Genomic DNA, 53891 nt, shown 5'->3' with positions numbered 1-53891 from the left:
GAAGGGGAAGCACTGCTTGGCCTTGAAGTTCTCGTGGGACTTGATGCCATCGCGGGACACGCCGAACACCAGGGTGTTGGCCTGGGCAAAGTCCTCGATCTTGTCGCGGAAGCCCTGGCCTTCGGTGGTGCAGCCGGGGGTGCTGTCCTTGGGGTAGAAGTACAGGACGATCTGCTTGCCCTTGAATGCGGACAGGCGGAATTCGACGCCGCTGGTGGCCGGCGCCTGGAAGTCGGCGACGGGCTGGTTCAGTTCGACTGCCATGGGGGCGTTCTCCTTGAGAGCTGTCTTACGGATGCTGCGGGCGCCAGGGTTCGATCAGCGCGTCCAGGTTCAGTGCATCGGCGAAATCGAGGAACTGATCGCGCAGCCAGCTGATCTGGGTGCCGGCCGGCAGGGTCACGGTGATGGTGGCGTTGAGCATGCTGGTGTTGGTGTGCGGCGCCTGGTAGGTGTCGCAGGTGAGGTTCTCCAGCTCGATGTTGTGATCGATGAAGAACTGGCACAGCTCGTTGAGGATGTCCGGACGATAGACGGCGCTGACGTACGCCACGTAGGGCAGGGCCTGGGCGCGGGTGACGTGGACATTGCTGCGGGTGACGCTGAGGGTGAAGCCGTGGCGCTTGGCCAGTGGCGACAGGCCGCCTTCCAGGCGGGCCAGGGCATCCCAGCTGCCGGAGACCTGCAGGATCAGCGCGCTGAACTCGCCGTGACGGGTCAGGCGGCTGCTGACCACCGAGCAACGGTTGTCGACGCAGGTGCGGCACAGCACGCTGGTCAACTCCATCGGGTTCGGGCCCAGAGCACTGATCAGAAGGAATTGTTCACGAGGGTGAGAGGTGGACATGCAGCTTTCCTGGGAATGGCGGCCAAGCGGGCCGCATCGACAAAGGAGGAAGGGTAGCGAAAAGCGCCGATGAGGGGAATGTCTGGCCGCTCGCGGGTCGCTGCGTCACCTTGTGCGTGGCCGGTGGCGACAGTACCATTACGGCTTTCTTTTTCCGGCAGGAGCGGTTGCATGATTGCGGGCAGTATGGTGGCGCTGGTCACCCCCTTCGATGCTCAGGGTCGACTGGATTGGGACAGCCTCGCGAAGCTGGTGGACTTCCACCTGCAGGAAGGTACCAACGCCATCGTAGCGGTCGGCACCACGGGTGAATCGGCCACTCTGGACGTGAACGAACACCTGGACGTGATCCGTCGCGTGGTCGACCAGGTCAACGGCCGCATCCCGGTCATCGCCGGCACCGGCGCCAACTCCACCCGCGAAGCCGTCGAGCTGACCGAGGCTGCCAAGTCCGGCGGCGCCGATGCCTGCCTGCTGGTGACCCCGTACTACAACAAGCCGACCCAGGAAGGCCTGTACCAGCACTTCCGCCACATCGCCGAAGCCGTGGCCATCCCGCAGATCCTCTACAACGTGCCGGGCCGCACCGCCTGCGACATGCTGCCCGAGACCGTCGAGCGCCTGTCCAAGGTGCCGAACATCGTCGGCATCAAGGAAGCCACCGGCGACCTGCAGCGCGGCAAGGAAGTACTGGACCGCGTCGGCAAGGATTTCCTCGTCTACTCCGGTGACGACGCCACTGCCGTCGAGCTGATGCTGATGGGCGGCAAGGGCAACATCTCGGTGACCGCCAACGTCGCCCCGCGCGCCATGAGCGACCTGTGCGGCGCCGCCATGCGTGGCGATGCCGCCGCCGCCCGCGCCATCAACGATCGCCTGATGCCGCTGCACAAGGCGCTGTTCATCGAATCCAACCCCATCCCGGTCAAGTTCGCCCTGCACGAAATGGGGCTGATTCCAGAGGGCATCCGCCTGCCCCTGACCTGGCTCAGCCCGCGCTGCCACGAACCGCTGCGTCAGGCCATGCGCCAGACCGGCGTCCTGGCTTAAGGAGCCCCCTCGCATGAAGCGACTGGCAGGACTGACTGCGCTCGCCCTGGTTATCGGCAACACCTCCGGCTGCGGCTGGCTGTGGGGCCCGGAAGGCTACTTCCGCGACCGTGGCGACGATTACCTGAACGCCCGCGAAACCGCACCGATGAAGGTGCCCGAAGGCCTGCAGAGCAAGCCGCTCGACCCGCTGCTGCCGATTCCCATGAACGTCGCCACCAGCACCGAGAAGGAAGGCGAGTTCGAAGTGCCGCGCCCGCAACCGCTGGCCGGCTCCGGCGAAGTCAGCGACTTCAGCCTGCAGAAGAGTGGCGACTCGCGCTGGCTGGTTGCCCAGCGTCCGCCGGCCGAAGTCTGGCCGGTCGCTCACCAGTTCTTCCAGGACAACGGCTTCTCCATCGCCAACGAGCGTCCGCAGACCGGCGAGTTCAGCACCAACTGGCAGCCGCTGTCGCAGCTCTCCGCGCCCCTGGCGCGTCGCCTGAGCAGTCGTGTGTCGGGCGTCGAGCCTGACAGCGAAGCGCGCGTTCGCGTGCGCATCGAGCCGGGCGTGCAGACCAACACCAGCGAAGTCTACGTACTGAGTGAAACCCGTCCGGCCGGCAGCACCGCCAGCGGCGACTGGCCGACCAAGCCGGCCGTGCCGAGCCTGGATGCCGCGCTGCTCGACGAAATGATCGCCAGCATGGCCACCAGTGCCGAGAAGGGCGGCTCCGTCTCCCTGCTCGCCGCGCACTCGGATTACGACACCCCCGGCGCCGTCCAGCTGAACAAGGACGGCAGCGGCAACCCGGTGCTCACCGTCGACTCCGACTTCGACCGCGCCTGGGTCAGCGTAGGCCGTGCCCTGGATCGCGCCGACATCCGCGTCGACGACCTCAACCGCAGCCTGGGCGTGTACTACGTCAACATCGCCGAAGGCGCGAAGAAGAAGGACGAAGACAAGCCTGGCTTCTTCAGCCGCCTGTTCGGCGGCGGCGAGAAGACCAAGGAAGAAGAGGACGCCAAGGCCCAGCGCTACCAGGTTCGCCTGACCAGCGTGAGCAACACCGTCCAGATCACCGTCGACAAAGACATAAACACCTCCGCACCGGCTGACGTGGCGCAGGGCGTGTTGGAGAAACTCCAGGAGAGTATGCGGAATGCACTTCGCGGTCCTGGGGAGCGGAAGCCGGGGCAATTCGGCCTTGGTGAGCAGTTCTGACACCCGGATACTGATCGACTGCGGTTTTCCGCTGCGTGAGACCATCCGCCGTCTGGCGCGCCTGGGCGTAGAGCCCGGGCAGCTGGACGCGGTACTGGTCACGCACGAACACTCCGATCACATCAACGGCGTCGAACTGCTGGCCCGGCACCATCGAATACCCGTGTACCTCAGCGCCGGTACCCTGCAGGGAATGCGCAAGCCGGTGACACCGGCGGGGCTGCTCAAATGCGGCGACCGCCTGGTACTGAAAGACCTGGAAGTCACTGCGGTGAGCGTCTCCCACGATGCGCGGGAGCCCCTGCAGTACGTGTTTTCCGATGGCCGGAAGCGCTTTGGCCAGCTCACCGATCTGGGAGCCGCCACGGCGCAGGTGCTGGAATGCTATCGTGGCCTCGATGCGTTGATCATCGAAGCGAATCACGATACCGACATGCTGGCCCGCGGTCCGTATCCCTACCCACTCAAGGTCCGTGTAGGCGGCCAGTGGGGACATTTGAACAACCGGCAGGCCGCCGAACTGGTGGCCCAGCTGGGCTGGGGAAGCCTGCAGCACCTGGTGCTGGCGCATCTCAGCGAAAAGAACAACTCGCCGCAGCTGGCCCGGCAAAGCTTCGTCGACACCCTCGGGTGCGACCCGGACTGGCTGCAGGTAGCCGATCAGCATTCTGGACTCGACTGGCGCACCATCGCCTGAGCCCACCCCTTAAGCAAGCGGAGCCCATCATGGAAAAACGCGAAGAACTCTATCGCGGCAAGGCCAAGTCGGTTTACACCACCGATGACGCCGACCGCCTCGTCCTGCTGTTCCGCAACGACACCTCGGCGTTCGACGGCAAGCGCATCGAGCAACTCGACCGCAAAGGCATGGTGAACAACAAGTTCAACGCCTTCATCATGCAGAAGCTCGAAGCCGCCGGCATCCCGACCCAGTTCGACGCCCTGCTGTCGGACAACGAAGTGCTGGTCAAGAAGCTCGCCATGATTCCGGTCGAGTGCGTCGTGCGCAACTACGCCGCCGGCAGCCTGGTGCGCCGCCTGGGCGTCGAAGAGGGCCTGCAGCTCACCCCGCCGACCTTCGAACTGTTCCTGAAGAACGACGCCCTGGGCGACCCGTTCATCAACGAATCCCACGTCCAGGCCTTCGGCTGGGCGACCCTGGAGCAACTGGCCGAAATGAAAGCCTATTCCTTCAAGGTGAATGAAGTGCTGAGCAAGCTGTTCGACGACGCCGGCCTGCTGCTGGTGGACTTCAAGCTCGAGTTCGGCCTGTTCCACGGCAAGATCGTCCTCGGCGACGAGTTCAGCCCGGACGGCTGCCGCCTGTGGGACAAGGAAACCCGCAAGAAGATGGACAAGGACCGCTTCCGCCAGGGCCTGGGCGACGTCATCGAAGCCTACGAAGAAGTGGCTCACCGCCTCGGCGTACCGCTCTGATCCGACGAGCGCACGCAAGCGCCTGATACCACGCAAAAAAATCCGAAAACAAAGCTTCGCGTTCGGACTTCAAGCTGGTATCATGCGCGCCGCACGGAGAGATGCCGGAGTGGTCGAACGGGACGGATTCGAAATCCGTTGAACCAGCAATGGTTCCTAGGGTTCAAATCCCTATCTCTCCGCCATTACATATGGCCAGAACCCCTGAAATGCCTAGCGTTTCAGGGGTTTTGTCTTTTCTGCGTCGTGAAATTCCCCGCCCTGCGCTCCCTCATCCGCAATACCCATCCATCTTCTGCCGATTCCCTTCCGTGGGATTGGCCTGGTACTGCTGGCGCCAGAACTGGCACGGCGCGCTGTTGAAGCGTTTTTCCCGTTCTGACTTCTCTATTTGACGATTCTGTTGCTCCTGCACCGTCTGCTGACGTTCGAGGTAGCGCTGGAACATTTCTTCCTGGCTGCGCGGCGGCGGTGGAGCGGCGGGCGCAGGCGCAATTGGTGGGGCGAGGCGGGTGGCGAGGCCAGGCGGCAGCGTGGGCCAGGCCAGCCAGGCGGTGGCGGCGACGGCCAGGCAGCCGAGCCAGATGCCCGCGGCGATGGCGAGGGTGAGTTTCCAGAAGCCGAGGGTGGGTTGTTGTGACATGGGGGCGGGCTTTGCTTGGCGAAGCGCCAGTGATAACCCATGGTAGCCCTGAGGGAAACAGGCAGGCCCGCGGCGCCGTGGCGTCGCGGGCGGTGGATTATTTCGGCGCGGCGGCGGACTCGTAGGCTTCGAGGGCGCGCAGGGAATAGATGTAGGCGGCGCCGGCATTGAGGGAGATGGCGGTGGCCAGGGTCTGGGCGATCTCGGCTTCGGTGGCGCCGGCCTTGCGCGCGGCTTCGGCGTGGACGCCGATGCAGCCGTCGCAGCGGGTGGTAATGGCCACGGCGATGGCGATCAGCTCGCGGGTCTTGGCGTCCAGGGCGTCGCCGTCCGCGGCGGCGGCTTCCAGGGCCTGGTAGGCAGCGATCATCTTCGGGTGTTTCTTGCCCAGGGCGCCGAAGGCTTTTTTCACGGCAGGGACATACTCGGACCAGTTGAACAGCATGATGCTTCTCCTTGAGGCCGGGAGGGATGAGGTGTGGCCTTGAAGCTTAGTCTGCGTCAGCCGGCGCGTCGGGTATTGTCTGTTTCGCTCAGATTTTTCATCGATGCGCGCGATGGCCCGCGACGCGCTAAGTAGGCGTCGAGGATTTCGTAGCGTTGGCGCGCGTTGCCGGCACCGACTTCCACCTCGTCGCCGGGATGGCGATGGAGCAGGGCGTTGCCCAGTGGTGCGCGGGTGGTGATGACGAGGACGTCGATGCCGTCGTATTGCACCTTGAGGCCGGCGCCGTCCGGGCCGATGAAGACCCAGCGCTGCTGCTCCTGCTCGTTGACCAATTGCACCAGGGCGCTGGTCTGGATGCCCATTTCTTCATCGAAATCGCGCAGCTGCAGGTTTTCGAACAGCGACAGCGCCTGGCGGATTTCCTCGACGCGGCGCGATTGGCCGGCGGCGAGATAGGCCGCTTCCAGGCCGAGGGTGTCGTACTTGTTCTCGGCGATGTTTTCCTCGTGGGTTGCCGTCTCGTGGGCGGTCTGGGCGGCGCGTACGGCGATGTCCAGGTCTTCGGCGAAGCGGGCGAGGATCAGTTGGTAAGCGCGTTTCTTGTCCATGGCGGCGGGCTGCAAATAAAGGCGCCTATCCTAGGGCGTTTGCGCAGGCGTGCGAAGGCGCTTTCAAGCTTTTGCTCCGGCGGCCGATAGAACGGCTGAATTCCCGGAACAAAGGACATCCGGCATGAGCCTTTCCATCACCCCCTCCATCCAGACATTTGCCAGCCAGTTGCGCGTGGCCGGCGAAACCACTGCGTCGGCAGGCGCGACCCAGAGCGGCAGCGCCACCGACAGTCCGCGTCTGCAAACCAGCGCCGCTGCGGCCGGCGGCAAGAGCCAGCAAAGCTCGGGAAGCACCGCCAGCACGGCGGTCGAGCAGTTGCAGAAGCGCCTGAAGGAGTTGCAGAAGCAGTTGCAGCAGGAACAGCGCGAGCTGGCCGAGGCGCAGCAGCGCCATTACGCCTCGGATGCCGAGCGCACCGCTGCGCTGATGTCCGTGCAGAGCCGCATCGCCAGTACCAGTGCGGCAATGCAACAGACCGCCGCGGCGTTGGCCGATGCCATCCGCCGGGCCGGTGGCAGTGGCGCTGGCTCGATGGTCAGCGCCAGCGCCTGAGGCGTCAGTAGCCGCTGAGGATGTTGACGATCACACCGCTGGCGATGGCCACCAGAATGTAGTCACCGTTGACGTACAGCCAGCGATGGTCGCGCGGCGGGGCGTACAGGTGGCGGGCATTCCAGTCGGTGACCCAGTAGCGGTCGCCGCGATAGACCGGCTCCACGACGACACCGCGGCGCCAGTCGCGATGGGGCACCGGCAAGCCGGGCTGCGGCCGGTAATCCGGATTGCGGTAGCCGTGGTCGTAGTGCTCGCCGTGTCGGCCTTGCGCAGGGTAGTTGCCCTGCGGGCCGCGCGGCGGCTGCTGACGTTGCTGCTGTTGCGGCCCGCGGTTGTCCTGCCAGTTCGGGCCGTTGTCCGGGCCGGGGCCGGGCTGGGCGAAACTGGCCAGCGGGCTGCCGAGCATCAGGGCGGCACAGAGTAGGGCGACGGACTTCTTCATGGTGTTCTCCTGGCGCAACCGACTGGGCGGTGCGTGTTGCCATTTTCAAGTCCCGGACGATCCGGGCACTTCATGAGACCGCGCCGTTGCGTCAAGGAGTGCCAAGGCCAAGTAAATGTCCGGTAAAGAGTTTTCCCGATTTGTCAGCCTGCCGATACACAGCGCTCAGGGTGCCTACCGGTTTCTTCTGTTTTGTGTGTTTGCGGCATTTGATGGTATGTTTGCGGTAAATGCACTGGATGGAGTTCTGTCATGAGCGCTCTGCTGAGGGAAAACCCGGCTGCCGATGCCGTTTTGGCCAAGGCGGTGCTGACCGCCCGCGAGCACCTGGCGATGACCCAGCAGCAGCTGGCCGCCATCGTCGGGGTGGACCGCAGCGCGGTGAGCCGCTGGAAGCAGAACGGCCTGCGTGTGGACAGCAAGACCGGCGAACTGGCGCTGTTGCTGGTGCGCATCTACCGCGCGTTGTTCGCCCTGTTCGGTGGCAACCATGAGGACATGCGTCACTTCCTGTGTACCGAGAACCGCCACCTGGGCGGCGTGCCGCTGCAGTTGATGGAGCAGGTACAGGGGCTGGTCGCGGTGGTCGAGTACCTGGACGCCATTCGGGGCAAGGTCTGAATGTCCTTCGCCGCCGGTGCCCGGCTCTGGGCGAACTACGAGGATTCGGTCGTCGCCCCCATGCGCGGGCGTCTGGTGCGCCTGGTGGAAAGCCAGGGCCAGGTGGCCACGCTGCAACTGGTGGACACCCTGGAGGAACAGGCCCTGCTCGAGGAGTTGCTGGAAACCAGCAAGCCACGCATGCCGCCGCCCGCCGAGCCGCTGCATTACCTGCTGAAGACGCCGTTCCGTTATCCGCCGCTGCGCTGGGGTTCGCGCTTTGGCCGTCGGCATGAGCCGAGCCTGTTCTACGGTGCGCTGAAGCTGGAGACCGCCATGGCCGAGTCGGCGTTCTACCGCTTCGTGCTGTGGGAGGGCATGGCGACGCCGCCGCCCAGCGGGCGAATCCTGTCCGAGCACGCGTCCTTCGAGGCGCGGTTCCAGGTGCAGAAGGGTGTGCGCCTGCACTTGCCGCCCTTCCGTGAACACGCGGCCCTGACCGATCCGCAGGATTACAGCGTGACCCAGGGGCTGGGCAGCGCGATGCGCGAAGCGGGCATCGAAGCGTTCGAGTATCGCTCGGCACGCTGTCCCCAGGGCGGGATCAACGTGGCGTTGTTCGTGCCCTCGGCCTTCACCGAGAAGCGCCCGCGCAACCTCATGCCCTGGCTGTGCGAAACCACTGCGGAGTACGTCGCCTTCAAGCATGCCCAGGTGCCCGACAGCCCCCGACTGTACCGGCGCGAACAGTACCTGGTGGACGGCAGGCTGCCGCATCCGGCCTGACCGTTCATCGTCTGCCACTGTCGCCTGGCGGTGGGCGGTGTATGTTGCGGGATGGCCAAGCAGGGAGCGCCAGACCATGGATATACGGATAGCCGTCCATCCCAGCGACCATCGTCGCTGGCGCGTGTACCTCAACCAGTTCTTCTACGACTGCAGCAGCCGCAGCGCGGCCGAGCGCATGTATGCGCGGGTCTGTGCCGCCGAGCAGCAAGCGATCCAGCTTCCTGAACCACCGCGTATTGTCCGGCCGCAGCGTATGCCGCGCCGCCAGGTGCAGATTGCCTGACATTCACCGGTAGTGGCGGGGGAGCGGGAGCTTCCCGTGTCCGGTTGGATGCACTGTCTGCCTGAGAACACTTCCTATCCACCGCCCTGAAACGGGGCGGTCGGCTGCTGCGTGGCGCGCACTTGTGCACAATGCTGACGCACTCTGTCAAGCCCTCGGAACATTGCACATCGCCACCCCACAAATTTCCTTGCGTTTTTTAACTTGTTGAAAAATAAGGGAAATTTTGATTGGTGAAAAAATCACCAATCTGTCACATGGCCCCAGTTCACTGGGGGTATGGACGGTTTTCAGCAAGTTCTCCACTGAGTTATCCACAGCTTCTGTGGATTGTCCCGAGCGCTTGCTCAGGAGCCTTGTTCCAGGGCCTTTACAGTGGACGAAGGCTCTTCGGGTAGGTGACTGATAGACTGGCGCGATCGATTGCCACACCTCGGAGTCCTGCATGCCCCTCGATCTGACCGCCCTGTTGCTCGGTGCGCTTGCCGGTCTGCTGCCCATGGCGGCGCTTGCCTGGCGCTTGCAGGCGCGCAGGCTGGCGGTGGAGCAGGAGGCCAGCCTGCTGCGCGAACGGCTGGCCACGGCGCAACTGGCGCAGGACGGGCTCAGCGCCCAGGCCGAGGCGGACCGCGAGGCCTTCCAGCGCCTGAGCGGGCGGCATAACGAACTGTCCGCCGAGGCCGCCGCGCTGCGTCGGGAAATCGAGTTGAACAAGCAGGCGCTGGCCCGCCTGGATAATGCCGAGCAGGACTGGCAGGCCGAGCGTGCCGACAAGGAGGCCGAGCTGCGCCGCCTTTCCGCCGAGCACGCGGCGTTGTCCGCCGAGTTGCGTGAGCAGCAGGACCATCACCAGCAGCGCCTGGGCGACCTGCAAGCCGCCAAGGAGGACTTGCGCGCGCAGTTCGCCGAGTTGGCCGGGAAGATCTTCGACGAGCGCGAGCAGCGCTTTGCCGAGTCCAGCCAGCAGCGCCTGGGGCAGTTGCTCGACCCGCTCAAGGAGCGCATCCAGTCCTTCGAGAAGCGTGTGGAGGAGAGCTACCAGGCCGAGGCCCGCGAGCGTTTCTCGCTGACCAGGGAGCTGGAGCGCCTGCAGCAGTTGAACCTGCGCCTGGGCGAGGAGGCCACCAACCTCACCCGCGCACTGAAGGGCCAGAAAACCCAGGGCAACTGGGGCGAGCTGGTGCTCGAACGCGTGCTGGAGCATGCCGGCCTGGAGAAGGGCCGCGAGTACGAAACCCAGGTCAGCCTACGCGCGCCGGATGGCGAGCGCTTCCAGCCGGACGTGCTGATCCGCCTGCCCGGCGACAAGCAGGTGGTGGTGGACGCCAAGGTCAGCCTGACGGCCTATCAGCAGTTCATCGCGGCCGAGGACGAGGTGATTCGCCAGCAGGCCCTCAAGGCCCATGTGCTGTCGCTGCGCAATCACGTGAAAGGGCTTTCCGGGAAGGATTATCGCCGCCTCGAAGGCCTGCACAGTCTCGATTTCGTGTTGCTGTTCATGCCGGTGGAAGCGGCTTTCTCGGCGGCGCTGCAGGCGGAGCCGAACCTGTTCCAGGAGGCGTTCGAGCGCAACATCGTGATCGTCAGCCCGACCACGCTGCTGGCGACGCTGCGGGTGATCGACAGCCTGTGGCGCCAGGAGCGGCAGAACCAGAACGCCCGGGAAATCGCCGAGCGCGCCGGGGCGCTGTACGACAAGTTCGTGCTGTTCGTCCAGGACCTCGACGAGATGGGCACCCGCCTGCAGCAGCTGGACAAGGCCTATGTCGCCGCGCGCAACAAGCTCAGCGAGGGGCGCGGCAACCTGATCAGCCGCGCCGAGCAGGTCAAGTTGCTGGGCGCGCGGGCCAGCAAGAGCCTGCCGACGGATTGGCTGGAGCGCGCGTTGAGCGATGATTCGCCGGTGGTGGAAGAGGGCGAGTAACGCTGCGTTTGTGTAGAGACGAGGATCCTTTTCTGGCAGCTTTGTGCGTGCGTCTCTCCCTCACCCCAGCCCTCTCCCAGAGGGAGAGGGGGCAGATCGTGCCGGCTGATGCTGTGGTTTCATCCTGCACCGAACGGTCCCCTGTCCCTCTGGGAGAGGGTTAGGGTGAGGGCCGACCCGAACGCGGGACTATCGGGCAAGCAGGCCAGGCCCGCGAACGCGCGCAGCGCGCGCTCCTGGAAGAGTCCGCCGGTGGCATCGACGTTTCGGGGAAATGCCGGTTCGCGAGCAAGCTCGCTCCTACGTAGAGCGAAGAGCCTACTTTCAGAATAACGAGTAGGGCTTGCCCGCCGTCCCATCGGCGAAGCGCCGCAGGCGGAAGGGGTGCAGGTCCATGCCCGGCTCGCCCGTGTGAATCCACTGGCTCATCAACTGGCCGACGATGGGCCCCATGGCGAAGCCGTGGCCGCAGAAGCCGGTGGCGACCAGCAGGCCGGGCACCTCAGGCGGCGCGTCGAGCACCGGGATGCCGTCGGGCAGCACGTCGATCAGGCCTGCCCAGCTTTCCACCACCTTCACCTCGCGCAGCGCCGGGAATGCCCTGGCCAGGTTGCGCTGCGCCTGGAACACCCGTGAGGTGTTCGCCTTCACCTGCGGATCGCGCTCGCCGAGCAGAGAGCCGTTCACGCTGCGTTCAGAACCGGGCAGGCGCTGGCGCAGGTTGTGGAGGAACGCGCCGTTGAGCTTGAAGGAAAAGCCCGCGCGGTGCTCCGGAAGGTGCGGCAGGTAGTGACGGGCCGCACGCAGATAATCGAGGTTCAGGTCGATATCGGCCTGGGTTTCGTCTGCCAGGTTGAAGCTGCCATCGGCGCGCTGGCGCAATCCAATACCGTGGCCGATGAAGCTCTGTGCGCCGATGTCCGGGCCCGGGCTGGTGCGCGAGACCGTGCAGCGCACGGCCTGCTGCGGTAGCGGCAGCCCGAGGCTTTCCACCAGGCGCCAGCTGCTGGCGCCGGCGCAGACCAGCAATTGGCGAGTCTTCACATAACCACGTTCGGTCTGCACGCCGCAGATGGCGCCGGCCGCACGGTCGATGCCGGTGACGCCGCAGCCTTCGACGAACACCGCGCCGCGCTCGATGGCGCGCAGCGCGAAGGCGGGGGCGACACGGCGAGGCTCGGCCTGGCCGTCGTTGGCGGTATACAGGGCGCCGCGTGCGGGGTCGCTCAGTGCCGGCATCAGTTGCGCGACCTCCGCGCGGCCCAGCAGCCGGGTGCCGAGGCCGAAGTTGGCGGCGACCTTCAGCCAGTCCTCGTACTTATGCTGCTGCTCCGGCGTTTCGGCCAGGTACAGGCAGCCGCCCTGGCGCCATTCCAGCGGCAGTTGCAGCTGGTCTTCCAGACGCTCCCACAGGGGGATCGCGGCCATCATCAGCGGCACTTCCGCCGGGTCGCGCGCCTGCTGGCGGACGAAACCCCAGGCGCGGGTGGACTGCTGGCTGGCGAGGCCGGCCTTATCCAGCACCAGCACGCTCAGGCCCAGGCCGGCGAGGTACCAGGCGGTGGCGCAACCCATGATGCCGCTGCCGGCGATGACCACGTCCACCTGCTCGGGCAGGCGTTCCACGCGGGCGGCGAGGGCGGGGTGAAGCGGGTAGGTTCCCATCGGCATACGGCGGAATCCCTGAGTCGAATAACGGATGCCGCAGTATGCGATCGACGCGTGCCGCGCATCCACTGCGCGGGCGCGCCGACAGGCCTTACGACGCGCGCGCGGCGCGGCTGGCGGCGGGTGAGCGGGCGAGATAGTCCAGCGCTTCCTGAGTGTTGGCCTCGTGGTCGGGGTGGTACCAGGGCTTGAAGTAGCGCAGGAAGCTGGTGGCCACCGAGCTGATCTTCGGCAGCACGCCATGGCGCGAGCCATCGCGCCAGATCGCGGCGAAGGAGCGCGGCCGGGTGAGGCTCGGGTCCTGCCTCGACAGGGTGCGGGTGCCGAAGGCGAACAGATAGATGATCAGCGGCCAGACCACGAACATCCATAACTGCCGGCTGACGAAGGTACCGCCCAGGTGCACGTGCAGGTCGTGAGCCACGTTGCGGTGCTCCACCTCCTCGGCGCCGTGCCAGCGGAACAGGTCCAGCAGCACCGGGTCGGCCTTGGCGCGGTCCAGGGCGTCGGCCTCCAGGATCCATTTGCCCAGCACGCAGGTGAAGTGCTCCACCGCCGCGACGATGGCGCAGCGCTGGCCGATCCACCAGCGCCTGAGCCAGGCCGTGCGGTTGAACACGGTCAGCCCCAGTGGAGTGTCGCTGAGCAATTGTTCGAACAGGTAGTCCATCACCTTCAGGTAGCGCGTGGAGTCGATGCCGTGGTGGCTCAGGTAGCGCTCCAGCGCGCCGCTGTGGGCGCGGGCGTGCATCGCCTCCTGACGGATGAAGCCCTGCACGTCGTCGCGCAGCCGGTTGTCCGTCACGAAGGGCAAGGCCTTGTTGTAGAGCCGGCAGAACCACAGCTCGCCCGCCGGCAGCATCATGTGGATGACGTTCACCACGTGCGATGCCTCGGGCTCGCCGGGAATCCAGTGCAGCGGCGAATCGCTGTAGTCGAACTGCACCTTGCGTTGTACCAGCTTATGGTGGTGGTCGTTCATGGAGATCCCTAGGCAGTCAGATTGAGACGGGCGAACAGGCGCGACAGCCAGGGCATGAAGCGCCATTGCAGGGCGCCCAGGTGCACTTCGCTGCCGACCTTCACCACCGGCTGGTTGCGTTCCACGGCGCGGGCGATGCGCTCGCCGACGGTGTCCGGGCTGAGCCGGCGCCGACGGTAGAAGCGCTGCACTGTCGCGCGCTGCCTGGCCTGTTGTTCGTCGTCCAGGCCGGCGAAGCGCGTGGCCTGGACGATGCCGGTGTCGACGAAGCCCGGGCACGCCGCGCTGACGCCGATGCCGTTGCCGGCCAGTTCGGCGCGCAGGCATTCGCTGAGCATCAGCACCGCCGCCTTGCTGGTGGCGTAGGCCGGATAGTTGCGCGACGGCGCGAAGGCCACGCCGGACGCGACGTTGACCAGGTGCCCCGGCTTGCCGCACTCCACCATCTGCTTGCCGAACAGCCGGCAGCCGTCGATCACGCTCCACAGGTTGATGCGCAGCAGGCGTTCCCACTCCACCGGGGTCGTCTTGAGCATCGGCCCGGCCATGCCGATGCCGGCATTGCTGATCACGACGTCCGGCACGCCGAGGCTGTTCTTCACCCACTGGGCGAAGCGCTCCATGGCCGCGCTGTCGCCCACGTCGACGCAATAGCTGTAGGCATTGGCGCCCACTGCGCGGGCCAGCTCGGCGCTGCGTTCGGCGGCGGCCGGGTCGATGTCCGCGGCCAGCACGCTGGCGCCGCGCTCGGCGAAGCTCAGCAGGGTCGAACGGCCGATGCCGCCCCCCGCGCCCGTCACCACCACCAGCTTGCCGGCGAAGGGGCCGGCGCCGGGTTTCAGCGCGGCACGTTGCAGTTCCGGGGTGGCTTCGCCGCCTTCGAGGTGGCTGACGAACTCGTCGATCCAGCGGCCCAGTTGAGTCGGCTCGGCGAGCAGTTGCCAGTGCCCGGCGGTGACGTCGCGGCGCCACAGGCGCGGTGCCCACAAGGAGAGTTGCTGGAACAACTGCTGGCCGACGTAGCGGTCGCGGGTTGGCACGATCAGCTGCACCGGCACCTCGGTATGACGCTTGCGCGGCGTGAAGATCGAGGGGATGAAGTTGGCCCGGTAGAGTTTCACCCCATGTTCGCCGTCGCTGGCCTGGTGCGGGTTGCGTACCGGGTTGCGAATGCCTTCGACCTTGCGCAGGTACTGCGGCCAGGCCTTCGCGGCGCCGAAGCGCCAGGACAGCGACGGTAGCAGCGGCAGGTGGAAGTAGTAGATGTACCAGGAGTGCAGCAGCTGGCTGGCCATCTGCAGCAGCGCGCGCGGCGTCTTGCGGCGCAGGCGGTCGCGCATCCAGAAGCCGACATGATCCAGGCACGGCCCGGAGACGCTGGTGTAGGAGGCGATGCGCGTGCGCAGCTGCGGATCGGTGACGCTCTCCCAGGTCTGGATCGAGCCCCAGTCGTGGGCCACCAGGTGCACCGCGCGTTGCGGGCTGACGGCATCGAGCACCGCCCTGAGGTCCTGGCTGAGCAGCTCCAGGCGATAGTCGCGGGTCTTGCGTGGCTTGTCGGATTCACCGGCGCCGCGCACGTCATAGGCGACCAATTGGTAGCGCCCGGCCAACTGGCGGATCAGCGGCAGCCAGACCTCATGGTTGTCCGGGTAGCCGTGCACGAACAGCAGCATCGGCAGATGCGGTTCGCCCCAGCGCCACACAGCCAGGCGTACGTTGCCCGAGGGTGCCTCGAGGCGCTCCGGTGTCGGCAGTGTCTTCTCCAGCATGGCGTTCATGCCACCTCCCGCCGCGCCGGGGCGCTGATCAGGCCGCGGGCGATCCAGCGGCGCACGTGGGGCAGGTCGTCGTCCAGCCAGTAGGCGTCATCCTCGGTGACCACCAGCAGCTCCTCGAACTTGGCGCCGACACCGCGCAGGCCCAGGTGCGGTTCGACCGCCCAGAGGCCGGGCGTTGGCGCGTGCCGCGAGCGCTCGTTGCTCGACCACAGCGGCGACCAGCCCTCGCGGCGGCCCGTGATCCACGCGTTCTTCATCAGCGTGGCGATATTGCGCACCCCGAAGCGCGCCAGTGACGGGCCGCTGTTCCGCGCGCCGAGCTTTTCCACGCGGTGGGCCAGCACCTCGAAGGGGTAGGCCTTGTGCCGCGGCTGGGTGCCCTGGCGCTGGCAGAGGCGGTCCACCGCCTGGCTGACCTCGGCCAGCGGCAGGCGCTGGCGCACCCGCTCGACGATGAGGTTGCGGTGCGCCAGCAGGTCGTCCAGCAGTCGCTCCAGCAGCAGGTTGTGACCCAGCGCGCCGGAGTAGCCGACGTCCGCGGTGTAGGCGCCCAGGGTCGGCGCGCAGTCGAGGATGAAGGGCATGCCTTCTTCCAGGCGCTGCTTGCCGGGGTAGAAGGCCAGGTTGAAACCGCCCAGGTGGCGCAGGCCGTCGAAGCCCTTGAACGCCGTGCGCGGGCCGAACCAGGCGAAGGGCTGGTGGAACCAGTCGCGCACGCCGTGATCGAGCAGCCAGGTCTTCATCAGCGCGGCGGTCTCGCGCTCGCTGATGCCGGGGCGCAGTTCGCCGGCAATGGTTTCGCAGCAGCGGTAGGCCAGTTGCTGAGTCTCGCGGAACTGCAACAGGTCTTCGGCAGCCAGATCGTCGGGAGTGGACCCCCACGCGCCTTGGGACATGACTTTCTCCAGGCTGGTTGTTGTTATCTTTACATCGGTTGATGTCACGATCGATGCTGACCCATCGGCGCGTGTTGCGCCATGCCGTGCGCACCGCCTTCGGGTGTTACCGTCGTGGGGAACCGCTGGCGGCGCGGGTTGTGGCGAGACGGCGGATTTTCGTCGGGTGCAGGTCCCGTCTTTGGTTGGGCCTTGCGACCGCGCGAGCGGTCACGAATGGATTAGCGCTTTGGATTGTGGCGCCACGCTGGCGCTGGCTATCATCCGCCCCATGAGCACACCCCTTAACCTCCTGCAGCGCCTGTTGCAGCGCCCGGACGATGCGCCCTCGGCGCTGGAAGAAGAGCGCGAATACACGGTGGATGAACTGGCCCGCGAGGCCGGCAGCACCGTGCGCAACCTGCGCGCCTACCAGGACCGCGGCCTGCTGCCGCCGCCCGAGCGCCGTGGCCGCGCCGGGGTGTACTTCGGCAGCCACCTGCGCCGCCTGCGCCTGATCAACCGGCTGCTGGAGCGCGGTTACAACATCGCCAACATCAAGGAACTGCTGGAAAGCTGGGAGCACGGCCACGACCTGGACCATGTGCTCGGCCTCGACCAGGCCATCGTCGGCCCGTGGAACCTGGAGTCGCCTGGCAGCATCGAGTTCAGCGACCTGCAGGCGTTGTTCGGCGACGAACTCAATGACGCGGTGATCGATCAGGCGCTGGCGCAGGGGCTGCTGGCCTTCGATGGCGAACGCATCAGCATTCCCTGCCCGCGCCTGTTCAATGCCGGCGTCGAGCTGTACCGCGCCGGCATTCCCCTGGCGGCGCTGCTGGACCATCTGGCGGTGCTGCGCACGGACACCGAACACCTGGCCGCCGGCATCGTGCGGCTGGTGGTGACCCATCTGGTGGACAAGCCCGGTGCCGACCTGCTACCCGGCGCGGCGGACCTGGAGCGCCTCGCCGAAGTCTTTCAGCGCCTGCGGCCGGTCGCCGAGCAGGTGGTGCTGGTGGAGCTGGCGCGCGGGCTGAAGCGCTCGGCCAACGAGATGCTCGGCGAGCGTGTCGGGGAAATCCTCCGCCGTCTGGAGACGCCGGAGTAAGGCTCAGCTCGCCGCCCGGGCCAGCTTGCCGCGCAACCAGCGCCGCGCGGGGTCGTCTTCGCTGGTGTCCGACCAGATCTGCACGAAGTCGAACGGCGCCAGTTGCAGTGGCGGCTCGAAACTGGCCAGGCCGTGGGCGTCGAGATCGTCCGGGAGCATCCGTTCGGCAATCGTCAGCACCAGGTCGGTGCCGGCCAGCAGGCTGGGCGCGACGCTGAAGTGCGGCACGGTGGCGGCCACCTGACGACGCCGTCCGAGTTTTTCCAGGTGACTGTCGATCTCTTCGGCTGGGCTCTGCTGCAGGGCGACCCGCAGGTGGGGGGCGGCGAGGTAGTCTTCCAGGTCCAGGCGCTTCCTGCCGCCGAGGGTTTCGAGCGAGCACAGGCAGACGAAGCGCTCCTCGAACAACGGCTGCACCCGCAGCCCCTCGGGCAGCATCGGGAACACGCCGAGGGCGCCGTCCAGTTCGCCGCTGGCCACCTGCTCGGCCATCCCCACGCGCGAGGCCTGACGCACGTCCAGGCGAATGCCCGGCGCTTCGCGGCGCAGGGTCGGCAGCAGGGCGGGCAGTACCACCCAGGCGCCGTAGTCGGACATGCCCAGGCGCAACTCCAGCTCGGCGCTGGCCGGGTCGAACTCATCGCCCAGCACCAGCCGGCGCACGCCGCCGAGAATCTCCCGCAGCGGCCCGGCCAGCTCGAAGGCGCGGCGGGTCAGCTGCATCTGGTTGCCGGCGCGCACCAGCAACGGGTCGTCGAGCAGGTCGCGCAGGCGGCCCAGCGCGTGGCTCACCGCCGGCTGGGTCATCGCCAGGCGCTGCGCGGCGCGGGAGACGTGGCGCTCCTCCAGCAGGGCGTCGAGGACCACCAGCAGGTTGAGGTCGATGCGGCGCAGGCCATGAATTGCATGCATTCCGGTTGTACCAATCATTCATTTCCATGCGCAGGATGGATAGCAGAAGCTGCACGGCATCGACAAGCCATGGAGATCACTCGATGTCGAAACTGCTGCTGCTATTGCCCGCCATTGGCGTGGGCGCGCTGGTCGCCTTGCAGGCAGGCAGCAATTCGTTGCTCGGCCGCCAGCTGGGCCATCCGCTGAGCGCCAGCCTGACGTCCCTGGGCGTGAGCCTGGTGGCGGTGATCGTCGCCTTGCTGGCCTTTCGTGTGCCGCTGCCGCCGGCAGCGGGCATCGCCACCACGCCCTGGTGGGGCTGGCTGGGCGGGCTGTTTGGCGCGGCGTACCTGACCGTTGCCGTGATGCTGGCGCCACAGCTGGGCGCGGCGACCTTCCTGGCCTGTGTGGTGGCGGGGCAGATGCTGATGTCGGCGCTGTGCGATCAGTTCGGCTGGGCCGGCTTCCCGGTGCGGCGATTGTCCCCCGAGGGGTTGCTGGCGGTCGGGTTGATCATTGCCGGCGTGGTGCTGTTGCAGTGGCGGGGGAGGGTAGCGTGAGGATGATCTGGCTGATGACGGTGGGCGGTTCGCGAGCAAGCTCGCTCCTACGAAGAGCGCGTATACCGCGCCTGTAGGAGCGAGCTTGCTCGCGAACCGCCGCCGCAGCCAAAGCTCGGCTGGGCGACTTACCTCAGACTCAAATGCCGACTCAACAACGCCCGCAATGCCGCCGGCTTCACCGGCTTGGGCAGGAAGTCCAGCCCCGCCGCGTGGATCTGCGCCACCAGCTCCGGGCGGGCATCGGCGCTGATCACCACGCCCGGCACCGGCTCGCCCAGGCGGGTGCGCAGCCAGGCCATCAGGTCGGTGCCCAGTTCGCCGTCGTCCAGGTGGTAGTCGATCAGCGCCAGTTGCGGGCGCGCGTCCTCGTCGAGCAGCGCCTGGCATTCCTCGCGGCTGCGCGCGGTGAGCACGCGGCAGCCCCAGCGGCTGAGCAGGCTGTTCATGCCGGTGAGGATGCTGTCTTCGTTGTCCACGCAGAGCACCTGCGCGCCGTTGAGTTGTTGCGGGGTTTCCACCTTGTGCCCGTTCAGGGGGGCCGGCGCCGGCTGGCGGGCCAGCGGCACGCTGACGCTGAACACGCTGCCCTTGCCCGGCCAGGAGCGTACTTCCAGGCGATGCCCCAGCACCTTGCACAGCCGGTCGGCGATGGCCAGGCCCAGGCCCAGGCCTTTTTCGGCGCGGGTCTGGTGGCTGTCCAGGCGTTTGAACTCCTCGAAGATCACCTGCAGCTTGTCCGGTGGGATGCCCGGGCCGTGGTCCCAGACTTCCAGGCGCAGGTGCCCGGCCTCGCGGCGTACGCCCAGCAGCACGTGGCCCTTGGCGTAGCGGAAGGCGTTGGTGAGGAAGTTCTGCAACACCCGGCGCAGCAGCTTGATGTCGCTCTCCACGCGCAGCTTGCTGCCGCGCACGTGGAAGTCGATGCCGTGCTCCTGGGCGAGCACGCGGAATTCCACGCCGAGGGTGTCGTACAGGTTGCTCAGCGGGAAGGCCGCGACCTCCGCGCTGACGCGGCCCCCTTCCAGACGCGAGATGTCCAGCAGGTCGGTGATCAGGTCTTCGGCCGAACGCAGCGAGGAGTCCAGGTGACGCACCAGTTCGGTGGCTTCCTCGGGCAGTTGTTCCTGGTGGGCGAGGGCGGCGGAGAATAGCCGCGCGGCGTTCAGCGGTTGCATCAGGTCATGGCTGACCGCGGCGAGGAAGCGCGACTTGGACTGGTTCGCCGCCTCGGCCGTGCCCTTGGCTTCGATGAGCGCGTGGTTGAGCTGGGACAGCTCGAAGGTGCGCTCCTGCACGCGCTGCTCCAGGCTCTCGTTGGCGTTCTTCAGGCCCTGCTCGGCGTCGCGGTAGTTGGTGATGTCGGTGAAGCTCATGACGAAACCGCCGCCGGGCATCGGGTTGCCGATCAGCTCGATCACCCGGCCGTTGGGGAACAGCCGCTCGGAGGTGTGCGGCGTGCCCTGGCGCATCCAGTACAGGCGCTTGGCGACGTGCAGGTCCGGGTCGCCGGGGCCGCACAGGCCGCGCTCGGCGTTGTAGCGGATGATGTCGGCGATGGGCCGGCCGACGTAGATCAGCCCGTCCGGGTACTCGAACAACTCGATGTAGCGATGGTTCCAGGCCACCAGGCGCAGCGACTGGTCCACCACGCTGATGCCCTGGGTGATGTTCTCGATGGCGCCCTGCAGCAGGGCGCGGTTGAACTGCAGCACTTCGGAGGCTTCGTCGGCGATCTTCACCACGTCCTCCACCTGCATCTCGCGGCCTTCGATGGCGGCCTTCACCACGGCGCGCGCGGAGGACGCGCCGAGCACGCCGGCGAGCAGGCGTTCGGTGTGGGCGATCCACTCGTCGTTGGCGTTCTGGCTGGGGGTGAAGCCCTTGCCCTGGCGGTAGGCGAAGCGGATGAAGCTCTGCCGCGCGCGCTCCTCGCCGACGAAGCGGGCGGCGAGCATCAGCAGGTCTTCCAGCTGCACCGCGAGCATCGAGCGCGAGCTGAGCTTCTGGGAGATTTCCTGGCCGATGAAGCGGCTGGCCTGCCAGTGCTCGGAGACGCGGGTGCGGGAGAACACCGAGACGAGCCCGAACAGCGCGAAGTTGCCGATCAGCGACAGCAGCACGCCGAGCGTCAGCGGCTCGATGGACAGGCCGAACGGGCGGCCGGCGAGCCAGGCGAGGCCGGGGAAGGTGTGCAGCGGCCAGCCCAGGCCCTTGGCGACCACCGGGAGTACCAGGGTGTATGCCCACAGCAGCGAGCCGGCGGCGAGGCCGGCGAACACGCCGCGGCGGTTGGCCTGCTTCCAGTACAGCGCGCCGATCATCGCCGGGCCCAGCTGGGCAATGGCGGCGAAGGCGATCTGGCCGATGGTGGCGAGGCTCGCGGTGGAGCCGAGCAGGCGGTAGCTGACATAGGCCAGCAGCAGGATCAGCGCGATGCTCACCCGGCGCACGGTCAGCAGCCAATGGCGGAACACCTCGAAGGGCTGCTCGGCTTCGCCTTTGCGGCGCAGCAGCCAGGGCAGCAGCATGTCGTTGGAGACCATGGTGGAGAGCGCCACGCTGGCGACGATCACCATGCCGGTGGCCGCCGACGCGCCGCCGATGAAGGCCAGCAGGGCCAGCGCCGGGTGCGCCTCGGCCAGCGGCAGGCTGATGACGAAGGAGTCGGGCATCACGCCGGCGGGCAGGTGCATCTGCCCGGCGAGGGCGATGGGCACGACGAACAGCGCGGCCAGCACCAGGTAGATCGGGAACACCCAGCGTGCCAGGTTCAAGTCGCGCGGCTCGATGTTCTCCACCACCAGCACATGGAACTGCCGTGGCAGGCACATGATGGCGGTCATGGCCACGCCGGTCTGCAGCAGCATCGCCGGCCAGTGCACGGTCTCCTTCCAGTACTCGTTGAGCTGCGGCGCGACGCGGGCCTTGTCCACCAGGTCGCCGAAGCCGTCATAGAGCCCGTAGGTGACGAAGATCCCCACGGCGAGGAAGGCGGTGAGCTTGACCAGCGACTCGAAGGCGATGGCCAGCACCATGCCGCGGTGGTGTTCGGTGACGTCCAGGTTACGGGTGCCGAAGACGATGGTGAACAGCGCGAGGATCAGCGACACGATCAGCGCCGTGTCCTGGGCGCGGATGCCGGTGGAATCGGGGCCGGCGCCGATCAGCAGGTTCACGCCGAGGACGATGCCCTTGAGCTGCAGGGCAATGTAGGGCAGCACGCAGACCACGCAGATCAGCGCTACCACCACCGCCAGCGCCTGGGACTTGCCGTAGCGTGCGGCGATGAAGTCGGCGATGGAGGTGATGTTCTCCTGCTTGCTGATCATGATCATCTTCTGCAGCACCCAGGGCGCGAAGAGCATCAGCAGCACGGGGCCGACGTAGATCGGCAGGAACGACCAGAGCTGGTCGGCGGCCTGGCCGACGGCGCCGAAGAAGGTCCAGCTGGTGCAGTACACCGCCAGCGACAGGCTGTAGACCCAGGCGCGGACACGCGGCGAAAGAGGGGCGCGACGGCGGTCGCCATAGAACGCGATGGCGAACAGGACCGCCATGTAGAGCAGGGCGACCGTTGCGATCAGCCCACTGGACAACGACATGCTGACTCCGGAAATGACTGGCTCCCCCGCAGGAGCGCTCGCAGCAGTTTCGCACCAAAGTCCGGAACTGTCAGACGCCTGCTACCAATGTCTCAGTGGCGCTGTGCCCTGTCTCACACTTGAGAGCCGGGCGCCGTACTGGTAGCGTGCCGGCCTTCTCGCGGTCCGTCCGTCGCACCTGACCGGGTGCGCGGCACTTCGCCGGGCCGCTACGCTCTGATGTGAGCGATGATTTCGCGTCGTGTGTCGAGGAGGGCGCCATGTTCAGACCGTTACCCATCACCTTGCAGCGCGGGGCCCTGCGCCTGGAGCCCATGGTGGAGGCCGACGTGCCGGAACTGGTGAGCCTGGCGGAAGCGAACCGCGACGTGCTGCAGTTCATGAGCGCGCCGGGGCGCCCGGACTGGTACCGCCAGGGCCTGGCCGAACAGCGCGAGGGCCGCGCCCTGCCGCTGGTGGTGCGCCTGGGCAACCAGATCGTCGGCACCACGCGCTTCATGGACTTCCTCCCGGCGCTGCCGGCGTGCGAGATCGGCGCCACCTGGCTGGACCAGGCCCAGCACGGCAGCGGCCTCAACGCCACGATGAAATACCTGATGCTGCGCCACGCCTTCGACAGCTGGAAGATGGTGCGCGTGCAGCTCAAGACCGCCGCCAGCAACCTGCGCTCGCAGCGCGCCATCGAGAAGCTCGGCGCAGTGCGCGAGGGCATCCTGCGCAACCACCGGCGCCTGGCCGGCGGGCGGCTCGACGACACCATCCTCTACAGCATCACCGACCAGGAATGGCCGCAGGTGAAGGCCGCGCTGGAGGCGGGCTTCAACGGCTGAGTGGTACTCTGTTCGCGGCTTGAGAACCCCCACCCTAGCCCTCTCCCAGAGGGAGAGGGAGCCATCCGTACCGGCTGGCGCGATAGTTTCATCCTGCGCCGAACGGTCCCCTCTCCCTTTGGGAGAGGGTTAGGGTGAGGGAAATGCGCGGGCACAATTTTCCGGCGATGGCTGATGCTCTTTACGGGGCACGGCGTACACAGAATCCCTGACGGTGTAATCCATGGCAGAACACCACGCGAGCGGCGAACGCACCCGCTTCTGGCGCGCCCAGGAGCTGGGCGGCGTCGAGCTGCTGCACGCGCGCTACATCGAGCAGGTGTTCTCGCCCCACGTCCATGAGGGCTTCGCCTTCGTCATGATCGAGCAGGGCGCACAGCGCTTCCACCATCGCGGCGCCGAGCACGTCGCGCCGGCCGGCAGCGTGGTGCTGATCAACCCCGACGAGGTCCACACCGGCTCCAAGGCCGACGAGGCCGGCTGGCGTTACCGCGGCTTCTATCCGGAGCTGGCGCAGGTCTCCGGCGTGCTGGAGGAACTGGAGCTGGGCGGTGGTGGCACGCCGTCGTTCGACGCCAGCGTGGTGTTCGATCCGGAACTGGTCCAGGCGCTGTTCGCGGCGCACCGCCTGGTGGATTCGGATGCCAGCGTGCTGCAGCGCCAGACCTGCTGGCGCGAGGCGCTCCTGCTGCTGTTCCAGCGCCACGCGCGGATACCCGAGGCGCCGCCGGCCGGCCAGGAACCGGTGGCCGTGGCGCGCGCCCGCGAGCTGCTCGGCTCGCGGCTGATGGAGCCGCCCTCGCTGGAGGAACTGGCCGCTGCCGTCGGGCTGTCGCCGTTCCACTTCGCCCGCGTATTCCGCAAGGCCACCGGCCTGCCGCCCCACGCCTGGCTCAAGCAGCGTCGGCTGGAGCAGGCGAGGGCGCTGCTCAAGCAGGGTTGCATGCCGCTGACCGTGGCGATGCAGCTGGGCTTCGCCGACCAGAGCCACCTCAGCCGGCAATTCAAGCAGGCCTATGGCGTCGGCCCCGGCGAATACCGCCAGGCGTGCGCCCGGTCGTTCCGTTCGGTCTGACTGTGCGCCGCCCACCTGCTGCCCAGCCCTGTCCCAGCGCTCGCTGCCCTCGTGCGGCGGCCGAAGAGGCGTCTTCAAAAACCGAAAAGATAATCTGAGTCAACCGGAATATTTTTTCATTTGCGATACATTTGCATTTACAAAATTTACAATCAGTTCTAATTTCCTCCCCCTTCACGAAGTACCCGGGGAGGGGGAAGCATGTCGCAAGTCCGTTCGTGGTCGCGCCTGGCGATCGCCATCACCCTGGCCGCGCCGCTGCTGCCGGCGCAGGCCGAGGAAGACACCAAGGAGCTGGAGACCGTCACCGTGGTCGGTGACTGGCTCGGCGAGGCCGACCAGCAGGTGGTGCAGAACCACCCCGGCGCCCGCACCGTGGTGCGCCGCGAGCAGATGATCGAAGAGGGCGCGCAGAACGTGCGCGACGTGCTGCGCGGCATTCCCGGCGTCCAGGTGCAGGACAACAACGGTACCGGCGGCAGCGATGTGTCCCTCAACGTCGGCGTGCGCGGCCTCACCTCGCGCCTGTCGCCGCGCTCCACCGTGCTCATCGATGGCGTACCGGCTGCCGTCGCGCCCTATGGCCAGCCGCAGCTGTCGATGTTCCCGCTGTCGGTGGGCAACCTCGACAGCGTCGACGTCGTGCGTGGCGCCGGCTCCGTGCGCTATGGCCCGCAGAACGTCGGCGGGGTGATCAACTTCGTCACCCGCGCGATTCCCAAGGAATTCTCCGGCGATGTCGGCAGCACCGTGGAAACTGCCTCCCATGGCGGCTGGAAGAAGCTCTACAACGCCTTCCTCGGCGGCACGGCCGACAACGGCATGGGCGCCGCGCTGCTGTATTCGGGCGTGAAGGGCGCGGGCTACCGCGACAGCAACGACGCCACCGACATCGACGACGTGATGTTCAAGACCCACTGGGCACCCACCGACGTCGACGAGTTCTCCGCCAACTTCCACTACTACGACGGCAGCGCCGACATGCCCGGCGGCCTGACCCAGGCGCAGTTCGACAAGGACCCGTACCAGTCGGTGCGCGACTACGACAACTTCACCGGGCGCCGCAAGGACGTCTCGCTCAAGTACAAGCGGCAGATCGACGACCTCACCCAGGTCGAAGTGCTGACCTACTACAGCGACAGCTTCCGCGGCAGCACCATCGCCAACCGCGACCTCAAGACGCTGGCGTCCTACCCGCGCGACTACCACACCTTCGGCATCGAGCCGCGCGTCTCGAAGATCTTCATGGTCGGCCCGACCACCCAGGAAGCCAGCATCGGCTACCGCTACCTGAAGGAAGCGATGCACGAGCGCGCCAGCCAGGTCGCGCTGATCAACAACATCCCGACCACGCTGCCGACCCCCGGCGGCGACGGCCACACCTACCAGGACCGCACCGGCGGCACCGAGGCGAACTCCGTCTACCTCGACGACAAGATCGATGTGGGCAACTGGACCGTCACCCCGGGCATCCGCTTCGAGCGCATCTCCACCGACTGGCACGAGCGCCCCGTCATCGACAACAAGGGCAAGCCGGTCCAGGAGAAGAACCGCAGCAAGGACTACAACGAGCCGCTGCCGGCGCTGGCGGTGATGTACCACCTGTCCAACGAATGGAAGCTGTTCGCCAACTACGAGACGTCCTTCGGCAGCCTGCAGTACTTCCAGCTCGGCCAGGGCGGCAGCGGCAACAATACCGCCAGCGGCCTGCAGCCGGAGAAGGCGAAGACCTACGAAGTGGGCACGCGCTACGACAACGGCAGCTGGGGTGGCGAAGTCACGCTGTTCTACATCGACTTCGACGACGAACTGCAGTACATCAGCAACGACGTGGGCTGGACCAACCTGGGCGCCACCAAGCACCAGGGCATCGAGACCTCGGCGCACTACGACATGGCCGCGCTCGACCCGGTCCTCGCCGGCCTGACCGCCTACGGCACCCTGACCTACACCCGCGCGACCTACGAAGGCGACATTCCCGGCTTCAAGGGCCGCGACCTGCCGCTCTACTCGCGCCAGGTGGCCACCATCGGCCTGCGCTACGAGCATGACCGCTGGACCTACAACTTCGACGGCTTCGCCCAGTCGAAGCAGCGCGCGCCCGGCCCGACCACCAACGCCAACGGCAGCTTCACCGGCAACTACATCACCGAGCCGAGCGCCGATGGCCAGTACGGCGACATCCCCGGCTACGTGCTGTGGAACGCCCGCGTGGGCTACGACTTCGGCCCGCAGGCGTCGAACCTGAAGGTCGCCGCCGGGGTGAAGAACCTCTTCGACCAGATGAACTACACCCGTTCGAGCGACAACAACGCCGGCATCTACCTCGGCGAGCCGCGCACCTTCTATGTGCAGGGCAGCGTCGGCTTCTGATCGGATGCCGACACCTGGAAAAGCCCGTCCTGCGTGACGGGCTTTTTCTTGGCCCGCGCTTTGCGAATTTGTCGCCAGCGCAATGGATTTGTGCGGAAAATGTGGCTTTTCTTCACGCTGTTGCCGTCATATCCGTGCTGTCATTCCGGCCCGAGGCCGCTACGCAGGTAAACAAGGACGATGTCTCAACATTCGCAATTCGCCCTGCTGGGCACCAAGCGATTCCTGCCCTTCTTCATCACCCAGCTGCTGGGTGCGTTCAACGACAACATCTTCAAGCAGTCGCTGATCCTGGCGATCCTCTACCACCTCACCGTCGGCGGTGACCGCAACCTGCTGGTCAACCTCTGCGCGCTGCTGTTCATCCTGCCGTTCTTCCTGTTCTCCGCCCTGGGCGGACAGTTCGGCGAGAAGTTCAACAAGGACGCGCTGATGCGCGGGCTGAAGCTGGCCGAGATCATCGTCATGCTGGTGGGCGCCGCGGGCTTCGTGTTCGGCAGCCTGCCGCTGCTGTTCCTCGCCTTGTTCGCCATGGGCACCCACTCCGCGCTGTTCGGCCCGGTGAAGTACTCCATCCTGCCGCAGCACCTGCGCGAGGACGAACTGGTGGGCGGCAACGCCCTGGTGGAGATGGGCACGTTCCTCGCCATCCTCTGCGGCACCATCGGCGCCGGCGTGCTGATGTCGCGGCAGGACTACGCCGCTGGCGTCGGCATCGCCGTGGTGCTGGTGGCGACCTGCGGCTTCCTCGCCAGCCGGAAGATTCCCCGCGCGGCCGCCGCGCTGCCGGAGCTGAAGATCGACTGGAACATCTTCCGCCAGTCCTGGAGCATCCTCCTGCTCGGCCTGCGCCAGCGCCCGGCGGTGTCGCGCTCGCTGGTGGGCAACTCGTGGTTCTGGTTCCTCGGCGCGGTCTACCTGACGCAGATTCCGACCTACGCCAAGGAGCTGCTGCACGGCGACGAGAGCGTGGTGACGCTGATCCTCACCGTCTTCTCCGTGGGCATCGCGCTGGGTTCGATGCTGTGCGAGAAGCTCTCCGGCAAGAAGGTGGAGATCGGCCTGGTGCCCTTCGGCTCCATTGGCCTGAGCCTGTTCGGCATCCTGCTGTGGTGGCATTCGGGCGGCTTCCCGCAGGGCGAGCAGCCGTACAACTGGCTCGCGGTGCTGGAGCATTCGCAGTCCTGGGCGGTACTGGCGGACATCCTCGGCATCGGCATCTTCGGCGGCTTCTACATCGTGCCGCTGTACGCGCTGATCCAGGCGCGCACCGAGGAGGACAAGCGCGCGCGGGTGATCGCCGCCAACAACATCCTCAACGCCCTGTTCATGGTGGTCGCGGCGATCGTCTCGATCCTGCTGCTGTCGGTGGCGAAGCTGACCATCCCCGAACTGTTCCTCGTGCTCTCGCTGATGAACGTCGCGGTGAACGTGTACATCTTCAAGATCGTGCCCGAGTTCACCATGCGCTTCCTGGTCTGGCTGCTGACCCACTCGATGTACCGGGTGGATCACCGCAACCTCGACGCCATCCCCGATGAAGGGGCGGCGGTGCTGGTGTGCAATCACGTGTCCTTCGTCGATGCGCTGCTGATCGCCGGCTCCGTGCGTCGTCCGGTGCGCTTCGTCATGTATTACAAGATCTTCCGCATCCCGGTGCTCAACTTCATCTTCCGTACCGCCGGCGCGGTGCCCATCGCCGGGCGCAACGAGGATGCCGATACCTACGAGAAGGCCTTCGCCAAGGTCGCCGAGTACCTGCGCGACGGTGAGCTGGTGTGCATCTTCCCCGAGGGCATGCTGACCCTGGACGGCGAGATGAACGAGTTCCGCGGTGGGGTGGAGCGCATCCTCGAGGAAACCCCGGTACCGGTGATCCCCATGGCGCTGCAGGGCTTGTGGGGCAGCTTCTTCAGCCGCGACCCGCAGAAGGGCTTCTTCCGCCGCCTGTGGTCGCGGGTCAGCCTGGTGGCCGGCGAGCCGGTGGCGCCGCAGGAGGCCCGGCGCCAGGTGCTGCAGGAACAGGTGGCGGCCCTGCGCGGGGCGGCTCGCTGAGTTTTCCCGCGGCAAAGAAAAAGCCCCGGCAGTGCCGGGGCTTTTTCATGGGCGTGTCGCGGTTCAGATGACCTGAACTTCGTCAGCCTGCAGGCCCTTCTGGCCTTCAACCACGATGAAGGAGACCTTCTGGCCTTCCTGCAGCGATTTGAAGCCGGTGCCCTGGATGGAGCGGAAGTGCACGAAGACATCGTTGCCGCTTTCCGGAGTGATGAAGCCGAAGCCCTTGGCGTCGTTGAACCACTTGACGGTGCCGGTCTGACGATTCGACATGGAATTACACCTTGAACAATTGAATATTGTTGTGCGGAAAAGGTCCGCGCTCGTCCTGAGTTGCAAGGTGCAGTCGAAGCCGGGTGGCGGGGAATGGCCCCGCCAGGTCACGAGCCACAGTGACCCTAGCAAACACAGTGGCCCGCAGCATACCGACAAATTTTCGGGAAAGCGACAGCCCGCCGGTATCGAGAACCGATACAGCGTCAGTGGCTCAATTTCAGGCCGACCAGTCCGCACAGGATCAGCGCGACGCTGAGCAGGCGTACCGGCGCCATGGACTCGCCGAACAGCACGATGCCGACGATGACGGTGCCCACTGCGCCGACGCCGGTCCAGATGGCGTAGGCGGTGCCCAGCGGCAGGTTACGCATGGCCAGGCCCAGCAGGCCCATGCTGGTGATGATCGCCAGCACGGTCAGAGCGGTCGGTATCGGGCGGATGAAACCTTCGGTGTATTTCAAGCCGACGGCCCAGGCGACTTCGAACAGGCCGGCGATGAACAGGATGATCCAGGACATGACGCTCTCCAGACGGTGGATGGATACGAAGGGCCGTCCCCGCTGGAGCACCGGAAGGTGGTGAGGTCGTCCTCACGATGTGCATTATTTTGCACAAAATCAGGGCGCCGGGCAACCCGGCGCCGTATTCCTGCCCTATTGCGGGGCGTTTTTGTGCGGCGATGGCTCGTCGGTCATGCGCCGGAACCAGGTCGACAGCGTGGCGCCGGAGATGTTGTGCCAGACGCTGAACAGCGCGCTGGGCACCGCTGCCAGCGGCGAGAAGTGCGCGCTGGCCAGGGCAGCGCCGAGCCCGGAGTTCTGCATGCCGACTTCCAGCGCCAGCGACTTGCGCTGCGCCAGCGGCAAGCCGAAGACCTTGGCGGTGAAGTAGCCGAGGAGGAAGCCAAAACCGTTGTGCAGCATCACCACGGCCATGATCAGCAGGCCGGATTCGGCGATCTTCGCCTGGCTGGCGGCGACCACGGCGGCGACGATGATGACGATGGACATCACCGAGATCAGTGGCAGCACGTCCACCACGTGGCGTACCCGTGCGCCGAGCAGGCGCTGGGCGACGAGGCCGAGCACGATGGGCACCACCACGACCTGCAGGATCGACCAGAACAGCGCGCCGAACGACACCGGCAGCCAGGCCGAGGCCAGCAGCCAGATCAGCGCCGGGGTGAGCAGCGGGGCAAGGAGGGTGGTGACGCCGGCAATGGCCACCGACAGCGCCAGGTCGCCGCGCGACAGCCAGGTCATCACGTTGGAGGCGGTGCCGCTGGGGCAGCAGCCGACCAGGATCACGCCCACGGCGATTTCCGGTGGCAGGTGCATCAGTTGGCAGAGCAGCCAGGCCATGCCGGGCATGATGACGAAGTGGGCGATCACGCCGAGCGTGACGCGCCATGGGTGCCGGGCGACTTCGGCGAAGTCCTCGACCTTGAGCGTGAGCCCCATGCCGAACATCACCACGCCGAGCAGGGGCACGATGGCGACGGTGAGGGGCGTGAACAGGGCGGGAACGAAGAATGCCAGGATGGCGAAGAGCAGCACCCAGAGGGCGAAGGTGTTGCCCATGAAGCGGCTGAGCAGGATGAGAGCACGCATGGGTCGTCCTTCTTTTCAGGTGGGCCTGTTTGGGGTGTCAGGCGCCGCGCGGACGCGGCGCCTGCCGGGGCATCAGATGCCTTCGGGCATCGCCTCGCCGCCGAGCGCTTCGATCAGCGCCGGGATGAACTCGGCGAAGGTCAGCATCATCAGCGTGAAGCTGGCGTCGAGCTGGCCGAGGGCATCTTCGCCGCCGTCCTGCTCCGCCTTCTCCTGCAGCATGTCTTCGAAGCGCAGGCGCTTGATCGCCACCTTGTCGTCGAGGACGAAGGACAGCTTGTCCGACCACGCCAGGGACAGCTGGGTGACCAGCTTGCCGGAGGTCAGGTGCAGCTGGATTTCCTCGCTGGTCAGGTCCTGGCGTTTGCAGCGCACCACGCCGCCGTCTTCGTGGGTGTCGCGCAGTTCGCACTCGTCGAGCACGAAGAAGTCGCCGGCAGCTTCCTGGGTCTTCACCCAGTCGGTCAGGGTGGCGGTCGGCGCGGTCTTCACGGTCAGCGGTCGCACCGGCAGCGAACCCAGCGCCTCGCGCAGGGTGGAGAGCAGGTCTTCGGCTTTCTTCGCACTGGAGGTGTCGACCAGGATCAGGCCGAGGCTCGGCGCGATGGCGGCGAAGGTCACCGAGCGGCGGATGAAGGCGCGCGGCAGCAGGGTCTGGACGATCTCGTCCTTGAGCTGATCACGTTCCTTCTTATAGACCTTGCGCATCTGCGCGGCTTCGATCTCGTCGACTTTCTCTTTCAGCGCATCGCGCACCACGCTGCCGGGAAGAATGCGCTCTTCCTTGCGCGCGCTGACCAGGAAGAAGCCTTCGCTGGCGTGTACCAGCGGAGCGTCCGGGCCCTTGCCGAACGGCGCGGAGAAACCGTAGGTGGTCAGTTCCTGGCTGGCGCAGGCGCGTGCCGGCTTGCTGGCCAGGGCCTTCTCCAGGGCATCGGCGTCGATCTGCAGATCCTGGGTGAGGCGGTATACGAGCAGGTTGCGGAACCACATGAGGGGCTAACTCCTGGACACAAAGGACCCATTATTCCGTTCGGCGCGGTTCAGGCCAACCCCGTTTCGTCATTCGCTCTCTTCCTCTAAGCCTTTGGAACATCTGAAAATTTTTTTCATCCGGGGGCTTGCCAGGTTCAAATGTCCTCCGTAGAATGCGCCCCACTTCGAGACGAAGGGTGATTAGCTCAGCCGGGAGAGCATCTGCCTTACAAGCAGAGGGTCGGCGGTTCGATCCCGTCATCACCCACCACTCGAGGTCCGACGCAGCGGTAGTTCAGTCGGTTAGAATACCGGCCTGTCACGCCGGGGGTCGCGGGTTCGAGTCCCGTCCGCTGCGCCACATTTCGAAAAGCCCTCAGGTAGCAATACCTGGGGGCTTTTTCTTTGCCTGCGATTTTTCCCTTCAGAATCTGCCAAGCCTGAGTCGGCGAATGCGGGCTGGCCGTCAGACTTATCCTGTTAATTTTCTTATAAGTTTGGTGTGGGAACTTCTCTCCCAGCCGTGGTTCCTATTGCCCATAGCCACTGGCCACGAGCGCCTGATAAGCTCGCGGCTTCATCACTTCAGCCATGACGGCGCAAAGACAAGGATTCAGCATGAAACAACATCGGTTGGCGGCAGCGATCGCGCTGGTCGGCCTGGTTCTCGCGGGCTGCGACAAACAGGCCGCCGAAGTGGAACTCAAGACGCCTGCGCAGAAAGCCTCCTATGGCATCGGCCTGAACATGGGCAAGAGCCTCGCCCAGGAAGGCATGAGTGACCTGGATTCGAAAGCCGTCGCCCTGGGCATCGAGGATGCCGTTGGCAAGCAGAAGCAGAAGCTGACCGACGAAGAGCTGACCGAGGCCTTCACCGCCCTGCAGAAGCGCGCTGAAGAGCAGGTTGCCAAGAAGAATGCCGAGGCCCTGGAAGCCGGCAAGAAATTCCTCGCGGAAAACGGCAAGCGTGACGGCGTGGTCACCACCAAGTCCGGCCTGCAGTACGAAGTCGTGAAGAAAGCCGACGGCCCGCAGCCCAAGGCCACCGACGTAGTCACCGTTCACTACGAAGGCAAGCTGGTCGATGGTACGGTCTTCGACAGCTCCATCCAGCGTGGCAGCCCGATCGACCTGCCGGTTGGCGGCGTGATCCCGGGTTGGGTCGAAGCCCTGCAACTGATGCACGTCGGCGAGAAGATCAAGCTGTACATCCCGAGCGAGCTGGCCTACGGCGCCCAGAGCCCGAGCCCGACCATTCCGGCCAACTCCGTCCTGGTATTCGACCTGGAGCTGCTGGCCATCAAGGACCCGAACCAGCCTGAAGCCGACGCTCCGGCCCCGGCGGCAGAAGCGCCCAAGAAATAACTGAGTACCTTCGTACCAGTGAGAGCGCCCCGTGATCCACGGGGCGTTTTCGTTTCTGCGCCAAGCGCTCTGGAACGGCGCGCTGACCGTCGGGTCTGAAAGGGAGTAACCTTTGGCCCGGTGTTACCCTTATGCACATATTTGACGCAGTTGAAACAATCGCCTCCCCTTGACATTGCCGGGCCCTTCGCATAGCCGCAACTGCATGATTTTTAACGCATTTACAGGGGTGAACAAAAAATCGCCGATCTGTCTGCAACCCTCATGGCGCGGGCGTTTGGGCGATATCGTGGGTGGCTTTCAACAGAGTTATCCACAGGAAAGGTGGATAACCTGAACCTGCCCTGTGCGAATTTTCCTATCGAGGTGAGTCGATGAAAAAGCCTCCGGGATTCGATCGTTTCCTGAAGCTGGCCAGCCGGTTTATCGCCGGCGGCCGGGTGCCTGCGCTGCTGTTCGCCGTGGCGCGCAAGAGTGGCCGGGTGAAGCTGGCCAAGACCGATCTGAAGCTGCTGCAGGAATTGCTGGTGGCCTGGGTGCGTGGCGATTACCGCGGCATCAGTTCCCAGGCGCTGGTATCTGTGGTGGCGGCCTTGCTGTACTTCCTGTCGCCGGTGGACCTGATTCCGGACTGGCTGCTGGGTGTCGGCTTCCTCGATGACCTGGCGGTGCTCGCCTGGGTCGTGCGCCGCTGGCAGTCGGAAATCGATGCGTTCAAGGTCTGGCGCGATGCACAGGGGGTGGAAACCCGCGAAGCCCTGAAGCAGTTGCCGCCGCCGGAGGCCGTTCAGCGCCTCTGACGCAGCCGCGCGCTCTGCTCGCCCAGCAGGCGCTGGATGGAGCCGTCCTCCACCAGGGCCTGCAGCACGGCATCCAGGCGTTCGGCAGGTAGCGGCAACGCCGGGCCATACGAGCAGTAGATGGAATAGCGCTGCACGTTGCTGCGGCTGATCGCCACCGGCAGGTCGTGATGCTGGGCGAGGAGAAATTCCAGCGGCCGGCGCATATCGATCAGCGCCTCCAGGCGGCCGGCTTCGAGCATGTGCAGGCGGGTATCCAGGTCACGCACATCCACGCGCTTCGCCCGGCCTTCGGCAAAGGCCTGCATCAGCGGGGCAGGGTAGACATAGCCAAGGCTGGTGCCGATGCGGACGTCGTGCAGCCGGGCGAGGTCTTCCATGGGGGGCGCGTCCACCCGCTGGGCCAGCGCGTCCTCTTCTTCGAACAGGCTGGGCGACCAGTGCAGTTTTTCCGGCGCCTTCATCCACTGCGGGTTGTTGATGCACAGCAGGTGGATAGTGCCCTGGGCGAGTGCCGTTTCGGCGCGCTTGTCCGGCATTTCCACGAAGCGAACCTCGAGCCCCAGACGCTGTCCGACGGTTTCGCCCAGATCGCGGATGAAGCCAGGTGCCAATTCATGGTCGATACTTTCCGCGTAGGGCATGCCATTGCTTGGCGAATAGCCCCAGCGAAGTTCCTCGGCGCCACACAGGGCGCTGGCCAGGCAAAGGCAGAACGGAAGGAAACGCTGCAAGTCGGTCCCCTGGTCTGGTGGCATGGGCGCTGCGCAGTATAGCCGGCACAGGCGCGCATCAGGCTGTTAAGATGGCCGCCTGCAAGGAGTGTTGTCATGAACGTTCAAGTCATCATGCGTGACGGCGAAGCGGAGTACGCCGTGGTTCCCTGGGCCGACTACCAGGCCCTCTTGGCCGCCGCCGGCCGCGGTGTCGCCCAGGTCGTCAAGCCGGTTGCCGCCCCGGCATTCGACGAGAAGCCGGACTGGAAAACACTGCGCGAAGCCCGCGGCCTGTCCATCGAGACGCTGGCGCGGGCGGTGGGCATCAGCCCGTCCTACCTGGGGCAGATCGAGAACGGCGAGCGCGAAGCCAGCGACGCCATCCAGCATGGCCTGCGTCGTGCCCTGGGCACTGGGGAGTCGGCTTCTTGAGCGTGCAGATCAGTCGCAAGCATTGGGAAGGCCTGCTCGGCGAGCTGGAAGATGCCCGCCGCCAACGCCATCTGCTCACCTACCGGGCGCTGATCGAGCGCCTGCAACTGCCGACCCCGGCGATGACCGTGCTGACCGCCGCGCTGGAACATCTGGCGGCGCTGGATGCGCGGGCCGGCCGTCCGCTGCGCAGCTCGCTGGTGATCAGCCAGGGCGCCAGCCGCCTGCCGCGCACCGGCTTCTTCGAATACGTCGAGCGCCTCGGTCGTTTCTCCGGCGCACCGGATGGCCCCGCCGCCGCCGGCTGGCATGCGGCCGAAGTGGTGCGCGTATTCGAGTTCGAGTACCCCGAGGAGCCCTGAGGTGGCAACGCCCCGCGAGCTATTCTGGCGCCTTCGCGCGCGGTTGAGCTACGCCGTGGCGCGGCGCCTCATGGGCTGGCCGTGGATGGTTCGCCAGCCGCGCGCCTGGGCCTGGATGCAGGGCCAGTTCGCGCGCATGGCCGCGCTGGGCGATGTCGGCGCACAGAGCTTCTATGGGCATCTGCTGCTGTTTCGTGGGCAGGGTTTTGGCGCCCGCGAGGAAGGCCTGCGGCTGTTGCGCCTTGCGGCGGCGGCCGGCGATCACAAGGCCGCCTACCAGGTGGGCGTGCAATCACTCAAGGGCGACACCCGTCACGCCGGCGATGCGCAGGAAGCCGCGCGCTATTGGGCGCAGGCCGCCGAGGCGGGCCACCCGCTGGCGGCGCGCAAGCTCGGCGAACTGTACCGCAGCGGGGGCCCTGGTCTGGTGCCCGATGAGGGCCAGGCCGAGCGCTACGAGGCGCGCGCCCGCCAGCTGGGCCTCTGACTCACTCGGCGGTGAGGATGTGCAGGCTGTAGCCGGGCATGTTCTTCGCGTGTCGCTTGGCCTCCGACGCCAGCCCCGCCAGTTGGCTGGCATCCAGGCGCTGCCCGGCGCCGCTCTTCACGTGCACCACGCCGATCGACAGTGACAGCAGCGGATATTCCTCGCGCCGGCCCTGGCGGTTGTGCGCGACGAAACAGCCTGCGTCGAGGTGCTCGCGGTTGTAGAAGCGCCGGCACTGGCCCTGGAAATCTTCCAGCAGGTGATTGAGCCGTTCGCGCCAGTCCTGCGTGCCCAGCACCAGCATGAAATCGTCGCCGCCGATGTGGCCGACGAAGTCCCGCGTCGGGTCCACGCGCTCGCCCAGGCACTGCGCCAGGCAGAGCAGCACTTCATCGCCGCGGGCGTAGCCATAGAGGTCGTTGAAGGGCTTGAAGCTGTCGATGTCGACGTAGCACACCACGGCTTCGCGGCCCTGTTGCAGCAGGCGCGACAGACACTGCTGGATCGGCACGTTGCCCGGCAGCAGGGTCAGCGGGTTGGCGTGGCGGGCCTGGCGGATCTTCAGTTCGGTGATCAGCTTGAGCACGTCGATCACCCGGCCCAGGCCGAGGTAGCGGCCGTTCAGGGTGATGATGAAGTCTTCCTCGATGCGTTGCCGCGCGCGGCTGGTGAGCAGGCGGCTGACCTGCTGCAGCGACTGGCTGCGCTCCACCGCGAGAAAGTCCTCGCTCATCAGCCGGCTGATCGGCTTGCGCGCATACAGCTCCGGTGCAAAGGGCTTGAGCAGGGCATCCGACAGCGCATGGCGATGGACGATGCCCACCGGCTGTTCGTCGCGGTCCAGCACCGCCAGGGAATTCAGGTTGGCCTGGGCGCGGAAGGCTTCCAGCACGTCGCCGATGGGCGTGCTGTCGCGCACCGCCGGCTGCTCCAGCAGCAGGGGTTCGAGGTCTGACTGGTCTTCGGCGAGCAGGGCGCCGGCGCTGTCGACTTCCGGGAGCAGGGCGCGGGCATCGCGCGGAGGGGATTCGTTGGGGCGGCCGAGCAGGTAGCCCTGCACCAGGTCCACCCCCATTTCCGAGAGCACCGCCAGTTCTTCGGCAATCTCGATGCCTTCGGCGATCACCTGGGCGCGGGAGGCGTGGGCCATCTTCAGGATCGAGCCGACGAACTCGCGCTTCACCGCATCCAGGTGGATGCCTTCGATGAAATGGCGGTCGATCTTCACATAGTCCGGGCGCAGTTCGGACCACAGGCGCAGGCTGGAATATCCGGCGCCCAGGTCATCGAGGGCGATGGAGAAGCCCATGGCGCGGTAGTGGTGCAGCGCGGTGTCGAGCAGGGTGAAATCCTCGATGGGCGTCTGCTCGGTCAGCTCGATTACCACGTCGCTGGGGGAGATGCCGAAGGTCTGCAGCAGCTGCAGCGTGCGGCCGGGCTGGTGGGTCGGTTCCAGCAGGGATTCCGGCGAGACGTTGAGGAACAGCTTGCCCGCCAGCTTCAGGTCGCGGAAACGCGCGCAGGCCTTGCGTCGGCAAAGCAGCTCCAGCTGGCTCAGGCGACCGCTGCTGCGGGCGATGCTGAACAGCGTGAGCGGAGAGTGCAGCGGGCCGTTGGACGGGCCGCGTGTAAGGGCTTCGTAGCCCACCAGGCGCCGTTCCGACAGCGACAGGATGGGCTGGAACAGGCAGTGCAGGTCGCCGTGAGCGAGGATCTGGTCCAGCGCGCTCAACTGCTCGGTGACGGTCATGACGGTTCTCGGTGGCTGGAAAAGCAAAGGGCCGGTTTCCCGGCCCTGTGCATTTCACGACAGTGTCATGACTGTTTGATGTCACCCGATCAGTGTTTGGCCACCTGGGAATCCAGATTCAGGTAATCGATCAGGATATGCCCGGACTCGGTGAGGTAGGCGTCGTCCTGCGGCTTGGTCTTGTCCTCTTCCGGCAGGGCGTTCTCGTCTTCCTTCTTCAGCTCCTTGAGCGGTTCCTGGCCCTTGGATTTGCGCAGGGCATTTTCCATGGCCAGTTGACGGTTCTCGATGCTGGTCTGCTGGGCGCGACGCTTGGCTTCGTTGAGGCTGACGGTCTTCTCCTTCATCAGCTCCTGGGCCAGGGCGAGACGCTCGCGGGCGTAGACGAAGTCCGCGTTGTGCTCGGTGCGCGCATCGTGACGGGTGCGCAGCTGGTCGAGGAACGGCTTGAACGGATCGGCCTGGGCCTTCAGCGCGGGCTTGATGGTGTCCCACGGCATCGAGTCGGGCAGGGCGCTTTCGCCGATTTCCTTGTCGTCGACGATGGACGGGTAGCTGATGTCCGGGATCACGCCCTGGTGCTGGGTGCTCTGGCCGGAGACGCGGTAGAACTTGGCCAGGGTCAGCTTCAGCTCGCCATGGTTCAGCGGCTGGATGGTCTGCACGGTGCCCTTGCCGAAGGTCTGGCCACCGACGATGAGCGCGCGATGGTAGTCCTGCATGGCACCGGCGAAGATCTCCGACGCCGAGGCGGACAGGCGGTTGACCAGCACGGTCATCGGGCCGGTGTAGTAGGCCTTGCCTTCGTCATCGTTGAGCACGTCGACGCGGCCGTCGCTGTTGCGCACCAGCACGGTCGGGCCCTGGTCGATGAACAGGCCGGTCAGCTCGGTGGCTTCCTGCAGCGAGCCGCCGCCGTTGTTGCGCAGGTCGATGACGATGCCGTCGACCTTGTCCTTCTGCAATTCGCCGATCAGCTTCTTCACGTCGCGGGTGGTGGACTTGTAGTCCGGATCGCCGGCGCGGTAGGCCTTGAAGTCGAGGTAGAACGCCGGCACGTCGATGATGCCCAGCTTGTAGTTCTTGCCTTCGTGGTCGATGGTGATTTCCGACTTCTTCGCCGCCTGGTCTTCCAGCTTCACCGCCTCGCGGGTGATGGTGACGATCTTGCTGGTCTGGTCGTTCGGCGCGTTGGTCGAGGGGATCACCTCCAGGCGGACCTGCGAGCCTTTCGGGCCGCGGATCAGCTTGACCACTTCATCCAGGCGCCAGCCGACCACGTCGACCATCTCGCCTTTGCCCTGGGCGACGCCGATGATCTTGTCGGAGGTGGCGATCTGCTTGCTCTTCTCGGCGGGGCCGGCCGGTACCAGGCGCACGACCTTGACGTAGTCGTTGTCGCTCTGCAGTACGGCGCCGATGCCTTCCAGCGAGAGGCTCATGTTGATGTCGAAGTTTTCCGCGCTGTCCGGCGAGAGGTACTGGGTGTGCGGGTCGTAGGTCTGCGCGAAGGCGTTGATGTAGGCCTGGAAGATGTCTTCGCTGCGGGTCTGCTCCAGGCGCATCAGCTGGTTCTTGTAGCGCTTGGTCAGCTGTTCCTGGATGGCCTTGTTGTCCTTGCCGGCGATCTTCAGGCGCAGGACCTCGTCCTTCACCTTCTTGCGCCACAGCTCATCGAGCGCGGCGCTGTCCTTCGCCCAGGGCGACTTCTCGCGGTCGATTTCCAGCGTTTCGTCGGTGGTGAAGTCCATCTTGTCGACGCCCTTGTTCAGGGTTGCCAGGGCGAAGTCCAGGCGCTCCTTCAGGCGGTCGAGGTGACGCTTGTAGATGGTGAAGCCGGGCTCCAGCTCGCCGCTCTTGAGGAAGTCGTCGAACTGAGTGCGCCAGGGCGCGAACTGGTCGATGTCGGCGGCGGTGAAGTACATGCGCGCCGGATCGAGGGTCTTGAGGTAGCTGTCGTAGATTTTTGCCGAGCGCTCGTCGTTCAGCGGCGGCTTGTTGTAGTGATGGCGCTTGAGCAGCTCAACGATGTTGAGGCTGGCGATCACCTGATCCCGGTCTGGTTGCAGGCCGTCCCAGACGTTCGGGCTGGTGGTCGCTGCGAACGAGGAAAGGGCGGTTGCGCCGAGGATGAACAACAGGGCGGTACGGGGCAAAAATCGCTTCATGCTGATTCGACTGATCGCGGAGTTATGACGCATATTAGGCCGTAATTGGCGGCGCCGGGTTCAATCGCAGGTGAATTCGGCGCAGAAAAAGGGCCCGACCATACGGAGCGGGCCCTGCGAAGTCACTATGGAGGCAGCGTGAACGCATTGCAAGGTATCGAAGGGCGAGTGGAATGGGCCGAGCGCGCCAATCCGACTTGTGCGCAGGGGCAGATCCGCATCCAGGTCGCGGCGGCCGGGCTCAACCGCGCCGACCTGCTGCAGGTGGCCGGCCATTATCCGCCGCCGCCGGGGGCGAGCGACGTCATCGGCCTGGAATGCGCCGGCGTGGTGACCGAAGTCGGCGCCGGCAGCACCTGGCAGGTGGGCGACCGCGTGTGTGCGCTGCTGGCCGGCGGTGGCATGGCCGAGCAGGTGGTGGTGGACGAACGCCATGCGCTGCCGGTGCCCGCAGGCCTGAGCCTGGCCGAAGCCGCCGCGCTGCCGGAGGTGTACGCCACCGCCTGGCTGAACCTGTTCATGCTCGGCGCGTTGCAACCGGGCGAGAAGGTGTTGCTGCACGCGGGCGCCAGCGGTGTGGGTTCCGCCGGCATCCAGCTGTGCAAGGCGTTCGGCAGCCCGTGCTGGGTCAGCGTCGGGTCCGCCGACCGCCTGGCCTACTGTGAAGCGCTGGGGGCCGAAGGCGGCGCGCTGCGCGGCGAAAGTCTCGAATCGCTGCGGGATTTTGCCCCGTTCGATGTCATCCTCGATCCGGTGGGCGCGAATTACGCCCAGCTGGACCTGGAAATCCTCGGCCGCGACGGACGATGGGTGGTTATCGGGCTGATGGGTGGTCGCAAGGCCGAGCTGGACCTCGCCCTGCTGCTGGGCAAGCGTATCCAGCTGATCGGCTCCACCCTGCGCTCGCGCGATGCCGACTACAAGGCTCGGCTGATCGCCGAGCTGGGGCAGAAGGTCTGGCCGCTGTTCGAATCCGGCCAGCTCAGCCCGCAGCTGGAGCGCACCTTCCCGATCCGGGATGCGCAGAGCGCCTTCGATGCCCTGGCGAGCAACCAGGTGCAGGGCAAGGTGGTGGTGCTGATCGACGAGAGTCTGAGCTGAGGCTCGGCGCGCCAGCTCGCGCCTGCAGAACCGCAGATGAAAAGGGCCGCTTCCGGCGGCCCTTTTCCATTGCGCGACGTCACTTCCAGTTGAGGACGTCCCAGCCCATCTTCTGCGCGTGTTCCAGCAGCACCGGGTCGGCGTTCACCACGTGCGGCTTGCCTACCAGCTTGAGCAGCGGCAGGTCGTTGCGCGAGTCGGAGTAGAAGTGCGCCTCGGCCAGTTGGCTGTCGTCGCCTTCGAGCAGGTCGAGCAGGCGCAGCACCTTGCCTTCGCGGTAGGTGAGCACGCCGACGGTGCGACCGGTGTAGTGGCCGTTCACCACCTCCAGGTCGATGGCCAGTACCTCGTCGATGCCGATGCGTTCGGCGATCGGTTGCACCAGGTGCACGCCGGAGGCGGAAATCACCAGCGGGCGGTCGCCGGCCTCGCGATGGCGGGCGAGGGTGGCGCAGGCGTCGGTGTGGATCAGCGGTTCGATCACGTCCTCGACGAAGGTGCCCACTTCGCGCTCGATTTCCTCCACGCTGCGCCCGGCCATCGGCTCCAGGGTGAAGGCCATGTAATCCTCCATGGGCAGCTTGCCCTGCGCGTACAGCGCCATCAGTTCGGCGTCGCGCTTGAGGAACGACTCCGCGTCCACCCAGCCCAGATCGGCCATGCGCTGGCTCCACAGGCTCGCGCAATCGCCGTCGATCAGGGTGTCGTCGAGGTCGAATATCACCAGGGCCATCAGGCCACCTCCCGAATGCTTTCACTATCGATTTGCAGGCCGAGCTGGGTGCCGGCCGGGTAGAGGCGCTCGGCGCTGCGGTTGAGGACGTCCACGGTCAGCTCGACGCCATTGGCGTCGACCCGGTAGCGGATCACGTTGCCCAGCAGGCTGTGGGAGAGTACCCGAACCGGGATGCCTTCGCCTGGCTCCACGCTCAGGCGCAGGGATTCGGGGCGGATCGCCACCTGCTGGCGGAACGGCCGGTCCAGCAGCCTGGTGGCCTGGGCGGCATCGAGCAGGTTGTAGTTGCCGATGAAGCCGGCGGCGAAGGCGTTCTCCGGCGCGGTGTAGAGGGTTTCGGCGTCGCCGCTCTGGACGATGCGCCCGGCGTTCATCAGCACGATGCGGTCGGACAGCGTCAACGCTTCTTCCTGGTCATGGGTGACGAACACCGTGGTCAGTTTCAATTCCTGCTGGATGCGGCGGATCTGCTCGCGCAGGTGCTTGCGGATGCGCGCGTCCAGCGCCGACAGCGGCTCGTCGAGCAGCAGCAGGCGCGGGCGGGTGACCAGCGAACGGGCCAGGGCGACGCGCTGGCACTGGCCGCCGGAAAGCTGGTGCGGGTAGCGCGAGGCTAACGGGCCGAGCTCGACCATCTCCAGGGCCTCGCGCACGCGCTGGGTCGACTCCGCCGCCGGCACCTTCTGCATGCGCAGGCCGAAGGCGACGTTCTGCTCCACGGTCATGTTGGGGAACAGCGCGTAGCTCTGGAACACCATGGCGATGCCGCGCTTCTGCGGGCTCTTGGGCACGATGTCCTCGCCATCGAGCAGGATGCGCCCGCTGTCCACCGCGGTGAGGCCGGCGATGCAGCGCAGCAGGGTGGACTTGCCGCAGCCGCTGGGGCCGAGCAGGGTGACGAACTCGCCGCGCTCGGCGGCGAAATCGATGTCCTGGAACACCGTGGTGGTGCCGTAGCTCTTGTTCAGTGTCTCGACGCTGAGGAAGCTCATGCCTTGTCCTTGCTTAAACGGTTCGCCGCCCAGGTGAGCAGCAGGACGAAGAGGAAATAGGAAACCACCACCGCGCTGGTGTAGTGGCCGCTGCTGTTGCGCATGTTGTTGAGGAACACCTGCAGCGTTTCGTAGCGGGTGCCCACCAGCAGGTTGGCGAAGACGAACTCGCCAATGAGGAAGCTGAAGGACAGGAACAGCGCCACCATCAGGCCCTTGCGCAGGTTCGGCAGCACTACCAGCAGGGCGGCCTGCCAGGTGCTGGCGCCGAGCAGGTGTGCGGCGTCCATCAGGTCGTGCAGGTTGATCGCCTGCAGGTTGTTGCTGATCGCCCGGTACATGAACGGCAGGGCGATGGTGAAGTAGCAGCCGATCAGGATCCACGGCGTGCCCACGATGGGCACCGGGCCCGAGGCGTAGAGCTGCAGCAGGCCCACCGACGACACCACCGGCGGCACCGCGAAGGGCAGCAGGATCAGCACGTTCATCAGCGCGTCCAGGCGCGGGAAGTAGTAGTGGATGACGAACATCAGCGGCAGCACCAGCACCACGCTGAGAATCAGCGCGCCGAAGCACACCAGCAGCGACTGGCCGAAGGCGACGAGGAAGCGCGGGTCGCTCCACAGGGTCAGGAACCACTTCAAGGTCAGGCCGTCCGGCAATACGCTGGCGCTCCACGAGGTGGCCAGCGAGTAGAGCAGGGTGGCCGCCAGCGGCACCAGCAGGATGAGGAACAGCGCGTAGACCACCACGCGGTGGTACAGCGAACGTGGGTCTGCCATCAGTCATTTCCTCTGTTGCGACGGAGCCAGTTATTGCGCAGGGCGAGACGCGAGGAGGGTGGTTTGGTCATTCCAAATGAGCGATGAGCAACGCTGCACTGCGCAATAACTGGCCCGTCCCTTCGGGTTGCGCCAGAAAGCGGCCCATGCCGCGTTGCAGCCTTTGCCAAGGGAATGCCATTGGCGGCAGGCTGCGCCTTGCCTGGGCCACTTTCTGGCGGCAACGCAATCAGAGGAAATGACTGATGGCAGACCCTATTTCGCGACATGGTAGCTCCGGCGCAGCAGCCACTGGTGGGCCAGGGTAATGATGCTCATCAGGCCGACCAGCACCATCGCCAGCGCACTGGCCATGTTCGGGTCGAGGAACACGTCGCCCGAGACCAGCCCGGCGATGCGGATCGGCACCACGTTGAAGTTGCCGGTGGTCAGCGAGTAGACCGTGGCGTAGGCGCCCAGCGCGTTGGCCAGCAGGATGACGAAGGTGCCCAGCAGGGCCGGCGTCAGCACCGGGATGCCGATGTGCCGCCAGAACGCCCAGTGGCTGGCGCCCAGGAGAGCGGCGGATTCGCGCCAGTCCTCGCGCAGGGCGTCGAAGGCCGGGTAGAGCAGCATCACCCCCAGGGGAATCTGGAAGTAGGTGTAGAGGATGATCAGGCCGGTCTTCGAGTAGAGGTTGAAGTCCTCGATGATCCCCGCCTGTTTCAGCAGCAGCGTGATCGCGCCGTTGAAGCCCAGGATGATGATGAAGGCGAAGGCCAGCGGCACCCCGGCGAAGTTGCTGGTCATGTTGGCGAAGGCCATCACGAAGTCGCGCAGCTTGCTGTCCACCTGGCGCAGCGAGTAGCTGCCGAGGATGGCGACGAACAGCCCGATCAGGCTCGACCACACCGAGATTTCCAGGCTGTAGCGGATCGCCTGCCGGTAGAACGGCGAGCCGAAGATCTCGCCGAAGTTGGCCAGGCCCCAGCCGTCGCCCGTGCGCACGCTGTTGATCATCACCCACAGCAGCGGTGCGAGCTGGAAGGCGAAGAAGAACAGCGCGAAGGGCAGCAGGCAGAGCAGGGCGAAGAGTTTTCCGGTGTTCGATCTCATGCCTTGAGCAACTCCCGGCAGACCGGTTTGTCGTGGGCGGCGCCGAGGATCTCGCATAGCGTGCCGCAGAGTTCGACCTGGCGTGGGCGCGCCTGGTCATCGAGGCTGAACGCCTCGCCGAAGACGAACAGCGGCACTTCGCGCTCCTCGGGAAGGATGCCGCCGTGGCTGCGGTCGTCGTTCATGCCGTGGTCGGCGGTGACCATCACCTGATAGCCGGCAGCCAGCCACTGATGCAGGTACTCGGAAAGGATGATGTCCACGTGCCGCGCGCTGTTGCGGTACTGCGGCGTACCCAGGCCGTGCTTGTGGCCGGCGTCGTCGATGTTCATCGGGTGCACCAGCAGGCAGTTGGGCGCATGCCGGCGGCGCAGCGACTCGGCGTCGGTGAACAGGTGCGAGTCGGGGTAATGGTCGGTCCAGTAGAAGTGGCCGTGCTGGATCGGCAGGGATTGGTCGTCGGTATGCCGGTCGCGCGCCGGGTCGAAGGGCGTGCGGTTGTACAGCTCGCTGACCCAGTGGTAGGCCGCGGCGGCAGTGGTCAGGCCGGCGTCGCGGGCGTAGTGGAACAGACTGCGCTGGTTGGACAGGCGCGACACATCGTTGTGCAGGATGCCGCTGTCGATGGGGCGCACACCGGTGAGGATGCATTCATACAGCGGGCGCGACAGCGAGGGCAGCTCGCATTCGAGCCGGTACAGCTGGCCGCGGCCGGCGTTGCACAGGGCCTGCAGGTGGCCCATGCAATCGTGGGCGACGCTGTAGTTGAGGCCGTCGAGGACAACCAGGATGACGTCGTGGCGCATGGGGCGGGGCCTTCGTCGAAACGCGGCCGCCCCGGCGCGAGCCGGGGCGGCTGGGCGTCATTGCATGTTGATGATGACGTTTTCCTGCCACAGGCGCGGCAGACGCTTGGAGGTTTCTTCCCAGGCCTTGGCGTCCTTGATCGGCTGGGCCTTGGCGTACTGCTCGTTGGGCAGCAGCTTGGCCTTCACGTCCGCCGGCAGGGTCAGGTGCTCGGCGCGGATCGGCCGGGCGTTGCCCTTGGCCAGGTTGATCTGCCCGGCGTCGCTGAAGATGTACTCGCGCGCCAGCTTCGCGGCGTTCGGGTTCTTCGCGTACTTGTTGATGATGGTGGTGTAGCCGGAGATCACCGAACCGTCGGAGGGGATCAGCACTTCGAAGCGCGACGGGTCGATCTGGTCGCGGTAGCTCAGGCCGTTGAAGTCCCAGACGATGCCGACTTCCACTTCACCCTTCTCCAGGGTGTTGATCACCGGGTTGGTCAGCGACAAGCGGCCCTGCTTGGCGAGCTGGGCGAAGAACTCCAGGCCCGGCTTGATGTTCTTCTCGTCGCCGCCGTTGGCGATGCTGGCGGCCAGCACGCCGTTGACCGCCTGCGCCGCGGCGCTGACGTCACCGATGGTGACCTTGTACTTGCCCTTGAGCAGGTCGGCCCAACTGTGCGGCACGTCCTTCACCAGCTGTTTGTTGACGATGAAGGCGATGGTGCCGGTGTAGGCCAGCGCCCAGTGGCCGTCCTTGTCCTTGGCCCAATCCGGCACCTGGTCCCAGGTGCTGGGCTTGTAGGGCTGGCTGACGTCCATCTGGATGGCGATGGGGCCGAAGGCGGCGCCGACGTCGCCGATGTCGGCGCTGGCGTTTTCCTTCTCCGCCTTGAACTTGGCCAGTTCCTGGGCCGAGCTCATGTCGGTGTCCATGTGCTTCAGGCCGTACTTGCTTTCCAGGTCCTTCCAGGTGTCTTTCCAGTTCGCCCAGCTATCGGGCATGCCCACGCTGTTGACCTGGCCCTCCTTGCGGGCGGCGGCTTCCAGCGATTGCAGATCGGCGTTGGCCGCCATGGCGAGGCCACTGCCCAGGGCAATGGCCGATCCCAGCAGTGAAGCAAGCAAGCGTTTCATTCGGTGCTCCTTCGGTTTTGGTGTTTTCAAACGTGGTCTAGATCAGCAAGACGCAGGCCAATCTAAGCAAGGCGGATGACAGTTTGATGTAAGCCGCTGGCGCGCTGAGCCGGCCGCGCGCTGCCAGCGAGTCGTCGGGGAAAAGCGTAGACCATCGCCAATGCCGCGATTCGCCTGGGCTACGCTGGTGTCGTTAACTGGCATGGCGGCTGCTTGAAAAGGCATTGTCACAGGACGGTCATCGGGCTTTCCTAGGATGAACGTGCCCCGGCTGGGGAAGGAAATGCCCTGTTCTGGGGCTGGACTAGTCCAAAAGAGGGAAACGAATGCGCGATACGGCGCTACCCACGGTGACGGCGATCTGCCGCGCCCTGATCGAACAGATCGACAGCGGCCTGCTCAGCGCCGGCGGCAAGCTGCCGGCCGAACGCAAGCTCAGCGAGCTGTTCGACACCACGCGGATCACCCTGCGCGAGGCGCTGGGGCAGCTGGAGGCGCAGGGGCTGATCTATCGCGAGGAACGCCGCGGCTGGTTCGTCTCGCCGCCGCGCCTGTTGTACAACCCGCTGGTGCGCAGCCACTTCCACGCCATGGTGGAAGGGCAGGGCCGGCTGCCGGCAACCGAAGTCCTCTCGGCCCGCCAGGTGCCCGCCAGCGCGGCGATCTGCGAACTGCTGGAGTTGCCGGCGCTGTCCAGCGTCTACCAGATCCGCCGCGTGCGCCGGGTGGATGGACGGTTGGTGCTCTATGTCGAGCACTACCTGAACCCGGCGTACTTCCCGGGCATTCTCGACAGTGACCTGACCTGTTCGCTGACCGAGCTGTACGCCAGCCGCTACGACATCCGTTACGGCCGCGTACGCTTCGACATGGTGCCCACCGCCCTGCACGGCGAGGCGGCCAGCGTGCTGCGCGTCGCCGAGGGCAGCCCAGCGCTGCGCATCACCCGCATCAACGGCGACCAGCACGGGCGCATCATCGACTGCGACCTGGAGTTCTGGCGGCACGATGCCATTCACGTAAGCGTGGAAGTGCCGGATTGACCCCCGGGTACGTTGACGGATTGAGCGTGTAGGAGCGAGCTTGCTCGCGAACCAGTCCCCTCTCCCTTCAGGGAGAGGGTGTATCAGGTCAACTCCGACGCTTCACGATTCGCGAGCAAGCTCGCTCCTACGAAAGGCAACTGCCGTCAGCGATCCGGGTTCCACTCCAGATAAGCCGGAATCCCGTCCTGCGCCAGCCACGGCCGATCATGGGACACCCAGATATGCCGCGCCGGGCGCGCGCCCGGGTCGTCGTCCAGGCTGGCCACGCGGACGATGACGTGGGGCTGGCCGGCGCGCTCGGCGATCAGTTGCGTCCCGCAGCGCGGGCAGAACTTGCGCAGCTTGCCGGGCGAGGATTCGTACGCCGCCACCTTGTCCTCGCCGCGCGTCCAGCGGAAGTGTTCGCGCATCACCCCGGCGGTGCTGGCGAAGGCTGCCGAGTGGGCCTTCTGGCAGGTGCGGCAGTGGCAATGGCCGATGGGCATGTCCAGGCCGTCGATCTCATAGCCGATATCGCCGCACAGGCAGCTTCCGGTGAATGGCATGGCTGGCTCTCCTCGTGGACTCTCCAGAAACAAAACGCCCGGCGGGTGCCGGGCGTTCGGGTCAGGGCAGGTCGGCGCTGTCGTAGAAGGCGCTGAGGACCTTGGCCAGGTAGTGCAGGTCCTGGCTGCCGGCCAGTTCGCGGATGGAGTGCATGGCGAAGGTCGGCAAGCCGATGTCCACGGTGCGCACGCCGATCTGGCTGGCGGTAATCGGGCCGATGGTGGAGCCGCAACCCATGTCGCTGCGGGTCACGAAACTCTGCACCGGCACTTCGTTCTCCAGGCACAGGTGGCGGAAGAACCCGGCGGTCTCGCTGTTGGTGGCGTAGCGCTGGTTGCTGTTGATCTTGATCACCGGGCCGCCGTTGAGCTTCGGGCCGTGGTTGCCGTCGTGCTTGTCGGCGTAGTTGGGGTGCACGCCATGGGCGTTGTCGGCGGACACCAGCAGCGAGCGCTGCACGGCGCGGGTAAAGGCGTCGCCCTCGGGCAGCAGGCGGCGCAGCACCTGCTCCAGGAACGGGCCGTCGGCGCCGCAGGCGGAGCAGGAACCCACTTCTTCGTGGTCGGTGCAGACCAGCACACCGCTCTGCTCGTCATTGCTGCCCAGCAGCGCTTGCAGGCCGGCGAAGCAGGACAGCAGGTTGTCCAGGCGGGCGCCGGCGATGAAGGCCTGGTCGAGGCCGATCACGGCGGCGCGCTGGGTGTCGTAGAAGCTCAGCTCGTAGTCGAGGATGGCGTCGGCGGTGATGCCGTGTTCCAGCTGCAGCTGTTCGCCGAGCAGGTCGCGGAAGTCGCGGGTCTCGCCGGCGGCGACCTGGGCGAGGATCGGCGGCAGTTCGGTCTGCGCGTTGATCGACCAGCCCATGTTCGCTTCGCGGTTGAGGTGGATCGCCAAGTTGGGGATCACCGCGATGGGCGTCCTGAAGTCGATCAGCTTGCTCTCGACCTTGCCGGCCAGGCGGAAGGTGACGCGGCCGGCCAGGGACAGGTCGCGGTCGAACCAGGGCGCGAACAGCGCACCGCCATAGACCTCGACACCCAGCTGCCAGTAGCCGTTGCGCACGAGCTCGGGGTTCGGCTTGACGCGCAGGCAGGGGCTGTCGGTGTGCGCGCCCACCAGGCGCAGGCCGTTCTCCAGCAGCGGCGCGGTGCCGAGCTTGAAGGCGATCAGCGAGGAGTCGTTGCGGGTGACGTAGTAGCGGCCGCCGGCCTCGGTGCGCCAGGCGTCGCGCTCGTCCAGGCGCTGGTAGCCGGCCTCTTCGAGGCGCCGGGCGAGGGCCTGGGTGGCGTGGAACGGGGTGGGGGAGGCCGCGAGGAAATCGATCAGGCCCTGGTTGAGTTCTGTACGCATGGGTAACTCCGGACAGCGAATGGCCGGAAGTTTAACGTAAATGCACGATTCTGCGGCCTGGGGCTCTTCGTAGGAGCGAGCTTGCTCGCGAACGTGACTGACGCCGGAGCTCGGGTGGGTTCGCGAGCAAGCTCGCTCCTACAGGGCTCCCCGGAGAGTGAGGCGCCTGTAGGAGCGGACTTCGTCCGCGATCGGTTTCTGGCAGCTTCGAGCTGGCCGGCTATACATCGCGGACAGAGTCCGCTCCTACAGGGATACTCCAGCGCTCGGGCGTGCCCTCACCCTAACCCTCTCCCGGAGGGAGAGGGGACTGGATCGGTGCCGGCTGAAACTGCGGCGTCAGTCGGCTCGGATGGCTCCCTTTCCCTGACCCTCTCCCTTCAGGGAGAGGGGACTGTTCGGTGCAGGATGAAACCTCAGCATCAGCCGGCACGCACAGCTCCCTCTCCCTCCGGGAGAGGGCTGGGGTGAGGGGGATGCGTCGGCACAAACTTGCCAGAAGGAAGACAGACGTTCCTGCAACAGCCGATGCCGTCAGAACGGTGCGGGCGATTCGAAGCGCAGGCGCTCGCCGGTCTGCGGGTGGGTCAGGGCCAGCATGCTGGCGTGCAGGCACAGGCGGTCGCGCAGGGTGAGGGCTTCGCCTTCGGCGTACAGGCGGTCGCCCAGCAGCGGGTGACCGATGCTCAGCATGTGCACGCGCAACTGGTGGGAGCGGCCGGTGATCGGCGTGAGTTCGACGCGGCTCCAGTTGCCGTGGCGCTCCATGACGCGCCAGAAGGTCAGCGCATGGCGGCCCTGCTCGAAGTCCACCACGTGGCGCGGCTTGGTCGGCGGGTCATAGCGCAGCGGCGCCTCGATGCGGCCGCTGTCCAGCGCAGGCTCGCCCCAGCACAGCGCGGTGTAGGCCTTCTCGGTCTCGCGGTCGTGGAACTGGCGGGACAGCTCGCGGTGGCTGTCGGCATCGCGGGCCAGCACGATCAGGCCGGAGGTTTCCCAGTCCAGGCGGTGGACGATGCGCGCTTCCGGATAGCCGTTTTCCTGCAGGCGGGTGATCAGGCAGTCCTTGTTGTCGTCCGCGCGGCCGGGCACCGAGAGCAGCAAGGTGGGCTTGTTCACCACCAAGAGGGCGGCGTCCTCGTGGACGAATTCGATCTGGGAAAGCGGCATGGAAGCTCGTAGGCGAATAAAAAGGACAGAAATGACTGCGGCGGCCGAGGCCGCCGCAGGTTCACCCAAGCCGGATCAACGCTCCGGCAGGGTGATGTTGAGTTCCAGGATCGAACAGCTGCCCTGGTTGGCCAGCTCGACCTGGACTTGTTCCTGGTCGATGGGCACGTATTTGCGGATCACTTCCAGCAGGTCTTTCTGCAGCTGCGGGAGGTAGTCCGGTTGCGAACGGTTGCCGCGCTCATGGGCGACGATGATCTGGAGTCTTTCTTTCGCGATAGAGGCGCTGGATTGCGACTTCCGGCTGCGGAAGAAATCTAAAAGGCTCATTCACGTCCTCCGAACAGTCGTTGCAGGAATCCTTTCTTCTGCACGTCGAGGAAGCGGTGGGGCATGTCTTTGCCCAGCAGCCGCTCGACGGCGTCGCTGTACGCCTGGCCGGCATCGCTTTCTTCGTCGAGGATGACCGGTACGCCCTGGTTGGATGCCTTGAGCACCGCCTGGGATTCCGGGATCACGCCGAGCAGACGGATGGCCAGGATTTCCTCGACGTCCTCGACGCCGAGCATTTCGCCCTTGGTGACGCGCTCGGGGTTGTAGCGGGTCAGCAGCAGGTGCTCCTTGATCGCTTCCTCGCCTTTCTCGGCGCGGGCGGATTTGCTCGCCAGCAGGCCGAGCATGCGGTCGGAGTCGCGAACCGAGGAGACTTCCGGGTTGGTCACGACAATCGCCTCGTCGGCGTAGTACATGGCCAGGTGGGCACCTTTCTCGATGCCGGCCGGGGAGTCGCAGATCACGTAGTCGAAGGACTGCTTGAGTTCTTCGATGACCTTGCCGACGCCTTCCTGGGTGAGGGCGTCCTTGTCGCGGGTCTGGCTGGCGGCCAGCACGAACAGGTTTTCGAGGCGCTTGTCCTTGATCAGGGCCTGGGTCAGGGTCGCTTCGCCGTTGATGACGTTGACGAAGTCGTACACCACGCGGCGTTCGCAGCCCATGATCAGGTCGAGGTTACGCAGGCCCACGTCGAAGTCGACGATGACGGTCTTGTGGCCGCGCAGGGCCAGGCCGGTGCCGATGGCTGCGCTGGTGGTGGTTTTACCGACGCCACCCTTACCGGAAGTGACTACGAGGATCTTGGCCAAGGTGATTCACCCCAAAGAAAAAACGAAGAATTCTGGTCCCTGAAAGTCGCGGCAGTATCCGTTAAAGGCGGGTGATGTTCAACACGTCACCCGACAGGCTGACGTGCACCGCCTGCCCCCATTGCGGACTGCGTCGAAGGTCTTCGGCGACCTTGTAATTACCAGCGATGGACACCAGTTCGGCGGCCAGTTGCTGGCAGAAAATACGTGCGCTGGTATCGCCCTTGACGCCTGCCAGGGCGCGGCCGCGCATCGGACCGTACACATGGATATTGCCGTCGGCGAGAAGTTCCGCACCCGGGCTGACAGGGGCGAGCACGATCAGGTCGCCGCCGGCGGCGTAGATCTGCACGCCGCCACGCACCGGGCTGGTCACCAGCTTGGTCGGTCGGACCACCGGTGCCGGCGGCTCGGCCGGCTTTTCCGCCACGGCCTCCGGCGCGGTTTCCGCCGCGTCGGCAGACTTTTCCTCGACCGATGCAGCCGGTTTCTCGGCTTTGGCTTCCTGGGCGTTGTCGGAGGGCCTGGCGGCGGGCGCCTGGGCCTGTGCGCCCGCGTCGGTGGCCTGCTCGACCACCTTTTCCGCGAGCTTCTCGCCCCGCGGGCGACGAACCGGCGCGGCGCCGGTCACCTGCGGCACGGCATCCCTGGCCTCGACCACGCGCTCGCGGGAGGAGCCGGACGGCGGCAGCACCGGGATATCGAACATGGTCGCCAGGCGGATGTCTTCCTCGCGGCTGGCGCGAATGGCCAGGGTGCGCAGGCCGTGACGGCGGCAGATGTCCAGCACGCCCTGCAGGTCGAGCTGGCCTTCGCCGTCGGGGAGCTTGTCCAGCGCCAGCACCAGCGGTGTGTCGCGGAAGAAGTTTGGCGCCTGGGCGACCTTGTCGGCGAGCTGGCGATCCAGGCGCGGCAGGTCATTGTGGGCCAGTTCCAGGACGGTGACGGCCAGCATGCTGCCCTTGAGCTGGAATACGGGATCGTGGTCGAGAAGGTCAGCTTGGCTCATGGTCGGACTGCGTCGTCAAAATGGGTGGACTTATAGCGGACCGCCCCGGCAGCCGCAAGCGTGGCCGAGTGCTAGGCAACGCTTGCGGCGCAGGACGTGTCGGCAAGGTAGAATGTCGGGCTTTGATCGTCACCGGAAAGTTCCATGGACCGCCCCACCTTTCGCCGAGAATTCCTCCATCCCCGCCACTGGCCGCTCTGGCTCGGCCTTGGCGTGCTCTGGCTGGTGGTGCAGCTGCCGTACCCGGCGTTGCTGGGCCTGGGCCGCGCGCTGGGAGCGGTGATGTACCGCGTAGTCGGCAGCCGCCGGGCGATTGCCGCGCGCAACCTGGAGCTGTGCTTCCCGGAGCTGTCTGCCGGCGAGCGCAAGCGCCTGCTCAAGGAAAACTTCGCCTCCACCGGTATCGCCTTCTTCGAGATGGCCATGAGCTGGTGGTGGCCCAGGGCGCGGCTGGCCAGGCTCGCCCACATCGAGGGCCTGGAGCATTTGAAGAAGGCCGAGGCCGAGGGCAAGGGCGTGATTCTCATGGCCGCGCACTTCACCACGCTGGAAATCGGCGCGGCGCTGCTGGGCCAGGTGCAGACCATCGACGGCATGTACCGCGAGCACGACAACCCGCTGTTCGATTTCGTCCAGCGCACCGGCCGCGAGCGGCACAATGCCGACGCCACCGCCATCGAGCGCGAAGATGTGCGCGCGATGCTCAAGGTGCTGCGCGCCGGCCGCGCCATCTGGTACGCGCCGGACCAGGACTACGGCGCCAAGCAGAGCCTGTTCGTACCGCTGTTCGGCATCCAGGCCGCCACCGTCACCGCCACCACCAAGTTCGCCCGCCTGGGCCGCGCGCTGGTGCTGCCGTTCACCCAGTCGCGCCTGGCCGATGGCTCGGGCTATCGCCTGACCATCCATCCGCCGCTGGAAGACTTCCCCGGCGAGAGCGAGGAGGCCGACTGCATTCGCATCAACCAGTGGGTGGAAAGCGAGATTCGCCGCCAGCCCGAGCAATACCTCTGGGCGCACCGGCGCTTCAAGAGCCGCCCCGAGGGCGAGCCGAAGCTCTACGCCAAGAAGAAGTGACGCTCCGGCGGGCTACGCTGGAAACGACGCGACAAGGATCTGTGCCGTGACCGACTCCGCCATTGCCCCTGCCACTCCCCACGAATCGCCGGCCGTCACCGGCCTGATCCTCTCCGGTGGCGGCGCGCGGGCGGCCTACCAGGTCGGCGTACTGGCCGCCATTGCCGAGCTGTTGCCGGAGGGCGCGGAGAATCCCTTCCCGGTGATCGTCGGCACCTCCGCCGGCGCCATCAACGCCGTCGGTCTGGCCTGCGGGGCGCTGTCCTTCACCGCCGCGGTGGAGCGTCTGACCAAGGTCTGGAAGGGCTTTCGCACCGGCCAGGTGTACCGCGCCGACTG

General features: G+C 66.1%; 54 protein-coding genes, 3 tRNA genes and 1 pseudogene (2 of these 58 running past the window's edge). 27 read left to right on the top strand and 31 right to left on the bottom strand.

Translation table 11 applies throughout. The annotated features are described in order from the left end of the window. Positions 1 to 264, bottom strand: the 5' portion of a protein-coding gene (locus tag ACNFIA_RS04540) for a peroxiredoxin (RefSeq protein WP_416783138.1). Its footprint begins 207 nt before the window's first position; only the first 264 of its 471 coding nucleotides appear in the window; the start codon lies at positions 262 to 264; its stop codon lies beyond the left edge, outside the window. A 25-nt stretch (positions 265 to 289) separates the two neighbouring features. Continuing rightward, positions 290 to 847 carry a glycine cleavage system protein R gene (locus ACNFIA_RS04535; protein WP_259753519.1) on the bottom strand — a complete coding sequence of 186 codons (558 nt, stop codon included), beginning with the start codon at positions 845 to 847 and terminating at the stop codon, positions 290 to 292. Positions 848 to 1018: 171 nt separating this feature from the next. Here ACNFIA_RS04535 and dapA point away from each other — a divergent pair, with 171 nt between their 5' ends. The 5 genes from dapA to ACNFIA_RS04510 all read left to right on the top strand — a co-directional run bounded on the left by dapA (position 1019) and on the right by ACNFIA_RS04510 (position 4723). Next, complete coding sequence (gene dapA, locus ACNFIA_RS04530) at positions 1019 to 1897, top strand: 4-hydroxy-tetrahydrodipicolinate synthase (protein ID WP_416783137.1); 879 nt, start codon at positions 1019 to 1021, stop codon at positions 1895 to 1897. 13 nt (positions 1898 to 1910) lie between these two features. Next, the gene (gene bamC / locus ACNFIA_RS04525) at positions 1911 to 3101 is read left to right on the top strand and encodes an outer membrane protein assembly factor BamC (RefSeq protein WP_259753521.1); all 1191 of its coding nucleotides are present in this window, start codon (positions 1911 to 1913) and stop codon (positions 3099 to 3101) included. Then, a complete protein-coding gene (locus tag ACNFIA_RS04520; RefSeq protein ID WP_416783136.1) occupies positions 3040 to 3798 on the top strand; it encodes an MBL fold metallo-hydrolase in 759 nt (252 codons plus the stop codon). The genes bamC and ACNFIA_RS04520 overlap by 62 nt, the downstream gene beginning before the upstream one ends. Before the next feature lie 29 nt (positions 3799 to 3827). Continuing rightward, a complete protein-coding gene (purC, locus tag ACNFIA_RS04515; RefSeq protein ID WP_038803299.1) occupies positions 3828 to 4538 on the top strand; it encodes a phosphoribosylaminoimidazolesuccinocarboxamide synthase in 711 nt (236 codons plus the stop codon). Between the two features lie 95 nt (positions 4539 to 4633). After that, positions 4634 to 4723 (top strand) — tRNA-Ser (locus ACNFIA_RS04510). Between the two features lie 86 nt (positions 4724 to 4809). Here ACNFIA_RS04510 and ACNFIA_RS04505 read toward each other — a convergent pair. The 3 genes from ACNFIA_RS04505 to ACNFIA_RS04495 all read right to left on the bottom strand — a co-directional run bounded on the left by ACNFIA_RS04505 (position 4810) and on the right by ACNFIA_RS04495 (position 6237). Next, positions 4810 to 5181 carry a hypothetical protein gene (locus tag ACNFIA_RS04505; RefSeq protein WP_416783135.1) on the bottom strand — a complete coding sequence of 124 codons (372 nt, stop codon included), beginning with the start codon at positions 5179 to 5181 and terminating at the stop codon, positions 4810 to 4812. Between the two features lie 97 nt (positions 5182 to 5278). Then, positions 5279 to 5626: a carboxymuconolactone decarboxylase family protein gene (locus ACNFIA_RS04500; RefSeq protein WP_017522075.1), complete on the bottom strand. Its 348-nt coding sequence runs from the start codon at positions 5624 to 5626 to the stop codon at positions 5279 to 5281. A 56-nt stretch (positions 5627 to 5682) separates the two neighbouring features. Next, positions 5683 to 6237, bottom strand: coding sequence for a GreA/GreB family elongation factor (locus ACNFIA_RS04495; RefSeq protein ID WP_416783134.1), 555 nt, complete (start codon positions 6235 to 6237; stop codon positions 5683 to 5685). Between the two features lie 124 nt (positions 6238 to 6361). On the opposite strand from ACNFIA_RS04495, the gene ACNFIA_RS04490 reads away from it, so the two are divergent. Beyond that, positions 6362 to 6793 carry a hypothetical protein gene (locus ACNFIA_RS04490; protein WP_416783132.1) on the top strand — a complete coding sequence of 144 codons (432 nt, stop codon included), beginning with the start codon at positions 6362 to 6364 and terminating at the stop codon, positions 6791 to 6793. 4 nt (positions 6794 to 6797) lie between these two features. On the opposite strand, the gene ACNFIA_RS04485 is transcribed toward ACNFIA_RS04490, so the two are convergent. Beyond that, positions 6798 to 7238, bottom strand: coding sequence for an RcnB family protein (locus ACNFIA_RS04485; RefSeq protein ID WP_259753527.1), 441 nt, complete (start codon positions 7236 to 7238; stop codon positions 6798 to 6800). Between the two features lie 252 nt (positions 7239 to 7490). Between ACNFIA_RS04485 and ACNFIA_RS04480 the strand changes: the two genes are divergently transcribed. The 4 genes from ACNFIA_RS04480 to rmuC all read left to right on the top strand — a co-directional run bounded on the left by ACNFIA_RS04480 (position 7491) and on the right by rmuC (position 10834). Beyond that, the gene (locus tag ACNFIA_RS04480) at positions 7491 to 7859 is read left to right on the top strand and encodes an MbcA/ParS/Xre antitoxin family protein (RefSeq protein ID WP_259753529.1); all 369 of its coding nucleotides are present in this window, start codon (positions 7491 to 7493) and stop codon (positions 7857 to 7859) included. Then, entirely contained in the window at positions 7860 to 8624 is a 765-nt protein-coding gene (locus tag ACNFIA_RS04475; protein ID WP_416783130.1) for an RES family NAD+ phosphorylase, read from the top strand. Positions 8625 to 8700: 76 nt separating this feature from the next. Beyond that, positions 8701 to 8910 (top strand): hypothetical protein, encoded by a 210-nt coding sequence (locus ACNFIA_RS04470; RefSeq protein ID WP_259753533.1) that lies wholly within the window; start codon positions 8701 to 8703, stop codon positions 8908 to 8910. Positions 8911 to 9469: 559 nt separating this feature from the next. Continuing rightward, positions 9470 to 10834, top strand: coding sequence for a DNA recombination protein RmuC (rmuC, locus tag ACNFIA_RS04465; protein ID WP_416783723.1), 1365 nt, complete (start codon positions 9470 to 9472; stop codon positions 10832 to 10834). Positions 10835 to 11158: 324 nt separating this feature from the next. On the opposite strand, the gene ACNFIA_RS04460 is transcribed toward rmuC, so the two are convergent. From ACNFIA_RS04460 to ACNFIA_RS04445, 4 genes are all read right to left on the bottom strand, one after another. Beyond that, the gene (locus ACNFIA_RS04460) at positions 11159 to 12505 is read right to left on the bottom strand and encodes an NAD(P)/FAD-dependent oxidoreductase (protein WP_416783129.1); all 1347 of its coding nucleotides are present in this window, start codon (positions 12503 to 12505) and stop codon (positions 11159 to 11161) included. A gap of 88 nt (positions 12506 to 12593) precedes the next feature. Continuing rightward, complete coding sequence (locus ACNFIA_RS04455) at positions 12594 to 13484, bottom strand: metal-dependent hydrolase (RefSeq protein WP_416783128.1); 891 nt, start codon at positions 13482 to 13484, stop codon at positions 12594 to 12596. An 8-nt stretch (positions 13485 to 13492) separates the two neighbouring features. Then, positions 13493 to 15265, bottom strand: coding sequence for an SDR family oxidoreductase (locus ACNFIA_RS04450; protein WP_416783126.1), 1773 nt, complete (start codon positions 15263 to 15265; stop codon positions 13493 to 13495). Continuing rightward, positions 15262 to 16161, bottom strand: coding sequence for a M24 family metallopeptidase (locus ACNFIA_RS04445; RefSeq protein ID WP_416783124.1), 900 nt, complete (start codon positions 16159 to 16161; stop codon positions 15262 to 15264). Before ACNFIA_RS04445 ends, ACNFIA_RS04450 begins: the two co-directional genes overlap by 4 nt. A gap of 391 nt (positions 16162 to 16552) precedes the next feature. Between ACNFIA_RS04445 and ACNFIA_RS04440 the strand changes: the two genes are divergently transcribed. Then, positions 16553 to 17251 (top strand): MerR family transcriptional regulator, encoded by a 699-nt coding sequence (locus tag ACNFIA_RS04440; protein ID WP_416783722.1) that lies wholly within the window; start codon positions 16553 to 16555, stop codon positions 17249 to 17251. Positions 17252 to 17254: 3 nt separating this feature from the next. Here ACNFIA_RS04440 and ACNFIA_RS04435 read toward each other — a convergent pair whose 3' ends face one another. After that, positions 17255 to 18163 carry a LysR family transcriptional regulator gene (locus ACNFIA_RS04435; RefSeq protein WP_416783122.1) on the bottom strand — a complete coding sequence of 303 codons (909 nt, stop codon included), beginning with the start codon at positions 18161 to 18163 and terminating at the stop codon, positions 17255 to 17257. An 83-nt stretch (positions 18164 to 18246) separates the two neighbouring features. On the opposite strand from ACNFIA_RS04435, the gene ACNFIA_RS04430 reads away from it, so the two are divergent. Beyond that, the gene (locus ACNFIA_RS04430; protein ID WP_259753545.1) at positions 18247 to 18705 is read left to right on the top strand and encodes a DMT family transporter; all 459 of its coding nucleotides are present in this window, start codon (positions 18247 to 18249) and stop codon (positions 18703 to 18705) included. A 128-nt stretch (positions 18706 to 18833) separates the two neighbouring features. On the opposite strand, the gene ACNFIA_RS04425 is transcribed toward ACNFIA_RS04430, so the two are convergent. Beyond that, a complete protein-coding gene (locus ACNFIA_RS04425; protein WP_416783120.1) occupies positions 18834 to 22310 on the bottom strand; it encodes a NahK/ErcS family hybrid sensor histidine kinase/response regulator in 3477 nt (1158 codons plus the stop codon). 243 nt (positions 22311 to 22553) lie between these two features. On the opposite strand from ACNFIA_RS04425, the pseudogene ACNFIA_RS04420 reads away from it, so the two are divergent. The 4 genes and pseudogenes from ACNFIA_RS04420 (at position 22554) to ACNFIA_RS04405 (ending at position 28643) form a co-directional block, all read left to right on the top strand. Continuing rightward, positions 22554 to 23140 (top strand): annotated as a pseudogene (locus ACNFIA_RS04420) (GNAT family N-acetyltransferase). A 223-nt stretch (positions 23141 to 23363) separates the two neighbouring features. Beyond that, positions 23364 to 24215 (top strand): AraC family ligand binding domain-containing protein, encoded by an 852-nt coding sequence (locus ACNFIA_RS04415; protein WP_416783118.1) that lies wholly within the window; start codon positions 23364 to 23366, stop codon positions 24213 to 24215. Between the two features lie 201 nt (positions 24216 to 24416). Beyond that, positions 24417 to 26588, top strand: a complete 2172-nt coding sequence (locus ACNFIA_RS04410) for a TonB-dependent receptor family protein (protein WP_416783117.1) — start codon at positions 24417 to 24419, stop codon at positions 26586 to 26588. A gap of 180 nt (positions 26589 to 26768) precedes the next feature. Continuing rightward, positions 26769 to 28643 (top strand): MFS transporter, encoded by a 1875-nt coding sequence (locus ACNFIA_RS04405; protein WP_416783116.1) that lies wholly within the window; start codon positions 26769 to 26771, stop codon positions 28641 to 28643. Positions 28644 to 28706: 63 nt separating this feature from the next. On the opposite strand, the gene ACNFIA_RS04400 is transcribed toward ACNFIA_RS04405, so the two are convergent. The 4 genes from ACNFIA_RS04400 to rdgC all read right to left on the bottom strand — a co-directional run bounded on the left by ACNFIA_RS04400 (position 28707) and on the right by rdgC (position 31522). Continuing rightward, positions 28707 to 28916: a cold-shock protein gene (locus ACNFIA_RS04400; protein WP_024763416.1), complete on the bottom strand. Its 210-nt coding sequence runs from the start codon at positions 28914 to 28916 to the stop codon at positions 28707 to 28709. A gap of 206 nt (positions 28917 to 29122) precedes the next feature. Beyond that, positions 29123 to 29437, bottom strand: coding sequence for a quaternary ammonium compound efflux SMR transporter SugE (sugE, locus tag ACNFIA_RS04395; RefSeq protein WP_416783114.1), 315 nt, complete (start codon positions 29435 to 29437; stop codon positions 29123 to 29125). Between the two features lie 135 nt (positions 29438 to 29572). Next, on the bottom strand, positions 29573 to 30529 hold the full coding sequence (locus tag ACNFIA_RS04390) for a bile acid:sodium symporter family protein (protein WP_416783112.1): 957 nt from the start codon (positions 30527 to 30529) through the stop codon (positions 29573 to 29575). Positions 30530 to 30601: 72 nt separating this feature from the next. Continuing rightward, positions 30602 to 31522, bottom strand: coding sequence for a recombination-associated protein RdgC (rdgC, locus tag ACNFIA_RS04385; RefSeq protein WP_259753557.1), 921 nt, complete (start codon positions 31520 to 31522; stop codon positions 30602 to 30604). 177 nt (positions 31523 to 31699) lie between these two features. Between rdgC and ACNFIA_RS04380 the strand changes: the two genes are divergently transcribed. From ACNFIA_RS04380 to ACNFIA_RS04365, 4 genes are all read left to right on the top strand, one after another. Then, positions 31700 to 31775: transfer RNA gene (locus ACNFIA_RS04380), tRNA-Val, on the top strand. Positions 31776 to 31788: 13 nt separating this feature from the next. Then, positions 31789 to 31865 (top strand) — tRNA-Asp (locus tag ACNFIA_RS04375). 257 nt (positions 31866 to 32122) lie between these two features. Beyond that, positions 32123 to 32869 (top strand): FKBP-type peptidyl-prolyl cis-trans isomerase, encoded by a 747-nt coding sequence (locus tag ACNFIA_RS04370; RefSeq protein WP_259753559.1) that lies wholly within the window; start codon positions 32123 to 32125, stop codon positions 32867 to 32869. Positions 32870 to 33243: 374 nt separating this feature from the next. Continuing rightward, positions 33244 to 33669, top strand: coding sequence for a YkvA family protein (locus ACNFIA_RS04365; protein ID WP_416783111.1), 426 nt, complete (start codon positions 33244 to 33246; stop codon positions 33667 to 33669). Here ACNFIA_RS04365 and ACNFIA_RS04360 read toward each other — a convergent pair. Then, complete coding sequence (locus tag ACNFIA_RS04360) at positions 33657 to 34427, bottom strand: substrate-binding periplasmic protein (RefSeq protein ID WP_416783109.1); 771 nt, start codon at positions 34425 to 34427, stop codon at positions 33657 to 33659. The two genes, ACNFIA_RS04365 and ACNFIA_RS04360, sit on opposite strands and share 13 nt — an antisense overlap. Positions 34428 to 34499: 72 nt before the next feature. Between ACNFIA_RS04360 and ACNFIA_RS04355 the strand changes: the two genes are divergently transcribed. The 3 genes from ACNFIA_RS04355 (at position 34500) to ACNFIA_RS04345 (ending at position 35666) form a co-directional block, all read left to right on the top strand. After that, a complete protein-coding gene (locus tag ACNFIA_RS04355) occupies positions 34500 to 34817 on the top strand; it encodes a helix-turn-helix domain-containing protein (RefSeq protein ID WP_259753563.1) in 318 nt (105 codons plus the stop codon). Beyond that, the gene (locus ACNFIA_RS04350; RefSeq protein ID WP_259753565.1) at positions 34814 to 35179 is read left to right on the top strand and encodes a hypothetical protein; all 366 of its coding nucleotides are present in this window, start codon (positions 34814 to 34816) and stop codon (positions 35177 to 35179) included. The genes ACNFIA_RS04355 and ACNFIA_RS04350 overlap by 4 nt, the downstream gene beginning before the upstream one ends. 70 nt (positions 35180 to 35249) lie before the next feature. Further along, entirely contained in the window at positions 35250 to 35666 is a 417-nt protein-coding gene (locus ACNFIA_RS04345; protein ID WP_416783720.1) for a sel1 repeat family protein, read from the top strand. 1 nt (position 35667) lies between these two features. On the opposite strand, the gene ACNFIA_RS04340 is transcribed toward ACNFIA_RS04345, so the two are convergent. Together ACNFIA_RS04340 and ACNFIA_RS04335 are read right to left on the bottom strand one after the other, a co-directional pair. After that, positions 35668 to 37416 (bottom strand): bifunctional diguanylate cyclase/phosphodiesterase, encoded by a 1749-nt coding sequence (locus ACNFIA_RS04340; protein ID WP_416783107.1) that lies wholly within the window; start codon positions 37414 to 37416, stop codon positions 35668 to 35670. Between the two features lie 89 nt (positions 37417 to 37505). Then, complete coding sequence (locus tag ACNFIA_RS04335) at positions 37506 to 39584, bottom strand: carboxy terminal-processing peptidase (protein WP_259753568.1); 2079 nt, start codon at positions 39582 to 39584, stop codon at positions 37506 to 37508. A 138-nt stretch (positions 39585 to 39722) separates the two neighbouring features. On the opposite strand from ACNFIA_RS04335, the gene ACNFIA_RS04330 reads away from it, so the two are divergent. Further along, positions 39723 to 40685 carry an NAD(P)H-quinone oxidoreductase gene (locus ACNFIA_RS04330; protein WP_259753570.1) on the top strand — a complete coding sequence of 321 codons (963 nt, stop codon included), beginning with the start codon at positions 39723 to 39725 and terminating at the stop codon, positions 40683 to 40685. Positions 40686 to 40764: 79 nt separating this feature from the next. Here the strand turns inward: ACNFIA_RS04330 and ACNFIA_RS04325 are convergent, their stop codons facing one another. The 6 genes from ACNFIA_RS04325 to ACNFIA_RS04300 form a co-directional block, all read right to left on the bottom strand. Beyond that, on the bottom strand, positions 40765 to 41418 hold the full coding sequence (locus ACNFIA_RS04325; RefSeq protein ID WP_416783105.1) for an HAD family hydrolase: 654 nt from the start codon (positions 41416 to 41418) through the stop codon (positions 40765 to 40767). Further along, positions 41418 to 42413 (bottom strand): ABC transporter ATP-binding protein, encoded by a 996-nt coding sequence (locus tag ACNFIA_RS04320; RefSeq protein ID WP_416783104.1) that lies wholly within the window; start codon positions 42411 to 42413, stop codon positions 41418 to 41420. Before ACNFIA_RS04320 ends, ACNFIA_RS04325 begins: the two co-directional genes overlap by 1 nt. Further along, positions 42410 to 43195, bottom strand: coding sequence for an ABC transporter permease (locus ACNFIA_RS04315; protein WP_259753575.1), 786 nt, complete (start codon positions 43193 to 43195; stop codon positions 42410 to 42412). Before ACNFIA_RS04315 ends, ACNFIA_RS04320 begins: the two co-directional genes overlap by 4 nt. A 255-nt stretch (positions 43196 to 43450) precedes the next feature. After that, on the bottom strand, positions 43451 to 44290 hold the full coding sequence (locus ACNFIA_RS04310) for an ABC transporter permease (protein WP_416783102.1): 840 nt from the start codon (positions 44288 to 44290) through the stop codon (positions 43451 to 43453). Beyond that, positions 44287 to 45096 (bottom strand): alkaline phosphatase family protein, encoded by an 810-nt coding sequence (locus tag ACNFIA_RS04305; RefSeq protein ID WP_416783100.1) that lies wholly within the window; start codon positions 45094 to 45096, stop codon positions 44287 to 44289. The genes ACNFIA_RS04310 and ACNFIA_RS04305 overlap by 4 nt, the downstream gene beginning before the upstream one ends. A 57-nt stretch (positions 45097 to 45153) precedes the next feature. Further along, a complete protein-coding gene (locus ACNFIA_RS04300; protein WP_416783098.1) occupies positions 45154 to 46212 on the bottom strand; it encodes an ABC transporter substrate-binding protein in 1059 nt (352 codons plus the stop codon). A 326-nt stretch (positions 46213 to 46538) separates the two neighbouring features. On the opposite strand from ACNFIA_RS04300, the gene ACNFIA_RS04295 reads away from it, so the two are divergent. Then, positions 46539 to 47255 carry a UTRA domain-containing protein gene (locus ACNFIA_RS04295; protein WP_259753583.1) on the top strand — a complete coding sequence of 239 codons (717 nt, stop codon included), beginning with the start codon at positions 46539 to 46541 and terminating at the stop codon, positions 47253 to 47255. A gap of 146 nt (positions 47256 to 47401) precedes the next feature. On the opposite strand, the gene ACNFIA_RS04290 is transcribed toward ACNFIA_RS04295, so the two are convergent. The 6 genes from ACNFIA_RS04290 to minC form a co-directional block, all read right to left on the bottom strand. After that, positions 47402 to 47803: a GFA family protein gene (locus ACNFIA_RS04290; protein WP_416783097.1), complete on the bottom strand. Its 402-nt coding sequence runs from the start codon at positions 47801 to 47803 to the stop codon at positions 47402 to 47404. A 61-nt stretch (positions 47804 to 47864) separates the two neighbouring features. Continuing rightward, positions 47865 to 49154: a M18 family aminopeptidase gene (locus tag ACNFIA_RS04285; RefSeq protein WP_416783095.1), complete on the bottom strand. Its 1290-nt coding sequence runs from the start codon at positions 49152 to 49154 to the stop codon at positions 47865 to 47867. A 534-nt stretch (positions 49155 to 49688) separates the two neighbouring features. Next, a complete protein-coding gene (locus ACNFIA_RS04280; RefSeq protein ID WP_416783094.1) occupies positions 49689 to 50324 on the bottom strand; it encodes an RluA family pseudouridine synthase in 636 nt (211 codons plus the stop codon). A gap of 75 nt (positions 50325 to 50399) precedes the next feature. Further along, positions 50400 to 50654, bottom strand: coding sequence for a cell division topological specificity factor MinE (minE, locus tag ACNFIA_RS04275; protein WP_017522035.1), 255 nt, complete (start codon positions 50652 to 50654; stop codon positions 50400 to 50402). Continuing rightward, entirely contained in the window at positions 50651 to 51466 is an 816-nt protein-coding gene (gene minD / locus ACNFIA_RS04270; RefSeq protein ID WP_259753594.1) for a septum site-determining protein MinD, read from the bottom strand. Before minD ends, minE begins: the two co-directional genes overlap by 4 nt. A gap of 61 nt (positions 51467 to 51527) precedes the next feature. Continuing rightward, on the bottom strand, positions 51528 to 52475 hold the full coding sequence (minC, locus tag ACNFIA_RS04265; protein WP_416783092.1) for a septum site-determining protein MinC: 948 nt from the start codon (positions 52473 to 52475) through the stop codon (positions 51528 to 51530). Between the two features lie 144 nt (positions 52476 to 52619). On the opposite strand from minC, the gene ACNFIA_RS04260 reads away from it, so the two are divergent. Then, the gene (locus ACNFIA_RS04260; protein WP_416783091.1) at positions 52620 to 53552 is read left to right on the top strand and encodes a lipid A biosynthesis lauroyl acyltransferase; all 933 of its coding nucleotides are present in this window, start codon (positions 52620 to 52622) and stop codon (positions 53550 to 53552) included. Positions 53553 to 53613: 61 nt separating this feature from the next. Then, positions 53614 to 53891 carry the beginning of a patatin-like phospholipase family protein gene (locus ACNFIA_RS04255; RefSeq protein WP_416783719.1) on the top strand. Its footprint extends 904 nt past the window's final position, so only the first 278 of its 1182 coding nucleotides appear in the window; it begins with the start codon at positions 53614 to 53616; its stop codon lies beyond the right edge, outside the window.

Source organism: Pseudomonas sp. NY15437, assembly GCF_048068435.1.
GTDB classification, from domain to species: Bacteria; Pseudomonadota; Gammaproteobacteria; order Pseudomonadales; family Pseudomonadaceae; genus Pseudomonas; species Pseudomonas nitroreducens_B.
Note: the sequence above shows the minus strand (reverse complement) of the source record. Positions and strands in the feature narration are given on the sequence as shown.

Coding starts and splice junctions, on each gene's coding strand:
- bamC (WP_259753521.1), top strand. CDS start 1,911: ATGAAGCGACTGGCAGGACTGACTGCGCTCGCCCTGGTTATCGGCAAC.
- dapA (WP_416783137.1), top strand. CDS start 1,019: ATGATTGCGGGCAGTATGGTGGCGCTGGTCACCCCCTTCGATGCTCAG.
- ACNFIA_RS04415 (WP_416783118.1), top strand. CDS start 23,364: ATGGCAGAACACCACGCGAGCGGCGAACGCACCCGCTTCTGGCGCGCC.
- sugE (WP_416783114.1), bottom strand. CDS start 29,437: ATGTCCTGGATCATCCTGTTCATCGCCGGCCTGTTCGAAGTCGCCTGG.
- ACNFIA_RS04365 (WP_416783111.1), top strand. CDS start 33,244: ATGAAAAAGCCTCCGGGATTCGATCGTTTCCTGAAGCTGGCCAGCCGG.
- ACNFIA_RS04300 (WP_416783098.1), bottom strand. CDS start 46,212: ATGAAACGCTTGCTTGCTTCACTGCTGGGATCGGCCATTGCCCTGGGC.
- ACNFIA_RS04315 (WP_259753575.1), bottom strand. CDS start 43,195: ATGGCAGACCCACGTTCGCTGTACCACCGCGTGGTGGTCTACGCGCTG.
- ACNFIA_RS04325 (WP_416783105.1), bottom strand. CDS start 41,418: ATGGCCCTGGTGATATTCGACCTCGACGACACCCTGATCGACGGCGAT.
- ACNFIA_RS04435 (WP_416783122.1), bottom strand. CDS start 18,163: ATGCATGCAATTCATGGCCTGCGCCGCATCGACCTCAACCTGCTGGTG.
- minE (WP_017522035.1), bottom strand. CDS start 50,654: ATGAGCCTTTTAGATTTCTTCCGCAGCCGGAAGTCGCAATCCAGCGCC.
- minC (WP_416783092.1), bottom strand. CDS start 52,475: ATGAGCCAAGCTGACCTTCTCGACCACGATCCCGTATTCCAGCTCAAG.
- ACNFIA_RS04345 (WP_416783720.1), top strand. CDS start 35,250: ATGGGCTGGCCGTGGATGGTTCGCCAGCCGCGCGCCTGGGCCTGGATG.
- rdgC (WP_259753557.1), bottom strand. CDS start 31,522: ATGTGGTTCCGCAACCTGCTCGTATACCGCCTCACCCAGGATCTGCAG.
- ACNFIA_RS04400 (WP_024763416.1), bottom strand. CDS start 28,916: ATGTCGAATCGTCAGACCGGCACCGTCAAGTGGTTCAACGACGCCAAG.
- ACNFIA_RS04360 (WP_416783109.1), bottom strand. CDS start 34,427: ATGCCACCAGACCAGGGGACCGACTTGCAGCGTTTCCTTCCGTTCTGC.
- ACNFIA_RS04405 (WP_416783116.1), top strand. CDS start 26,769: ATGTCTCAACATTCGCAATTCGCCCTGCTGGGCACCAAGCGATTCCTG.
- ACNFIA_RS04520 (WP_416783136.1), top strand. CDS start 3,040: ATGCACTTCGCGGTCCTGGGGAGCGGAAGCCGGGGCAATTCGGCCTTG.
- ACNFIA_RS04470 (WP_259753533.1), top strand. CDS start 8,701: ATGGATATACGGATAGCCGTCCATCCCAGCGACCATCGTCGCTGGCGC.
- ACNFIA_RS04455 (WP_416783128.1), bottom strand. CDS start 13,484: ATGAACGACCACCACCATAAGCTGGTACAACGCAAGGTGCAGTTCGAC.
- ACNFIA_RS04305 (WP_416783100.1), bottom strand. CDS start 45,096: ATGCGCCACGACGTCATCCTGGTTGTCCTCGACGGCCTCAACTACAGC.
- ACNFIA_RS04505 (WP_416783135.1), bottom strand. CDS start 5,181: ATGTCACAACAACCCACCCTCGGCTTCTGGAAACTCACCCTCGCCATC.
- ACNFIA_RS04370 (WP_259753559.1), top strand. CDS start 32,123: ATGAAACAACATCGGTTGGCGGCAGCGATCGCGCTGGTCGGCCTGGTT.
- ACNFIA_RS04480 (WP_259753529.1), top strand. CDS start 7,491: ATGAGCGCTCTGCTGAGGGAAAACCCGGCTGCCGATGCCGTTTTGGCC.
- purC (WP_038803299.1), top strand. CDS start 3,828: ATGGAAAAACGCGAAGAACTCTATCGCGGCAAGGCCAAGTCGGTTTAC.
- ACNFIA_RS04500 (WP_017522075.1), bottom strand. CDS start 5,626: ATGCTGTTCAACTGGTCCGAGTATGTCCCTGCCGTGAAAAAAGCCTTC.
- ACNFIA_RS04490 (WP_416783132.1), top strand. CDS start 6,362: ATGAGCCTTTCCATCACCCCCTCCATCCAGACATTTGCCAGCCAGTTG.
- ACNFIA_RS04495 (WP_416783134.1), bottom strand. CDS start 6,237: ATGGACAAGAAACGCGCTTACCAACTGATCCTCGCCCGCTTCGCCGAA.
- ACNFIA_RS04340 (WP_416783107.1), bottom strand. CDS start 37,416: ATGACCGTCACCGAGCAGTTGAGCGCGCTGGACCAGATCCTCGCTCAC.
- ACNFIA_RS04290 (WP_416783097.1), bottom strand. CDS start 47,803: ATGCCATTCACCGGAAGCTGCCTGTGCGGCGATATCGGCTATGAGATC.
- ACNFIA_RS04285 (WP_416783095.1), bottom strand. CDS start 49,154: ATGCGTACAGAACTCAACCAGGGCCTGATCGATTTCCTCGCGGCCTCC.
- ACNFIA_RS04310 (WP_416783102.1), bottom strand. CDS start 44,290: ATGAGATCGAACACCGGAAAACTCTTCGCCCTGCTCTGCCTGCTGCCC.
- ACNFIA_RS04390 (WP_416783112.1), bottom strand. CDS start 30,529: ATGCGTGCTCTCATCCTGCTCAGCCGCTTCATGGGCAACACCTTCGCC.
- ACNFIA_RS04295 (WP_259753583.1), top strand. CDS start 46,539: ATGCGCGATACGGCGCTACCCACGGTGACGGCGATCTGCCGCGCCCTG.
- ACNFIA_RS04460 (WP_416783129.1), bottom strand. CDS start 12,505: ATGCCGATGGGAACCTACCCGCTTCACCCCGCCCTCGCCGCCCGCGTG.
- ACNFIA_RS04430 (WP_259753545.1), top strand. CDS start 18,247: ATGTCGAAACTGCTGCTGCTATTGCCCGCCATTGGCGTGGGCGCGCTG.
- ACNFIA_RS04355 (WP_259753563.1), top strand. CDS start 34,500: ATGAACGTTCAAGTCATCATGCGTGACGGCGAAGCGGAGTACGCCGTG.
- ACNFIA_RS04475 (WP_416783130.1), top strand. CDS start 7,860: ATGTCCTTCGCCGCCGGTGCCCGGCTCTGGGCGAACTACGAGGATTCG.
- ACNFIA_RS04335 (WP_259753568.1), bottom strand. CDS start 39,584: ATGAAGCGATTTTTGCCCCGTACCGCCCTGTTGTTCATCCTCGGCGCA.
- ACNFIA_RS04425 (WP_416783120.1), bottom strand. CDS start 22,310: ATGTCGTTGTCCAGTGGGCTGATCGCAACGGTCGCCCTGCTCTACATG.
- ACNFIA_RS04485 (WP_259753527.1), bottom strand. CDS start 7,238: ATGAAGAAGTCCGTCGCCCTACTCTGTGCCGCCCTGATGCTCGGCAGC.
- ACNFIA_RS04260 (WP_416783091.1), top strand. CDS start 52,620: ATGGACCGCCCCACCTTTCGCCGAGAATTCCTCCATCCCCGCCACTGG.
- ACNFIA_RS04450 (WP_416783126.1), bottom strand. CDS start 15,265: ATGAACGCCATGCTGGAGAAGACACTGCCGACACCGGAGCGCCTCGAG.
- ACNFIA_RS04280 (WP_416783094.1), bottom strand. CDS start 50,324: ATGCCGCTTTCCCAGATCGAATTCGTCCACGAGGACGCCGCCCTCTTG.
- ACNFIA_RS04410 (WP_416783117.1), top strand. CDS start 24,417: ATGTCGCAAGTCCGTTCGTGGTCGCGCCTGGCGATCGCCATCACCCTG.
- ACNFIA_RS04445 (WP_416783124.1), bottom strand. CDS start 16,161: ATGTCCCAAGGCGCGTGGGGGTCCACTCCCGACGATCTGGCTGCCGAA.
- ACNFIA_RS04535 (WP_259753519.1), bottom strand. CDS start 847: ATGTCCACCTCTCACCCTCGTGAACAATTCCTTCTGATCAGTGCTCTG.
- ACNFIA_RS04320 (WP_416783104.1), bottom strand. CDS start 42,413: ATGAGCTTCCTCAGCGTCGAGACACTGAACAAGAGCTACGGCACCACC.